Source organism: Paenibacillus sp. XP01 (assembly GCF_057364885.1).
Window position 1 is genome coordinate 5,464,468 of record NZ_CP139481.1, and the last position, 57,671, is coordinate 5,522,138.

The 57,671-nt window shown below is 51.6% G+C and carries 54 protein-coding genes (1 of these 54 running past the window's edge); 7 read left to right on the forward strand and 47 right to left on the reverse strand.

Annotated features, from left to right (window positions below; translation table 11 throughout):
* From SNR34_RS24585 to SNR34_RS24650, 14 genes are all read right to left on the reverse strand, one after another.
* On the reverse strand, nt 1-1,408 hold the 5' portion of the coding sequence (locus SNR34_RS24585) for a methyl-accepting chemotaxis protein (RefSeq protein ID WP_236415481.1). The gene continues 875 nt to the left of window position 1, outside the view; only the first 1,408 of its 2,283 coding nucleotides appear in the window; the start codon lies at nt 1,406-1,408; its stop codon lies off the left edge, out of view.
* A 231-nt stretch (nt 1,409-1,639) separates the two neighbouring features.
* On the reverse strand, nt 1,640-2,968 hold the full coding sequence (locus SNR34_RS24590; protein WP_486180421.1) for a peptidase U32 family protein: 1,329 nt from the start codon (nt 2,966-2,968) through the stop codon (nt 1,640-1,642).
* A gap of 17 nt (nt 2,969-2,985) precedes the next feature.
* Nucleotides 2,986-3,915 carry a peptidase U32 family protein gene (locus tag SNR34_RS24595; protein WP_236415479.1) on the reverse strand — a complete coding sequence of 310 codons (930 nt, stop codon included), beginning with the start codon at nt 3,913-3,915 and terminating at the stop codon, nt 2,986-2,988.
* 14 nt (nt 3,916-3,929) lie between these two features.
* Nucleotides 3,930-4,970 (reverse strand): endolytic transglycosylase MltG, encoded by a 1,041-nt coding sequence (mltG, locus tag SNR34_RS24600; RefSeq protein ID WP_486180422.1) that lies wholly within the window; start codon nt 4,968-4,970, stop codon nt 3,930-3,932.
* A gap of 75 nt (nt 4,971-5,045) precedes the next feature.
* Nucleotides 5,046-5,360, reverse strand: coding sequence for a DUF1292 domain-containing protein (locus tag SNR34_RS24605; RefSeq protein ID WP_236415477.1), 315 nt, complete (start codon nt 5,358-5,360; stop codon nt 5,046-5,048).
* A complete protein-coding gene (locus SNR34_RS24610) occupies nt 5,361-5,660 on the reverse strand; it encodes a DUF1292 domain-containing protein (RefSeq protein ID WP_236415476.1) in 300 nt (99 codons plus the stop codon).
* A 12-nt stretch (nt 5,661-5,672) separates the two neighbouring features.
* Nucleotides 5,673-6,089: a Holliday junction resolvase RuvX gene (ruvX, locus tag SNR34_RS24615; protein ID WP_236415475.1), complete on the reverse strand. Its 417-nt coding sequence runs from the start codon at nt 6,087-6,089 to the stop codon at nt 5,673-5,675.
* A 124-nt stretch (nt 6,090-6,213) separates the two neighbouring features.
* Complete coding sequence (locus SNR34_RS24620) at nt 6,214-6,474, reverse strand: IreB family regulatory phosphoprotein (RefSeq protein ID WP_036616950.1); 261 nt, start codon at nt 6,472-6,474, stop codon at nt 6,214-6,216.
* 129 nt (nt 6,475-6,603) lie between these two features.
* A complete protein-coding gene (alaS, locus tag SNR34_RS24625) occupies nt 6,604-9,225 on the reverse strand; it encodes an alanine--tRNA ligase (protein ID WP_486180423.1) in 2,622 nt (873 codons plus the stop codon).
* Nucleotides 9,222-9,473, reverse strand: coding sequence for a hypothetical protein (locus tag SNR34_RS24630; RefSeq protein ID WP_236415473.1), 252 nt, complete (start codon nt 9,471-9,473; stop codon nt 9,222-9,224). Before SNR34_RS24630 ends, alaS begins: the two co-directional genes overlap by 4 nt.
* A gap of 188 nt (nt 9,474-9,661) precedes the next feature.
* Nucleotides 9,662-10,729: an AI-2E family transporter gene (locus SNR34_RS24635; RefSeq protein WP_236415472.1), complete on the reverse strand. Its 1,068-nt coding sequence runs from the start codon at nt 10,727-10,729 to the stop codon at nt 9,662-9,664.
* A gap of 360 nt (nt 10,730-11,089) precedes the next feature.
* Nucleotides 11,090-11,299 carry a hypothetical protein gene (locus SNR34_RS24640; RefSeq protein ID WP_236415471.1) on the reverse strand — a complete coding sequence of 70 codons (210 nt, stop codon included), beginning with the start codon at nt 11,297-11,299 and terminating at the stop codon, nt 11,090-11,092.
* 10 nt (nt 11,300-11,309) lie between these two features.
* Nucleotides 11,310-11,831: a PRC-barrel domain-containing protein gene (locus SNR34_RS24645; protein ID WP_236415470.1), complete on the reverse strand. Its 522-nt coding sequence runs from the start codon at nt 11,829-11,831 to the stop codon at nt 11,310-11,312.
* Nucleotides 11,832-11,994: 163 nt separating this feature from the next.
* Nucleotides 11,995-13,146, reverse strand: a complete 1,152-nt coding sequence (locus SNR34_RS24650) for a cysteine desulfurase family protein (protein ID WP_236415468.1) — start codon at nt 13,144-13,146, stop codon at nt 11,995-11,997.
* 114 nt (nt 13,147-13,260) lie between these two features.
* Here SNR34_RS24650 and SNR34_RS24655 point away from each other — a divergent pair, with 114 nt between their 5' ends.
* Complete coding sequence (locus SNR34_RS24655) at nt 13,261-13,512, forward strand: hypothetical protein (protein ID WP_486180424.1); 252 nt, start codon at nt 13,261-13,263, stop codon at nt 13,510-13,512.
* Nucleotides 13,513-13,798: 286 nt separating this feature from the next.
* On the opposite strand, the gene cymR is transcribed toward SNR34_RS24655, so the two are convergent.
* Nucleotides 13,799-14,218 (reverse strand): cysteine metabolism transcriptional regulator CymR, encoded by a 420-nt coding sequence (gene cymR / locus SNR34_RS24660; RefSeq protein ID WP_236415465.1) that lies wholly within the window; start codon nt 14,216-14,218, stop codon nt 13,799-13,801.
* A 325-nt stretch (nt 14,219-14,543) separates the two neighbouring features.
* Between cymR and mnmA the strand changes: the two genes are divergently transcribed.
* A complete protein-coding gene (mnmA, locus tag SNR34_RS24665; RefSeq protein WP_290371445.1) occupies nt 14,544-15,674 on the forward strand; it encodes a tRNA 2-thiouridine(34) synthase MnmA in 1,131 nt (376 codons plus the stop codon).
* Between the two features lie 139 nt (nt 15,675-15,813).
* Here the strand turns inward: mnmA and crcB (SNR34_RS24670) are convergent, their stop codons facing one another.
* The 6 genes from crcB (SNR34_RS24670) to SNR34_RS24695 all read right to left on the reverse strand — a co-directional run bounded on the left by crcB (SNR34_RS24670) (nt 15,814) and on the right by SNR34_RS24695 (nt 21,294).
* Nucleotides 15,814-16,173 (reverse strand): fluoride efflux transporter CrcB, encoded by a 360-nt coding sequence (crcB, locus tag SNR34_RS24670; protein ID WP_339274245.1) that lies wholly within the window; start codon nt 16,171-16,173, stop codon nt 15,814-15,816.
* The gene (gene crcB, locus SNR34_RS24675) at nt 16,170-16,571 is read right to left on the reverse strand and encodes a fluoride efflux transporter CrcB (RefSeq protein WP_486180425.1); all 402 of its coding nucleotides are present in this window, start codon (nt 16,569-16,571) and stop codon (nt 16,170-16,172) included. The genes crcB (SNR34_RS24670) and crcB (SNR34_RS24675) overlap by 4 nt, the downstream gene beginning before the upstream one ends.
* Before the next feature lie 138 nt (nt 16,572-16,709).
* Entirely contained in the window at nt 16,710-17,693 is a 984-nt protein-coding gene (locus SNR34_RS24680; RefSeq protein WP_236415461.1) for an alpha-ketoacid dehydrogenase subunit beta, read from the reverse strand.
* A gap of 21 nt (nt 17,694-17,714) precedes the next feature.
* Nucleotides 17,715-18,725: a thiamine pyrophosphate-dependent dehydrogenase E1 component subunit alpha gene (locus SNR34_RS24685; protein ID WP_486180426.1), complete on the reverse strand. Its 1,011-nt coding sequence runs from the start codon at nt 18,723-18,725 to the stop codon at nt 17,715-17,717.
* Between the two features lie 365 nt (nt 18,726-19,090).
* Entirely contained in the window at nt 19,091-20,395 is a 1,305-nt protein-coding gene (locus tag SNR34_RS24690) for a replication-associated recombination protein A (protein WP_236415825.1), read from the reverse strand.
* A gap of 14 nt (nt 20,396-20,409) precedes the next feature.
* Nucleotides 20,410-21,294, reverse strand: coding sequence for a LysR family transcriptional regulator (locus SNR34_RS24695; RefSeq protein ID WP_486180427.1), 885 nt, complete (start codon nt 21,292-21,294; stop codon nt 20,410-20,412).
* A gap of 172 nt (nt 21,295-21,466) precedes the next feature.
* Here SNR34_RS24695 and SNR34_RS24700 point away from each other — a divergent pair, with 172 nt between their 5' ends.
* Nucleotides 21,467-22,210 carry an SDR family NAD(P)-dependent oxidoreductase gene (locus SNR34_RS24700; protein WP_486180428.1) on the forward strand — a complete coding sequence of 248 codons (744 nt, stop codon included), beginning with the start codon at nt 21,467-21,469 and terminating at the stop codon, nt 22,208-22,210.
* Nucleotides 22,207-23,160: a DMT family transporter gene (locus SNR34_RS24705; protein WP_486180429.1), complete on the forward strand. Its 954-nt coding sequence runs from the start codon at nt 22,207-22,209 to the stop codon at nt 23,158-23,160. The genes SNR34_RS24700 and SNR34_RS24705 overlap by 4 nt, the downstream gene beginning before the upstream one ends.
* Before the next feature lie 147 nt (nt 23,161-23,307).
* Here the strand turns inward: SNR34_RS24705 and SNR34_RS24710 are convergent, their stop codons facing one another.
* The 11 genes from SNR34_RS24710 to SNR34_RS24760 all read right to left on the reverse strand — a co-directional run bounded on the left by SNR34_RS24710 (nt 23,308) and on the right by SNR34_RS24760 (nt 37,932).
* Nucleotides 23,308-25,491 (reverse strand): HelD family protein, encoded by a 2,184-nt coding sequence (locus SNR34_RS24710; protein ID WP_486180430.1) that lies wholly within the window; start codon nt 25,489-25,491, stop codon nt 23,308-23,310.
* 242 nt (nt 25,492-25,733) lie between these two features.
* A complete protein-coding gene (locus SNR34_RS24715; RefSeq protein ID WP_486180431.1) occupies nt 25,734-27,527 on the reverse strand; it encodes an ABC transporter ATP-binding protein in 1,794 nt (597 codons plus the stop codon).
* Nucleotides 27,528-27,623: 96 nt separating this feature from the next.
* Entirely contained in the window at nt 27,624-28,922 is a 1,299-nt protein-coding gene (locus tag SNR34_RS24720) for an NCS2 family permease (RefSeq protein ID WP_486180432.1), read from the reverse strand.
* Between the two features lie 221 nt (nt 28,923-29,143).
* Nucleotides 29,144-29,905 carry a tRNA threonylcarbamoyladenosine dehydratase gene (locus SNR34_RS24725; protein WP_236415448.1) on the reverse strand — a complete coding sequence of 254 codons (762 nt, stop codon included), beginning with the start codon at nt 29,903-29,905 and terminating at the stop codon, nt 29,144-29,146.
* A gap of 19 nt (nt 29,906-29,924) precedes the next feature.
* Nucleotides 29,925-31,703, reverse strand: coding sequence for an aspartate--tRNA ligase (gene aspS, locus SNR34_RS24730; protein ID WP_236415446.1), 1,779 nt, complete (start codon nt 31,701-31,703; stop codon nt 29,925-29,927).
* Nucleotides 31,704-31,848: 145 nt separating this feature from the next.
* On the reverse strand, nt 31,849-33,102 hold the full coding sequence (hisS, locus tag SNR34_RS24735; RefSeq protein ID WP_486180433.1) for a histidine--tRNA ligase: 1,254 nt from the start codon (nt 33,100-33,102) through the stop codon (nt 31,849-31,851).
* 620 nt (nt 33,103-33,722) lie between these two features.
* A complete protein-coding gene (locus SNR34_RS24740) occupies nt 33,723-34,169 on the reverse strand; it encodes a hypothetical protein (protein ID WP_236415443.1) in 447 nt (148 codons plus the stop codon).
* A 108-nt stretch (nt 34,170-34,277) separates the two neighbouring features.
* The gene (locus tag SNR34_RS24745) at nt 34,278-34,784 is read right to left on the reverse strand and encodes a type 1 glutamine amidotransferase domain-containing protein (RefSeq protein WP_339274261.1); all 507 of its coding nucleotides are present in this window, start codon (nt 34,782-34,784) and stop codon (nt 34,278-34,280) included.
* A gap of 251 nt (nt 34,785-35,035) precedes the next feature.
* The gene (locus SNR34_RS24750) at nt 35,036-35,260 is read right to left on the reverse strand and encodes a hypothetical protein (protein WP_486180434.1); all 225 of its coding nucleotides are present in this window, start codon (nt 35,258-35,260) and stop codon (nt 35,036-35,038) included.
* A gap of 21 nt (nt 35,261-35,281) precedes the next feature.
* Nucleotides 35,282-35,743: a D-aminoacyl-tRNA deacylase gene (gene dtd, locus SNR34_RS24755; protein ID WP_236415440.1), complete on the reverse strand. Its 462-nt coding sequence runs from the start codon at nt 35,741-35,743 to the stop codon at nt 35,282-35,284.
* Between the two features lie 11 nt (nt 35,744-35,754).
* Nucleotides 35,755-37,932 (reverse strand): RelA/SpoT family protein, encoded by a 2,178-nt coding sequence (locus SNR34_RS24760; protein WP_236415824.1) that lies wholly within the window; start codon nt 37,930-37,932, stop codon nt 35,755-35,757.
* A gap of 485 nt (nt 37,933-38,417) precedes the next feature.
* Here SNR34_RS24760 and uraA point away from each other — a divergent pair, with 485 nt between their 5' ends.
* Nucleotides 38,418-39,734 carry a uracil permease gene (gene uraA, locus SNR34_RS24765; protein ID WP_343261248.1) on the forward strand — a complete coding sequence of 439 codons (1,317 nt, stop codon included), beginning with the start codon at nt 38,418-38,420 and terminating at the stop codon, nt 39,732-39,734.
* 122 nt (nt 39,735-39,856) lie between these two features.
* Here uraA and SNR34_RS24770 read toward each other — a convergent pair whose 3' ends face one another.
* From SNR34_RS24770 to SNR34_RS24795, 6 genes are all read right to left on the reverse strand, one after another.
* Nucleotides 39,857-40,369, reverse strand: coding sequence for an adenine phosphoribosyltransferase (locus tag SNR34_RS24770; RefSeq protein ID WP_236415438.1), 513 nt, complete (start codon nt 40,367-40,369; stop codon nt 39,857-39,859).
* 37 nt (nt 40,370-40,406) lie between these two features.
* Complete coding sequence (gene recJ, locus SNR34_RS24775) at nt 40,407-42,815, reverse strand: single-stranded-DNA-specific exonuclease RecJ (protein ID WP_343261249.1); 2,409 nt, start codon at nt 42,813-42,815, stop codon at nt 40,407-40,409.
* Between the two features lie 39 nt (nt 42,816-42,854).
* A complete protein-coding gene (locus tag SNR34_RS24780; protein ID WP_343261250.1) occupies nt 42,855-43,814 on the reverse strand; it encodes a cation diffusion facilitator family transporter in 960 nt (319 codons plus the stop codon).
* Between the two features lie 71 nt (nt 43,815-43,885).
* Nucleotides 43,886-44,794: a protein translocase subunit SecF gene (secF, locus tag SNR34_RS24785; protein ID WP_236415433.1), complete on the reverse strand. Its 909-nt coding sequence runs from the start codon at nt 44,792-44,794 to the stop codon at nt 43,886-43,888.
* Nucleotides 44,784-46,034, reverse strand: a complete 1,251-nt coding sequence (gene secD, locus SNR34_RS24790) for a protein translocase subunit SecD (protein ID WP_339274269.1) — start codon at nt 46,032-46,034, stop codon at nt 44,784-44,786. The genes secF and secD overlap by 11 nt, the downstream gene beginning before the upstream one ends.
* A gap of 92 nt (nt 46,035-46,126) precedes the next feature.
* On the reverse strand, nt 46,127-46,366 hold the full coding sequence (locus tag SNR34_RS24795) for a post-transcriptional regulator (RefSeq protein ID WP_236415823.1): 240 nt from the start codon (nt 46,364-46,366) through the stop codon (nt 46,127-46,129).
* A gap of 231 nt (nt 46,367-46,597) precedes the next feature.
* Between SNR34_RS24795 and spoVB the strand changes: the two genes are divergently transcribed.
* A complete protein-coding gene (gene spoVB, locus SNR34_RS24800; protein ID WP_343261251.1) occupies nt 46,598-48,217 on the forward strand; it encodes a stage V sporulation protein B in 1,620 nt (539 codons plus the stop codon).
* Nucleotides 48,218-48,219: 2 nt separating this feature from the next.
* Here the strand turns inward: spoVB and SNR34_RS24805 are convergent, their stop codons facing one another.
* Nucleotides 48,220-48,921 carry a DUF421 domain-containing protein gene (locus tag SNR34_RS24805; protein WP_339278470.1) on the reverse strand — a complete coding sequence of 234 codons (702 nt, stop codon included), beginning with the start codon at nt 48,919-48,921 and terminating at the stop codon, nt 48,220-48,222.
* A 225-nt stretch (nt 48,922-49,146) separates the two neighbouring features.
* On the opposite strand from SNR34_RS24805, the gene SNR34_RS24810 reads away from it, so the two are divergent.
* Nucleotides 49,147-49,539 carry a TIGR04086 family membrane protein gene (locus SNR34_RS24810; protein WP_486180435.1) on the forward strand — a complete coding sequence of 131 codons (393 nt, stop codon included), beginning with the start codon at nt 49,147-49,149 and terminating at the stop codon, nt 49,537-49,539.
* Nucleotides 49,540-49,663: 124 nt separating this feature from the next.
* Here the strand turns inward: SNR34_RS24810 and yajC are convergent, their stop codons facing one another.
* From yajC to SNR34_RS24850, 8 genes are all read right to left on the reverse strand, one after another.
* Nucleotides 49,664-49,975, reverse strand: a complete 312-nt coding sequence (gene yajC / locus SNR34_RS24815; protein ID WP_236415427.1) for a preprotein translocase subunit YajC — start codon at nt 49,973-49,975, stop codon at nt 49,664-49,666.
* A gap of 64 nt (nt 49,976-50,039) precedes the next feature.
* Nucleotides 50,040-51,176 (reverse strand): tRNA guanosine(34) transglycosylase Tgt, encoded by a 1,137-nt coding sequence (gene tgt / locus SNR34_RS24820; protein ID WP_236415426.1) that lies wholly within the window; start codon nt 51,174-51,176, stop codon nt 50,040-50,042.
* Nucleotides 51,177-51,220: 44 nt separating this feature from the next.
* Nucleotides 51,221-52,249 carry a tRNA preQ1(34) S-adenosylmethionine ribosyltransferase-isomerase QueA gene (gene queA / locus SNR34_RS24825; protein WP_236415425.1) on the reverse strand — a complete coding sequence of 343 codons (1,029 nt, stop codon included), beginning with the start codon at nt 52,247-52,249 and terminating at the stop codon, nt 51,221-51,223.
* A 7-nt stretch (nt 52,250-52,256) separates the two neighbouring features.
* Nucleotides 52,257-54,347, reverse strand: a complete 2,091-nt coding sequence (locus SNR34_RS24830) for a SpoIID/LytB domain-containing protein (RefSeq protein ID WP_486182511.1) — start codon at nt 54,345-54,347, stop codon at nt 52,257-52,259.
* 103 nt (nt 54,348-54,450) lie between these two features.
* Nucleotides 54,451-55,461 carry a Holliday junction branch migration DNA helicase RuvB gene (gene ruvB, locus SNR34_RS24835; RefSeq protein ID WP_236415422.1) on the reverse strand — a complete coding sequence of 337 codons (1,011 nt, stop codon included), beginning with the start codon at nt 55,459-55,461 and terminating at the stop codon, nt 54,451-54,453.
* A gap of 74 nt (nt 55,462-55,535) precedes the next feature.
* Nucleotides 55,536-56,150, reverse strand: a complete 615-nt coding sequence (ruvA, locus tag SNR34_RS24840; protein WP_236415420.1) for a Holliday junction branch migration protein RuvA — start codon at nt 56,148-56,150, stop codon at nt 55,536-55,538.
* Entirely contained in the window at nt 56,147-56,650 is a 504-nt protein-coding gene (ruvC, locus tag SNR34_RS24845; protein WP_236415418.1) for a crossover junction endodeoxyribonuclease RuvC, read from the reverse strand. Before ruvC ends, ruvA begins: the two co-directional genes overlap by 4 nt.
* 196 nt (nt 56,651-56,846) lie before the next feature.
* Nucleotides 56,847-57,629 (reverse strand): BofC C-terminal domain-containing protein, encoded by a 783-nt coding sequence (locus tag SNR34_RS24850; RefSeq protein ID WP_486180436.1) that lies wholly within the window; start codon nt 57,627-57,629, stop codon nt 56,847-56,849.
* Nucleotides 57,630-57,671 lie beyond the last annotated feature (42 nt).

Consider the following 57,671-nt stretch of genomic DNA (forward strand, 5'->3'; position numbering starts at 1 on the left):
CGGTAGCGGTATCCAATACCTCGCGGGCCGAACGGTTGGTTTGCTCGACGAGATTGGTAATCTGCTCCATCATGAGGTTGAAGGCGGACGACAATTGGCCGATTTCATCACGCGAAGTGAATGGTGTTCGCACTCTCAGATTTCCCTTCGCTCCTTCTTGCATCAAATCCTTTAATTTGGCGAGCGGACGGGCAATCATGCGTACCATCCACATGCCGATCAAAACCGCAATGGCTGCGTCAACCAAAGCCATCCACAGCGTCGTCGTCAGAATGCCTTTGGCGTCTTTGACCAGCATGGACGTTGGCACCATGCCGATCAGTTTCCAACCCGAGGTGTCCATCGTGCTGTACACAACGAGCATTTCCGTGGATTTTCCGTCAAGCGTATAAGAAGCATTAACGCTTCCGGTATTTTCGGTCAGGTCCTTCACAAAGGATAATTCGGTTTCCTTTCCAGTTCGGTCGGAAATGCTGGATGCCACCACTTTGTTGTCGGGAGCAATCAGCTGCAGAATGGCCCCTTCACCCAGGTTGAGCGATTTCAGCTGCTCTTCGAGCACTTCCAGCTTCAGCTCAATGATGAGCACATAAGACAAACTGGAGCCCTGCAGGTTTTTCATGGAACGGGCGATGCGGAACGTTGGCGTGCCTCCGTCTTCCGGAACTTCCGTTGGAAGCCAGCGATATCCGCCGGATTCGGTAATCTCGGCATACCAAGGTTCATTGCGGATATTGGCCACGCTGGAACTGTTGCCGCCCGTGCCCATCGTCGATTTCGTTTCATCCGTCGGCACCAGATAAATCGCTTCCATGGATTTGTTTGTAAATGCAACGTTGGACAACTGTTTATTGATGGAGCTTGAATTGATGAAACTATCGTAGGCCGACAAATTTTTATCGCCCATTTTTTGCAGCAAACTTTGCATTTCCGGATCAAAGAAAATCTGCGTGGACGTATCCACGAACCGCTCCAGAATGATATCCATTTTCTCCTTGGTCTGATCGATCGTTTCCTGATTTGCCCGTGAAGCGTTTTCTTCAATCGTGCCCTTTGCCTTGGAATAGGACAATAGGCCCAAGCTTACCACAAAGACCATAATGGCCGTGAAAAAGACCAAAAACAGCTTCACGCCCACCGATTTGATCGGGTTTGCTTTTTTGATCTGGGAAAACGTCGTCCCCCCCACCTGTTTCCATTCGATCTTGTTCAAGCGAAGCTTGCCCAAGCCTGATTTAAGAGGCTTTTCGTTCGGGCTTTGTCCATCACCCGTTGCCTTGCCTTTGAACAGCTTCACCTTCTTGAATATATTTTCTTTGGGTGTCTTTGTGTTCTTCTCCCTCTTCTCCTGTACCGATTTACCTAATTGTTCCCCGCTGTCTTTCTGCTTCTTTTGGACCAATCCCATTCACCTGCCAGTTTTTACTTGTTGTATTTTTTCTCTCCCCTATAATGTTTATTTATTCGACAACTTTCCCCTTTCCCCTCTCCTTTTGTAAAATTTCTTTACAACTTTTTTCCTATTTTTCTATAAAAAAAAGACCCCCGTTTGCCGATATACGGAGGTCTTTTCAGCGTGATTTATAACACAATGTTGTTATTTTATAACATTATTTTGTTCATTCATAGGAAATACAGCCTATTTCTTTTTTCTCATCATGTCAAAATAGGATACAGGCTGATCCACCTTCATTTTGACAGGCTGCAGCGGGTGGCGTGCCGCATCGAGAACATTGCCCTCTTCGTCGCGAAGCTCGCCGACCACCTGTTTGAAAAACGTGCCCCCTGGACCGAAAAATTCGATTTCTTGCCCAGGTTTGAAATGATTGCGCTGCTGAATGGTTGCGATGCCCGTAGCGGCGTCGTAATCCAAAACCAGTCCGGCAAAATCATAAGGCACCGCTTTTTCTTCCGGCTCATAGATATGATCCTCATGATCCGGCGTATCATAGAAAAAGCCGGTATTCAGCGGACGGTTGGCTGCCTTGTTTATTTCTTCGACCCACTCCGGCTTCAGCACGTAGTTTTCCGGATCAGCCATATAGGCGTCAATCGCTTGCCGATATACGTTAACGACCGTCGCCACATAGTGGATCGATTTCATGCGTCCTTCAATTTTGAAGCTGTCGACGCCGACATCGATCAACTCGGGAATATGCCCGATCATGCACAAATCCTTCGACCCCATCGAGAATGCATTATCATTCTCCTGGAAGAGCGGCAGTTGATTTTCACCCAGCTTAAACGGCGCAGGCGATTGCATCTGCATCTCCTCTTCGCTAACCCATACCGCGTCTTCGCGCGCATCCTCGAACAGGTCATATTTCCAGCGGCAAGACTGGCAGCATCCGCCCCGGTTGGAATCGCGATCCGTAAAGTGGTTGGACAATACGCAGCGTCCCGAATATGAAGAACACATCGCTCCATGGATGAATGCCTCAATCTCGATATCCACGTTGGCTTTGATTTCTTCGATTTCCTCAAAGCTGGTTTCCCGCCCAAGGACGACACGCGGCAATCCTTCCTCTTTCCAAAACTTCACCGCCTGCCAATTCAGCGTCGACTGCTGGGTGCTCAAATGCACCTCCAGGCCCGGAACCGCCCGCTGAGCCACTTCGATAATGGCCGGATCGGCCACGATGACGGCAGCAATGCCCGCGTTGTACAGGTTTTGCAGGTACTCCTCGATGCCCTCGATATCTTCGTTATGCGCATAGATGTTAGTCGCCACAAATACCTTCGCACCGTATTTGTTAGCGAACTCCACGCCTTCGCGCATTTCCTCGAAGCTGAAATTGTCGGCGTTGGAGCGCAGACCGTAGGCCTGACCGCCGATGTATACCGCATCCGCGCCGTAGTGGATGGCGAATTTCAATTTTTCCAAATTCCCTGCCGGAGCGAGCAGCTCCGGTTTGTCCAGGCGGTTCCGTTTGCCTGAAAATTTGCGTTTGACCGCCACTGCTTCCATAACGTTCACCTCTTTCATTAATACACCTGTTCCTTATAGAAAAAGCCAAAAGACAACTCCCGCTCGGGGTCCTGCAGCTCACGCACCCGCTCCAGCCATTCATCCCGATATTCATAACCTTCAGGATCAGCCTGATAGCTGTCGATTGCCGCACGATAGGCACGTACGGCCGCTTCATTATAAGCGAGAGGTTTGAGGATGCCTTCGATTTTGAAACTATGCACCCCCGCCTCCATCAGCAGATGCAAATCCTCCAAAATGCAGATATCTTCCGAACTCATGATATGTGTACCGTTCAGATCTTCATAAATCGGGAATTTCTCATCGCGGCGCTCTGCCTCAATCAGGAAAAGGCCTCTTTCTTTGCCCAAATCCCCTTCCACGGGACGGCCTTGGTGAGCCATGTAGCTCTGTACCAGGCTGCGCTTCGAATGATAAATATTCGTCATGCCGTGAACCTGCACTTGGGCTTCCACCTTCAAATAAGGCATCATCTCGGTGATTTCGTCCATGTTCAGCTCGCGTGCCAAGACGACACGGCTAGCCCCTTTGCTTCCCCAATAGTTGGAGGTCGCATAGTTTGTGGAAGTCATTTCGGCGTTCCAATGCAGCTTGATGTGCGGAGCAAGCTCGCGCACGGCGCGGAGCACGGACGGATCGTTAAACTCCACCGCATGAATGCCGATTTGCCCCAGAGCCTGCACATATTCGGGAATTTCCTTCAAAAGCTCGTTCGACATCAGGTTGTTCATGGATACAACCACACGGGCATTGTGTTTGGCGGCGATGTGAACCACCTCTGCCGTTTCCTCGAGGCTGAAGCTCCCCGCAAGGCGCATCCCGAACCGATCGTCTCCGATGAGCAGGGCATCCGCCCCGGCCTGAAGAAGAGCCTCCGCTTCCTTTACATTGGCTGCCGTGACAAGCAGCTCATGTCTGTTACTCATTTCCATCCCTCCGCTTATTGCGCAGCCTTACTTTTGGCTATATTTTGCTGATGTTCCTTGTACGTTCTGGCAAACAGATGCTCCGAGGAGCCGTCTTTCTTGGTCACATAGAACAAGTAGTCCGAAGCTTGCGGTTCCAGTGCCGCCTTAATGGACGCCAAGCTTGGGCTCGCAATCGGTCCCGGCGGCAGTCCTTTGTTCAGGTACGTATTATAAGGGCTCTGAACTTTCAGATCGGCAAAGAGCAGCCTTGCCTTCGGTTTGTCCAACAAATATTGCACCGTCGCATCGATCTCCAGCTTCATGTCCCGGTGGATCCGGTTATAGATCACGCCGGCCACAAGCGCGCGTTCCTTGTCCACTACAACTTCCCGTTCAACGAGCGAGGCAACGGTCAACAGTTCATGCAGAGACAAGTCCCGCTCCTTCAGCTTCGCTTCCAGATCGGGAATCGTCTGCAGCCGGGTCTCCAGCTCTTCCATCATGCGCTGCATGACGTCATGGGTGGAGCTATCCTTTTTCACCTCATACGTTTCGGGAAAAAGATATCCTTCCAACACGTAACGCAGTTCTTCGTCCACAGGAGCATCCTTGATGAGGTCCAGGTCGAATGCGGACGGCTCATTGGCCAATGTAATGAATTCTTCCCGGTTCACGATGCCCTCCTCGGACAGCTTGTCCGCCATTTGCAGTATCGTGTAACCCTCGGGAATGGTGAATTTCACCATTTCCTCGGGCACAACATCACCGCTGCTGAGCTTGCTAATAATTTCATCAAAGGTCACGCCGGGATTCATCGCGTACGTGCCTGCCATGAAATTTGAACCCTGGTTCTTCCATTTCAAATAGGCTTTAAATGCAAGCGAGCTCCGGATCAACCCCTCCCGCTGCAGTTGGTCCGCAATGGCCGAAGTTCCCGAACCGCTCTTAATCTCCAGCGTGATCGGCGTTTCCGAAGCCTGGACTGGGCGTGTCAAACTCCAGGCATATGTGCCGGCCCCTCCCGCGGCAATGATGATAATAAGCAGAATGACTATAATCGCTTTTCCTTTCAAAAAAGACACAACTCCTCTACACAACCAAAAAGAGCGGACTGCTCCGCCCTTTCGGTTTCTACAATTTGAAGCTGATCAATCTTCATCAATCGGAAGTGTGCATTCATCATACAGCTCCGAAATGTTCTCCCACTCGTCATCGTCGTCAATGGTAACCAGTTCAGGCATGACCTGGCCTTCTTTGGCAGGCAAAACCCGCAAGAGCTCTACCTCGTCGTATGGCCGCAGTGAACTGCGAAGCACCGCATATTGCTGACCCTTCACCTCAAATTCAGCCAGCAAGTCATACGGATGCGATTTACCGTTCTCTTCTTCAAGTTCAACGTGGGCACCATAAGCCAAACGCAGCGAATCTGTCCATTTTAGGTCTTTGCGGCTGTACTCTGTCATTTAGTTCGCTTCCTCTTCATCTTCTGCAAGAAATGTATTAAAGGTTTCCTCAACGATTTCCCATTCGGCATCGTCCTGGATCACGAAAAGTTTAATGTCGTCTCCCTCTTCTTCGTAACGGAATGCATAGACATCCGTTTCGCCATCTTCGGGTTCAACCGGAGCAACCATCATGTACTTGGCCTCCGAACCGTCCACCTCAAATTTCATGATGACTTCGAATTCCTCTTCATTACCCTCATCATCCGCGATGTAAATAATCTCCGATTCTTCTTCCATACCCAGTCGATCTTCAGCCATTGTTGATCCCCCTCACCTTGTACTGTTTGCATCCAAATAGTTTTGCAAAATCAAGCTGGCAGCCATCTTATCTACAACCTGCTTGCGTTTTTTGCGACTGACATCCGCTTCGAGCAGCGTTCGTTCTGCTGCCATCGTTGTCAGCCGTTCATCCCAAAGGTGAACGGGTAAATTCAATTCGCCACGCAGGCGCTCGGCAAACGCCATGCAAAGTTCGCCACGCGGCCCTACGGTGCCGTTCATGTTTTTGGGGAGCCCTACGACGATTTCACCAATCTCGTGCTCACGCACAAGCTCGGCAATTCGACCAAACTCGCCTTCATCACGGCGGCGTTCAAGCACTTCCAATCCCTGGGCAGTCCAACCGAAGGCGTCACTGACGGCAACTCCGATTCTTCGGTCCCCATAATCCAAACCTAGTATTTTCATCGATGCTCTCCCATCCTCAAGCCTGCTTAGGGGAAAACGCCTTCCCTTCTCAAGCTCCAGGCTGTCTTCTGTCGGTTATGCTCTTCCTGCCTGCTTGGATGCAATGCAGAAAGAGCGATATCCTTTACCGGTGATTGGCCAGATAAGACCGAACAAGCTCTTCAATGAGCTCATCGCGTTCTTTTTTTCGGACCAGACTGCGCGCATTATTGTGACGAGGGATGTAGGCGGGGTCACCCGAAATGAGGTACCCGACGATCTGGTTGATCGGATTGTACTCCTTATCCACCAGGGCATCATACACCGTGAGCAGAATCTCTTTGGAGGAAGCTTCCTGCTCATCACCCTTCACGTTGAATTTAACCGTCTTATCCATGGAGTCCATTGATGACACCTCACTTCTGCATGAACATGGGGACCATGTTCTGCCGAATTGATTACTGCTTCTATAATAACATATTCTGACTCCTACAAGTAAATAAAGGACCCGACAAATATGTTTTTTGCTTGTCTGTTATTTGCTAACGAGCGAAACAGCCAATTTGAGCGCTTCATCCAGCTTGGATGCGTCCTTACCTCCGGCTTGCGCCATGTCCGGACGTCCCCCGCCGCCGCCGCCGCATACCGCGGCAACTTCCTTGACGATTTTTCCTGCATGCAGGCCTTGTTTCACTTGCTCGGCCGGCACGGCAACAACGAAATTGACTTTGCCGTCTACAGCCGCACCCAGTACTAACACAGCTTCAGGCAGCTTCACTTTCAACTCGTCCGCAATCGTACGCAGTGCATCCATGCTTGGTGCATCAACGCGAGCGGCGAGCACTTGCGTATTGCCTGCTTGAATGACCTGATCCGTCAATTGGCCGGCTTCCATGGCACTCAGCTTTCCTTGCAGCGATTCGTTCTCTCTTGCCGCTTCTTTCAATTGGTGATTCAAGCCCTCGATGCGTTTAGGGACGTCAGCTACATTGGCTTTAAGCAAAGCTGCCGACTGTTTGAGCAGATCCAACTGGCTCTCCATATACATATATGCGCCACGGCCCGTAACGGCTTCGATCCGGCGCACGCCTGATCCGATTCCACTTTCGCTCACCAGTTTGAACAAACCGATCTCCGACGTATTGTTTACGTGGCAGCCGCCGCAAAGTTCCAAGCTGTAGTCTCCGATCTGAACGACGCGAACGATATCTCCGTATTTTTCGCCGAACAAGGCCATTGCACCCATCGCTTTGGCTTCATCGATCGGTTTCAGCTCGATGTCCACGTTCAGATGATTCCAGATTTGCTCATTCACCTGGCGTTCGATTTCCGTCAATTCTTCTGCCGTAATGCTGCCGAAATGAGAGAAGTCGAAGCGCAGACGCTGCGGTTCAACAAGGGATCCAGCCTGGTTGACATGGGAGCCCAGCACATCTTTGAGCGCTTTGTGCAACAAATGGGTTGCCGTATGGTTTTTGATGATATCCCCGCGTTTGGAAGCATCCACTTCCGCCTTGATGACATCGCCGACGCGAAGTTCGCCGGCTTCCACGTTCACGACATGCACATGCTGTCCCAGCGGTGCTTTGAACAACCCTTGGACTTTCGCGGTCACGTTTGCTCCGCGCAGCAGTCCCTGGTCGCTGACCTGGCCGCCGCTCTCTGCATAGAACGGGGTTTTGTCCAAGATGACTTGGCAGATCTGTCCTTCGCTTGCCGAATCGACAAGCGCATCGCCTGCAACGATGGCAAGCACTTTCGATTCCGTCAACAGCTCAGTATACCCAACAAATTCGCTTTTAACCTCCAGGTCTGCAAGTGCGCCGCCTTGTACCTTCATGCTCTCGCTTTCCTGGCGCCCTGCGCGCGCGCGGTCGCGCTGTTCCTGCATGGAGGCGTCAAAACCTTCGCGGTCCACGGTCATGCCGTGTTCCAGCGCATAATCCTCGGTGAGGTCAAACGGGAAACCGTACGTATCGTACAGCTTGAACGCTTCCGGACCACTGATGACGGTGCGTCCCTCCGCTTTGGCTGTGCTGCTGATGTCAGCCAGGATCGCCAGCCCGTCGCTGAGCGTTTCATGGAAACGTTCTTCTTCCGTTTTGATCACTTTGGCGATGAATTCCTGCTTGTCGACCACTTCCGGATAGTATACGCCCATCACTTCGCCTACCGTTGTTGTAAGTTCATACAGGAACGGGCGGTCCAGGCCGATCACTTTGCCGTAACGAACCGCGCGGCGCAGCAGACGGCGAATGACGTAACCGCGGCCTTCATTGCTTGGCAGAACTCCGTCACCCACGGCAAAAGCAACGGTGCGGATATGGTCGGCAATGACTTTCAGCGCAACGTCCGTTTCGACGCTGTCATTGTACTTCACGCCGGCGAGCGCAGCCGTTCTTTGGATCATCGGCTGGAACAGGTCGGTATCGAAGTTGGAATCCACGTTTTGCAGAATGGACGCAAAGCGCTCCAGGCCTGCACCGGTATCGATGTTTTTGTTCGGAAGCGGCGTATAGCTGCCATCCTTGTTGTGGTTGAACTGGGAGAACACGAGGTTCCACACTTCCAGGTAACGTTCGTTTTCCCCGCCCGGGTACATTTCGGGATCGTTCATGTCGCTGCCGTAAGCTTCGCCGCGATCATAGAAAATTTCGGTACATGGTCCGCACGGCCCTTCGCCGATATCCCAGAAGTTGTCCTCCAGCTTGATGATGCGCTCGGCAGGAATGCCGATTTTTTCGTTCCACAGTTTGAATGCTTCTTCGTCTTCGGGATATACCGTCACGGACAGGCGCTCCGGATCGAAACCGATCCACTCCTTGCTTGTCAGGAATTCCCATGCCCATGTGATGGTCTCTTCCTTGAAATAGTCTCCGATCGAGAAGTTGCCCAGCATTTCGAAAAACGTATGGTGACGGCGAGTTTTGCCGACGTTTTCGATATCGTTGGTACGGATGCACTTCTGGGAATTCGCGAGGCGCGGGTTCTCCGGTTTCTCGCGGCCGTCAAAATACGGCTTGAGCGGTGCCATACCCGCATTGATCCACAGCAGGGAAGGATCGTTGTGCGGCACGAGCGAGGCGCTCGGCTCGATTTTGTGACCTTTGCTTGCAAAAAACTCTATCCATTTGGATCGGATTTCACTGGCTTTCATACTGGCTGCCCCCATTTGAAAAAGATATGTTGGTCCGGTGCGGAATCGCCCGGTTTGTTCCGATACAACAACAAAAAACGCCCCTGAGTATTCAGGGACGATGTTATCGCGGTACCACCCTGGTTATTGCCTGCGTCCAATCCATCCGTAACGGAGGGAACGTGCAAGCAATCGCCTTGTTGACGCGAGTAACGGTCGCTCCCGGCAGGGTTGTCCTGCACTCCGAAATCAGCTTTCCGCCGCTTCAACTTTCAAGACCCTTCCAGCCATCAGCAGCAGAATAACCCTGCTACCGAAGGGGTCTCTTCTCTGAGAAAGGAACGCCCGGCGTACTTCATTTCATCATCGATTTCATTATACAAACATACTTTTTTCATTATATCGGCAACGTCAATGCCTGTCAAATGAAGGCAGCCGCCGTCCATCGCAGCTTGTATCAGTCCGTTCTTCGCTTAATATAGTATGCGAAAAAATGCTGGACAATGACTTTTAACACCGCAAATACAGGGACGGCCAAAATTAGGCCGAAGATGCCCGCAATTTCCCCGCCGACAAGCAGGGCAAAAATAATCGAAAGCGGATGCAGATGAAGCGTTCGCCCAACCACCTGCGGAGAGATAATGTTGCTTTCCAGCACCTGGCACAACATGTTCACGACGACAACCAGCATCATCATTTTAAACGATACCGTCGATGCCATCACCACAGCCGGGGCCGCGCCAAGGAAGGGACCAAGATAAGGCACGATGTTGAACACCGCCACAATGCTCGCGAGCAGCAGGGCATAAGGCATATCAATGATGATATATCCGATATACGCGAAAATGCCTACGATCACGCAGACGATGAACTGGCCGCGAATGTAGTTGCCAAGCGCCGCATCGATTTCTTTCATGACCGTAACGATTGCTTTTCTCCGGGAACGCGGAAGATAAGCCACGACGGTCCGTTCAAACACCTCAAAATCTTTGAGCATGTAAAAAATGAGGAACGGCACGATAAAAATGTTGAACAACACGTTAATCGTCGCCCCGATATTGTCCATCAACACCGTAATTCCTTGGCTAAGCCGATCCTCCATTTGATAAAACCAGCTGTTCATGCCTGAACGAACGCTCGGCGGCATCAGTTTGTTGTCCATGTTGTTCATGAGGCTCTGGGCGCGCATCGACAATTCGGGCATGTGTTCGTTCAGTTCCTCCAACTGCTCCATCAGCACCGGGATCACGTTAACCAGGATGACTCCGATACAAGTCAGGAAAAACGCATAGATCAACAGTACCGCGATGGACCGCGGCACTTTGCGCCCGCCCAGCATGCTGACGATCGGGTTAAGCACATACGAAATGATGAGCGCAATGACAAACGGCGCCAGCACGGTTTTCAGAAATCCATATATATGCAGCAGCAATGGCCGCAGCAGCCAGATAAAATACAAAATGATCAAGCCAAGCAGCAGCCAGATGGCATAACGGAACAGCTTGTTTTTGGTTAATTGCTCCACAGTGCCTCACTCCTCTTTGGACTGGCTCTGAAAGTCAGTATATGTAGGAGCAGGAGTATTTATTAATTGTTTCAGTTTTTGGGAAGCTGCATTTGGCCGAAAGATCTTCTGCCATCTCGAAGCAGGTCTGATAGCGCGCTGCGTTTTTGGGAGAACATGAAAAAGACGCCTCCTTTACTATAAAGGAGACGTATCCGATGCATCTTGCACTTCGCCTCTGCATACGATAAAGTAATGCGATACGCGAGTACAAGCCTTTCGATCGAATGCATATCGTAATGTAACCCTTGCAGGTTGCACCTTGGTGCCCGGCGCCTGACATTGTCACAAAACCGCATGTAAACGAAGTTTTGTTTGCAATTAAGAAGAAGCGTGCAAATGGGGAAAATCCTGCGGCAGCTCTTCGCCAAAAAACAAATCGTCCAGCGAGCTAAGCGTACCGTCCTCCTCCACTTGATATACGGACATCTTGTCGCCGTTGACGTTCAATTCAATAAAGCATCCCCAGCAATAAAACTGATGGGAGCCGATTTTACCGATATCTTTGGAACTACAGTTTGGACATTTCATATTCATTCACCTATCCGTTCACAGAATGAATGGCATTTTCCAAGCGCTGTTCACTCAGCGGGGGCACCATTACAGCACTCTCTCCAATGGACATATCACTTGTACATGGCAGCCATTTGCGGCCTTCGATCAAGTCGGACACAAAACCGTCCGTAATTTCGATCCCTTTTATTGTATTTCCCAACTCCTGGTCAAAATAAACATCAGAGACGCGTCCAAGCAGCAAACCGTCGCCGGTCAACACCGACATCTCTTTTAATTTGGACTGACCGAGGAGGTACGTATGTTTTATGTTGTCGGCTCCCGTCTTGCGGACAGCCTGTTGATTACGGATCATGACGGCATCTTCGCCGTAGGCAACGATATCTTGCCACTGCACGATTTTGACATGACTGGTAAACAGGCCTTTGCTTTCAAGTTCAATGCCTTCAATTTTCCAATCGTCGCTCACAATGAAATCCTGGATTTTCCCGACCTGTTTTCCGCCTTCCACATCAAAAACGGCAAGACCGATCATTTCCTGAAGCTTCATCGCAGTGTCCTCCTCATCATCTTATCGTGAAACAGACGCGGCATCATTGAATTTAGGTATTCCCCGAATGAACGAAAAACCATTCACCGTCGCCCCAGACCGCTCCATTCAACCGATAAATTGGAACTCCTCCCCTCCTTCTGTTCCGCAGATAAAGAGACCCTCAAAGTCTATTACGAAGTCGCAAAAGAATGGTTCCAATTTTTTCGCCCGTTTTTATCATTTCTTCCGTAGTATTACCCAACCCCCAGCTAAAACGAATCGCGGAGTGCAATAAAGCTTCCGGAAGGTTCATCGCTTTGAGTACATGGGACACTTCAAGCGACCCCGAGGTGCATGCCGACCCACTCGCCACCGCAATGCCTTCCATGTCCAGGTTCATGAGCATCGTTTCTGTCGACACTTCCGGGAAGCTGACGTTAAGGATATGCGGAAGTGTATAATCGGGGTGGCCGTTCACATGAAAATGCTCGGCGCCAACATGCTTCTCCAACTGTTCCAACAACAGGGAGCGTAAAAGAAGATCATGCTCATAGCGTTTTTCTGCCTGCGACACGGCTATTTTGAGCGCTTCGGCAAAACCGGCAATACCCGCCATATTTTCGGTTCCCGCACGCCGCTGACGTTCCTGCAGCCCTCCATGCGCCCTTGCTTCCAGCATCGTGCCCCTGCGCACGTACAGCGCACCGACGCCCTGCGGACCGTTAATTTTGTGCGCGGACAAGCTGATCATGTCAACAGGCATGTCTTTGCAGGAAATATGCTGCGTCCCCAGCGCCTGTACCGCATCCGTGTGAAACAGAATGCCGCGTTCGCGGGCAAGTTCACCGATCTCCCGAATCGGCTGGAGCGTGCCGACTTCATTATTAGCGTACATGATCGTGATCAGTACGGTATCCGGACGAATGGCCTGCCGCAATTCCTCCATGCGGATTCTTCCATGCTCGTCCACGCCCAAATAAGTCACGTCATAACCTTGGCGCTCCAGTTCCTCGCAAGTATGCAGCACCGCGTGGTGTTCGACGGCCGACGTAATGATATGCCGCCCTTTGTCTTTCCGGGCCGCGACTGCGCCGAAGATCGCCAAATTATCGCTTTCCGTGCCTCCGCTGGTAAATACCAATTCGTCAGGGAAACAGCCAAGCAAGGCAGCGATGGCATCCCTGGCTCCATTGACGGTTCGTTTCGCTTCTCGACCGAAGGCATGGATGCTTGAGGCATTGCCGAATTGCCCGGTCATGATATCCATCATCGTTTGTGCGACCTGTGGATGCACAGGCGTGGATGCAGCATGGTCCAAATAAATTCTATTCATGTTAATCTTTCACCTCGTAATCGCTATAATGGAATTGGAAATCAAATCGAATGTTTTTGTAATGCAACTTCAAGTATAATGGAATCACTACATTTGATAAGGAGGAAGAGTGTTATGAGCGATGCCGTACTTGAACAAATTTTGGTCCAGCTGCAGCAGATGAACAAACGTTTTGATCATATAGATCAGCGTTTGGACAACATGGATGGACATCTGGATGGCATGGATGGACGCCTGGAAGAAAATCAGGCAAGCTTCGAACGCAAGGTTACGGCCGAATTGAATACCCATCAACACAGCATTGATATTTTGAATCGCCGCCAGCTGCGAATGGAGGCTGACATCGAAACCCTCAAAAATCGCTAGTCCAATAGCCGGGCTTAAATTCCAGGCCGAGATTTGCGATTTTCATACATAGACCGTTAACAGCCATTGTTGCATATGTTTTTAGTATTTCGACTTAGCTTAACCAACAAGTCTTATAAAAGTTGCCATTTGCACGCGAAAGCCCCCAATTTGGGGGCTTTAATGTTCTTGCCGTGTATGCGTGTCGCAGCCTCGATCAAAATGTTAATCATTTAACTGAAAGTTTGGCCCCAGTAATGAAGCCAAACCCTTGCATCAAGGATTTATTAAATCCCATACCTGAAAATTAAATGTAAAACATGTAGCTGTCCTTCTGCTCCTGGTCCTGATACGAAATCAGGTCTTGCAGCGTCGTCGAATCCAGCACCTCGGCAATGCTGTCGCGGATACGCAGCCACAGGTCCCGCTTGGCCGGATCGTCTTCCTCGGTGAAGTCCACCGGGGAGATCGGGCCTTCCAACACACGAATGACGTCACCTGCAGTCACGCTGGCCGGATCGCCGGCCAGAATATAGCCGCCGTACGCTCCGCGAATGCTTTTAACAAGTCCTGCATTGCGCAGGGGAGCGATCAATTGCTCCAAATAATGCTCCGAGAGCTGATTGCGCTCCGCAATGCTCTTCAGGGAAGTCGGGCCTTCGCCGGTTCTGGCAGCCAGCTCCATCATGATGGTAAGGCCATAACGGCCTTTTGTCGATATTTTCAAAGGAGTCACCTCTTTCAATTTTCAGAAAACCTGTTTAGTGTTTGTTCGCTCAGCACATGTGGCCATGATTTCCCGTCACTGATTCGCCACAGCGGGATATGAAAAAACGGCCCATGTTCCTTAAACCTCCGTATTCCGATCATAACCCTCGCCTAATGTTAACATAACTGCATGCCCAAAGGAAACATGGATGGCAATTAATCTGTGCGCCTGGAGTGGACAGTATCCAAAGTTCCCCGGGTGTATCGTAAGTTGGGTCCGGTTATGCTAGAATAAGAAAAGCGTCTACCGACGCGGTTCAACACATTTATATATAGAAGTGGTGATGACGATGTCCAAAACAAAAGAAAATACACGGGTCGTCGTTGGCATGTCCGGAGGTGTCGACTCTTCCGTAACCGCACTGCTGCTGAAAGAGCAAGGTTACGATGTCATCGGCATTTTCATGAAAAACTGGGACGATACGGACGAATTCGGCCACTGTACCGCTGAAGAAGATTCAGAGGACGTGCGCCGGGTGTGCGAGCAGATCGGCATTCCCTACTACACTGTCAACTTCGAGAAAGAGTATTTCGATAAAGTATTTACCTATTTCCTCGATGAATATAAGTCCGGCCGGACTCCGAATCCGGATGTCATGTGCAACCGCGAAATCAAATTCGGCGAATTCCTGAACAAGGCTCTTGATCTTGGCGCAGATTACGTCGCTACCGGCCACTATGCGCGCCTTGTCGAAGAGAATGGCGCTTACAAGCTGCTTCGCGGTGTGGACAGCAACAAGGATCAGACCTATTTCCTGAACGCGCTGAACCAAAATCAGTTGTCCAAAGCCATGTTCCCGATCGGTCATCTGCCGAAGCCGGAGGTTCGCAAAATCGCTGAGGCCGCCGGGCTGTATACCGCTAAGAAAAAGGACAGCACTGGTGTCTGCTTCATTGGCGAACGCAACTTTAAAGAATTCCTGAGCAACTACCTGCCTGCCAAAGGCGGGGACATGATCGATATCGTGACCGGCGAAGTCAAAGGTCGCCATGACGGACTGATGTATTATACGCTGGGTCAGCGCCAAGGTCTTGGCATCGGCGGATCGGGCAATGGGGAACCATGGTTCGTTGCCGATAAAGATCTGGAACGCAACCAGCTGCTGGTTGTGCAGGGCGATTCTCATGCAAGTCTTTATTCCACGGGATTGACCGCAACCGGCGTGAATTGGATTGCCGGTTCAGAGCACATTCCGAGCGGGTCTTTCCGTTGTACGGCGAAGTTCCGTTACCGTCAACCAGACCAAGGCGTTACGCTCACCTGGAATGCGGACGGAAGCGTGGACGTGCAATTCGACCAACAACAAAAAGCCATTACGCCTGGACAGGCGGTCGTGTTCTATGATGGCGACGTCTGCCTTGGAGGCGGAACAATCGACCAGGTGCAAAAAGTGCCTGTGCCGGCTTTGGGCTGATCAGTCCACGAATTCCATACCTGTATGTATGGAGCTTTCTACACAAGCATAAAAGCCAATAAAAGCCATCCCTATCATGTATACCATGGAGGATGGCTTTTTTCCTTCTTTTCCCTGCAAAAAAATCCGAATACCCGGTTTATGCAGTGATCCACGTGCCGCAAAATGAGGCCAACATGCCCACGATGACCGAACTGACGACGTAAAGGGCTGCTCTACCATACCGTTTCCGGCTTATTAGACCCATGGTCTCATAACCAAATGTGGAGAAGGTCGTGTATGCACCGCAAAATCCTGTACCTACGATGACCCACAGCATATCGGAAATGGCTGCAGACGCGTGCCAGCCATAAAGCATTCCAAGCAGCAGCGAACCGCTGATGTTGATCAGCCATGTTCCCCATGGAAACGAAGTGCCTAACCGGGCAGACACCCATCGTCCCAGCGAATACCGCAGGATCGAACCCATCATGCCTGCTGCACCGATCCAGATGATCATGCCTGCGCACCGCCCCTTCCATCCCTTCTCAACATTTGCTCTCCCCAGCGGATACCGACCGAGCAAAGCAAGAGTCCTGCCGCGATGCTAGTGAATACATACACAGCCGCACTTATCCAATGTCCGCCTTCCGCCAATCGCACCATATCGAGCGCAAAGGTTGAAAAGGTCGTGAACGCGCCGGTAAACCCCGTGCCGATGGCCAGGCGCAGCTCAGCCGAAATTTTGTGAGGTACGGCTACCGTGAAAAACCACCCCAGAAACAGGCTGCCCACCGCGTTGATCAGCAGCACCCCCCAAGGGAAGCCCCCATTGTCCTGCGGTATCCACAGCTGGACGCCGTAACGGGTCAACGTGCCCGCAATGCCGCCAAGCCCAACATAAACAAGTTCCTTCATGACGCAAGACATCTCCAGACGTTATACTTTTTCCTTCTCCCTAATGATAGTGGATTATCGAGATTTAAACCATGGGGTCCCGCAGGTACAAGGGAAAAGGCGGTCGGAAGCTGAATTTCTCACGCTGGCAAATGCGGATCAAAATAATGCCAGGTTCTTCATGGCCTCTTTTACTTTATCTTTATTCAACAGGAAGTATTTTTCTCCCGGCGCATGGAACGTCGTGGCTGGAGTATCCGGGCCGCACAGCCGCATGATGGGTGCGTCCAAATCGAAAAGCAGTTCTTCGGCAATGATGGCCGATACCTCTGCCCCAATACCTCCTGTTTTGTTGTCTTCATGAACAATCAGCACCTTTCCCGTTTTCCGGACAGCCTCCAATATCCCTTCTTTATCTAAAGGTTGGAGTGTTCGTAAATCGAGCACATGTGCAGAAATCCCTTCTTCTTCAAGTTCTTCTGCAGCATGTTCTATAAACATAAGCGGCATGCTGTAACTTATTACAGTTATATCGGTCCCCTCGCGAAGCACATTGGATTTGCCGATGGGTACCGTATAGTCGTCTTCCGGCACTTCACCCTTCACCAGCATGAAGCATTTCTTGTGCTCGAAGTACAGTACGGGATCGGGATCTCTGACTGCGGCTTTCAGCAAACCCTTTGCATCGTAAGGTCTATAAGGGGCTACGATTTTAAGGCCCGGGGTTCCGAAAAACACCGATTCTGCGCATTGGGAATGATAGAGTCCACCGAAGACGCCGGCTCCGATGGGAGCACGAATCACAAGTGGACAACTCCAATCATTGTTGGAACGATAGCGGATTTTGGCTGCTTCGCTGATAATCTGGTTCGTTGCCGGAAACATGAAATCGGAATACTGCATTTCGGCGATCGGCTTCATTCCATACATGGCAGCACCGATCGCTACCCCGGCAATCGCCGATTCGGCAAGCGGCGTGTCCAAAACTCGTTCTTCGCCAAACATGTCGATCAGCCCTTTTGTCGTTGTATAGACTCCCCCCTTGACTCCGACATCTTCGCCCAATACAAAAACGTTCTCATCCCTCGCCAATTCTTCCTGCATCCCAAGGCGGATCGCCGATACATAATTCATGATTGCCATTGACCCTACTCCCCCTCTAATTCATTCTGCATATACATGGTCCAACGAAGACTCCGGCGTTGGCAACGGGGCCTTATCCGCATAGTTTATCGCATCATCGATTTGTTTTTTGAGCTGGGATTGCAGCTCTTCCTCATGAGCGGCACTCCATATTCCGCAATCGATCAAATATTGTTGGTACTTGGGAATTCCGTCCTTAGCCCGGTTCTCCTCTACTTCGTCCTTCGTCCTGTACAATAAATCATTATCGGCAGTGGAGTGCGGCGAAAGTCGGTATAACATGGCTTCAATGAGCGTTGGCCCTTCCCCGCGAATCGCTCTCTCCCGAGCTTCCTTTACGGCTTTGTAAACCTCAAATACGTTGTTCCCATCCACTCGTACACCTGCAATCCCATAGCCTCGCGCACGGTCAACCACCCGTCCACCAAGCTGCTTATGGATCGGCACGGAAATCGCATACTGATTATTCTCGCACATCAAAATGACCGGAAGTTTGTGAACCCCCGCAAAATTGCAGCCTTCGTGAAAATCTCCTTGATTGCTGGATCCTTCCCCAAAGGTTACAAAACTCACTAACTTCTCATTTTTCATTTTTGCCGCCAGGGCTATGCCAACGGCATGGGGCACCTGCGTAGTAACCGGACTGGAACCAGTTACGATCCGAAGCTTTTTATATCCAAAGTGGCCAGGCATTTGACGGCCTCCGCTATTGGGGTCTTCCGCTTTGGCAAATACGGACAGCATCAATTCTTTGATGCTCATGCCTAGCGCTAGGACGAGGCCATAATCGCGATAGTACGGGAGGAAGTAATCCGTCGACTTGTTGAGGGCATATGCTGCAGCGACCTGTGCCACTTCTTGTCCAATGCCTGAAACATGAAAATTAATTTTACCTGCGCGCTGAAGCAGCAAATTGCGTTCATCAAATTTCCGTGCCATTACCATCGTTTTATACATGTCAACAGCCTCTTCATCGGTCAATCCCAGTGAATGATGAAGAACACGTTCTCCCGCTATGCCAGTTTCGCTCATGAAAGTGCCCCCCTAAAGTCGGATTCAAGTTCTATTACATCAATTTACTATATTACTATCTCAATTCAATCAAATCAATAATTTGGAATTACAAGAATACTCTAACTATTTTGGGGTCAGATCAAGCCTGCTGTTAAAAATCCTCTAACCTGATCAGCGAATCATCATTATACTTCGAAACCGACGATGTTAATCCACAGCTCTTTCTAGCTTATTATGAAACTATGAAATAAAGCAGCACGAGCTTTGCAGAAAAAGAAAAAAGCCGCCTTCAGAGAATACTGAAAGCAGCTTATCGTGCACAAACCACATATTACATTCTACTCATTCCTTAAGGTAACCAGACACGTAGACATTCACATCCGTTACCCTCTCCGACGCTGCTGGTTGAGGCGAATCTTGGATTCGTTCCCCTGCTCGGTCGCCTCATAGAAAATGCGGCGCGACAGCTGTTTCGGCAAATACTCCTGCTTCACGTAATGTCCCGGATAGTTGTGCGGATATAGGTACCCCTCGTGCCCAAGCTTGGCCGCTCCGGCGTAATGGGTATCACGAAGATGCAGCGGCACCTCCGCCGACTTCACTTCCTCGATCGCTTCCATCGCTTTGGAAATGGCCGTATACACGGCATTCGATTTCGGACTTTCCACCGCAAACAGGATCGCCTGCGCAATGTTGAGTTTGGCCTCCGGCCAGCCGTTGTTGCGATACGCGTCCAGCGCGCCGATGGCCTGCGTCATGGCCTGCGGATTGGCAAGGCCGATATCCTCGCTGCTCGCCGCAATCAAACGGCGAATAAACACCATCGGGTCCATGCCCAGCTTTTCCACCGCGTACAGAAACCAGAACAGGGCGGCATCGCTGGAACCGCGAATGCTTTTGTGAAACGCCGACAACACGTCGTATTGCGTCGACTCGTCCGCGCGCACGATGGGACGGCGAATGGATTCTTCCGCAACCGCGAGCGTAATATGGATGGAACCGTCCGTTTCCGGCGGCGTGGTCAGTGCGGCCAGTTCCAGGGCATTCAGCGCGCGCCGAATGTCCCCGTTGGCCATCGTCGCGATATGCGATAGCGCCTCTTCGTCCGCCTTCAGTTCCATGAAACCGAGGCCCTTGTCCGCATCTTGCAGGGCACGACGCATGGCAATCAGCGAGTGCTCCTTGTTCAGCGGCTCCAGTTGAAACAGCGTTGAGCGGCTCATCAAGGCCCCGTTCACGTAATGAAACGGATTCTCCGTCGTCGCCCCGATAAAAATAATGGTGCCCTGTTCCACCGCAGGCAGCAGCGCATCCTGCCGCGAGCTGTTGAAGCGGTGCACCTCGTCCAGAAACAGAATCGTTTTGGTGCCGTACAGCTGCTTGTTCGTCTGGGCTTGCTCGATCACTTCACGAACGTCCTTCACGGACGCATCCACCGCGTTCAGCCGAACGAAATTACCCTGCGTGTGCTTGGATATGATATGCGCCAACGTGGTTTTGCCGCATCCTGGAGGACCATACAGCAGTATGGACGAAATCTGGTCGGCCTCGATGGCGCGGCGAAGCAGCTTGCCCGGCCCGATGATATGCTCTTGCCCGATATATTCTTCAAGCTTCTCCGGACGCATCCGATCGGCAAGCAGTCTCGCCTTCGGCTCCGCATCCTGTTGAAACGAAAACAAATCCATCATTATTCACTTCCTTAACTGATTGGCCTGCTCTCTATCATACCATATTCCTGCGCGATCAAATCGATAAACGCCCGCATGGCACTGCTGATGAACGCATCCTTGCGCGTAATGAAATACGTCGTCATATGATCCTTTCCTGCAGGGAGCGAATGCTTGCGAAGCATGCCGCCGGCAATCTGCTGCCGCACGACAATCTCGGGCAGTAGGGAAATCCCCATACCTGAAGCCACTCCGCTAATAATGGCCTCCAACGTGCCGAACTCCATAATCGCTGGGCGGTGAACACCGCTTTCCCTCAGCCAGTTTTCCAATATTTCGCGATAGGAGCACCCGCGGCTATAGACCAGAATCGGCTTGGCGTACAACTCTTCCTGATCGGCATTCATGCCGGACGATACGATAAACACTCGCTCGTTAAATACCGGAATCGCGCGCAAATCGGGATGATCGCAAGCACAGCCGATGAACGCCCCCTCCAGTTCGTAGCCAACGACCTGATCGATCAATACCTGAGAGTTGCCGGTCGTCAAAGACAACGATACTTGCGGATGGCTCTTGTAATACAGCGAAAAAAGCTCGGGTAAACGCACCGCAGCCGCAGTCTGCGTCGAACCGATGCGCAGCGGTCCGGACGGCGTCCCGGTGGCTTGAAGCGCCTTCGTTGCTTCTTCAAGCAACCCTACGACTTTGTCCGCGTAAGTCAATAGAAGCTCCCCGGCCGGAGACAGCGTCATGCCCCGGTTATGCCGAATGAAGAGAGTCGTTCCCAATTCGTTCTCCAAATGCCGGATTCTTGCGGTCACATTGGACTGAACATACCCTAACCTTGCCGCTGCTCTGGTCACGTTTCCCTCCTGTGCAACGCACTGAAATATGCGCAAATCTCCGCTTTCCATGGACAACCGCCCCTTCCGATACTACCTTGATCCCGTTTTTGATATCATTCAAAATGATTTCTGGTTCATTAACAATCATTATACAGCATGCTCGCTCGGCGCTACAATCAGTGTAACAGGCAAGCCGGTTTGCCAACATCACTGAATCCAATTCATCAAGAGGAGTGTAACCATGAAAATATCCGAACAAACCGTAGCGATCGTAACTGGCGGCGGCACAGGAATCGGCAGAGCCGCCAGCGTGCTGCTGTCCCGGCACGGGGCAACCGTAGCAGTCAATTATTCGCGTTCCCGGCTGGAAGCCGAGGCGACCGTGCAGCAGATACGGGACACCGGCGGACGCGCTTTTGCCGTGCAAGCCGACATCGCCGATGATCAGGCAGTACGTCAGATGGTTGCCGGCATTGAACGTGAACATGGCCCCATAACGGCACTGGTCAACAATGCGGGCATCACGAGACATATTCCGCTGCAAGATCTGGATATCGTCGACGATGACGCATGGGACACGCTTTATAACGTCAATGTCAAAGGCATGTTTTATTGCGCAAGGGCTGTCTCCAAAGGCATGCGGCAGGCCGGACATGGCGCGATCGTCAACCTTGGCAGCATTGCCGGCATGACCGGATCAGGCTCCTCCGTCCCTTACGCGGCATCCAAAGCCGCCGTGCATGGGTTGACCCGCTCCCTTGCCCATGCTCTGTCTCCCCACATCCGGGTTAACGCCATCGTTCCTGGAGCGGTTTCCACGCGTTGGTGGGCAGGCAACGAGGCACGTATGGAACAGTTGGGCGGACAACTGTTATTGCAGCGCATATCCTCTCCTGAGGATATTGCCCATATGATCGTTGCCGCGCTGGAGCAGCCGTCCATGACCGGACAGCTCATCACGGTCGACGCGGGTCAAACGTTATGAGCGTTGGTGAACAAGTTAAAGGAAATGTTAACGATCGAGCCAAAGGATTAAAACCATTAAAGTACGTTGTTTTGATTTTGCTCACAACGCTGATTATGGGCACGTCGTTCCCCGTCGGCAAAATCGGCATGGCGTACGCCCCTCCTTTTCTGCTGATGGGACTTCGTTATGTGCTGGCAGGCGCTTTGCTGGCGTGGATCGTCAGAAAGCGACCATTACCAAAAGGCTGGAAGCAGTGGATGCAAACAGCCATCATCGGCTTGTTTCAATCCGCAGGGGTCATGGGCTGTGCCTATTACAGCATGAACTGGCTCACTTCGGGGGAATCCGCGATCATCACGTTTACAAGCCCGCTGCTGTTCATTCTGTTTAGCACATTGCTGGATGGCGTATCATACCGGCTCAGTCAGTGGAGCGGCGTACTCCTTGACATCGCGGGCGTCGCCATCGGTTTCGGCTTTCAACTCAGCTTTAGCCCGGGAACGCTGATCGGATTGGCGGGCGCCGTCTTTTTCGCCATTTCAACCATCCTGGTCAAACGTTGGGGACGCGCACAGAATACCTATGTACTCACTTCCTATCAAATGCTTGCGGGCGGTATCGCCTTACTGATGCTGAGCGCATTTACCGAGCAACCCGCGTTTGCGCTGAACGCAACATCGATTATAGTACTGCTATGGCTGGTGCTGGCCTGCTCGATAGTGCAGTTTTCGCTCTGGTTCTATTTGCTGCACAATAGCGACCCTGCACGCACCAGCTCGTTTCTGTTCCTCGCGCCGTTATTCGGTGTTGCTTGCAGCTGGGTCCTGCTTGGAGAACGGGTGCAATGGGCTATGGGCGTTGGAGCCGCTTGCGTCTGCATCGGCATTTATTTGGTTAACCGCAAAGGAAGCGCTTCTGACAAGAAGATCCCATTGAAATTCATCCCGCATCGGCCATCCAAAGGATAGAAAAGAGAAAACACGGAATGTCGACCTCGTATTCATTTGCAAGCCAAAAACAACCTGTTCCGTGTAGTGTAGTACATCACCCTTGCCATAAACATACAGAAAAAGCATGGCGCCCCCGGCACCATGCTTTACTATTTATCTTATCGTTTATATCGAATCGTCAGGCCACCCTTGTACGCTGACCACATCACCTTCCGGATTTTGCGTTGCCGCAGCATATTCGGGCAGCGCTCCGTCATGGAACAGCCACAGTTCATGCAGCGCCCGCGTGCAGCCGACGTATAACAGCTTGGCGTCACCCGCATTTGGCAAGTAGTGCGCTCCGTCCACGTCGGCCACGATGGCCGCATCGAACTCCAACCCTTTGGAAAGATAGACCGGCAGAACCGAATGGCCGCCAGCATACTGCTTTTCGCCCCCGTCGATGAGGTTAAGCTCCCATCCTGCCTGCTCCAGCTCGCGATGCAGTTCAATCGCTTCATGCAGCGTCCGAGTCAGAATCGAAACCGTGCGGTAGTCTTTGCTTGTAAGCCATTTCAATGCACGTTCCAAACTCGCGGTCCTTCCCGTCTGTTCGTACGGTAACACACGCACCGGGTCACCGCTCCGGAAGACCGGGATGGCCGTAATACCACTTCGAACCCCCTGCTCGAGAATCGTGTTTGCATAGTCAATGATCTCCATCGTTGAGCGATAACTTCGAGTCAGGGCGAAATAGGCATTATGTTCCTCGGCAAACAGCGAGCTCATCTCATCCCAAGCATGGACGCCGCGGTATTCGTGAATCCCTTGGGAGAGGTCACCCAAAATGGTAAACGAATGTCCTTTGACGTACAAATCCAGCAAGGCCACATGGAACGGGGAGAAATCCTGCGCTTCGTCGATGACCACATGATCGAACCGCGCAGCGCCGTCAATATCGTGAACTAATGTGTGGATATACACGAGCGCGGGCAGGTCCTCTTCGCGAATCACGTTTTGTTTCAGGTCGGCCGCCGTCTGTTTAAGCACGTTCTTCGGAATGCGCGCCATGATCCCTTCTGGCACGGTTCCGCCTTTGGATGCCTTGAAAAGCTGTTTGTACAGCGTCAGCGGTTCATACTCCGCCCACTTTTTGGCATATGCCTTCTCGCGGGTGGCCGCCTTCTTTTTGCGCTCCTTGCGCAGTGATTCGGAGGAGGTTTTCTTGAGTTCCATTTCGATCCAGCGATGAATCCGCGCCATCACCCGTTCCTTGCGTTTAGCCAGCGGGTAATGCTTGTATTCGTCGCTGAACCAGCCATCGATTTCCTTTTTCGCGAGCACGGCTCCGTCCCACGGACTGAAATCCAGATCCGGTACCGCACTGGCCTCCATGCCGGTCAACCACTCGCGCAGCAGCTCCATGAAACGGATCGAACCCTTGTACCTCCCAGGCACGTCATCGTTCAGCTCCGGCTTGGCATCCGGCGTTTCGAACCACGCCTGCAAGGTTTCCTGCGAGTCTGCCAGCGGCAGCTCCAGTCCCAGCAGGTTCACCGCCCAATCCGGGAACGTGCTTTGCTGGATATCGCCCACGCCCAATTCTGGCAGGACGTCCGAGATATAATCGAGAAACATATGGTTGGGCGCAAAAATGACCATTTTTTCTGCCGATACCTGCTCCTTATACTGATACAGCAAAAAGGCCAGCCTATGCAGGGCCACGGTCGTTTTTCCCGAGCCTGCCACGCCCTGGATGATCAATGCGGTGTTTTTGGCGGCGCGAATGATCTGGTCCTGCTCCGCCTGGATGGTCGATACGATATCCCGGAGCTTGTTGTCCTTGTTTTCGCCGAGCCGATATACCAAAAATTCATCCGAAACCGCCGGCTGATCGCCTTCGCGGTTATATGTATCCGCCACCCGTTCCAAAATGCGCTGGCGAATAACTACGTTCCGTTTCAGGTAAACGAGCCCTTCGACAAGCCCTTCCGGCGCTTCATACGTCGCCATGGCTTCTCCGCCGGTAAACGAGTAAAACAGGCTGGCAACGGGTGCGCGCCAATCGATCACGAGCGGATGCTCACCCACCTCTTCGCGGTCCACCCCGATTTTGCCGATATACAGCGGCTTTCGTTCATCGCTGCCCTGTTCTTCAAAATCAAGACGCCCGAAATAGGGTTGCTGCGCGCTCTTGGCCAGATTGCTGCGGCGTTCCTCACGTCCCGCCTCCAGCACTTGCTCCGTGAAATCGTGGCCGGTATAGACCGGAATGTTTCTCAACCGTTCCAACTGGCGGTCCACTTCTTCCATCGTTCGCTTCAACCTGTTTTCTTCTTCTTGATAGGCACTTTGAAAGCTTTCTGACATGTTTCAGTTACCTCCTAAGAATATGTTATTTTGCATAGCCGTTTACGGACGACACAAAAGGATATTTACTATATCACATTGACAGCGCGAAAGCTATATATCCTTGCGATTTAAAGGAAGCCGGCAATCTAAAAGCAAGCCTCAATTTCTGTCAATAAGAGGAATTGGACGCAAAAAAATACGACACCCTCTTCAAGCCTTGACAGGCATGATTCGGGCACCGCATGAATCCCCAATATACTTTACGATGTCGCATCGCCGGCCTCTTCCGTTTGCGACACGAACTGTTTTTGCGCCAGCTCGCGGTACACCTCGTGACTGCCAAGCAGCTCCGCATGCGTGCCCGTTCCGGTCACATGGCCGTGCTCCAGCACAACGATTTGGTCCGAGTCCACCACGGTGGACAACCGATGCGCGATGACCACCGTCGTTCGACCCTGCATCAGGTTGGACAAAGCTTGCTGCACTTCATGCTCCGATGTGCTGTCCAGGCTTGAGGTTGCTTCGTCCAGCAGCAGCACGTCAGGGCTGCGCAGCAAAGCGCGCGCAATGGCGATTCGCTGGCGTTGTCCCCCCGACAGCTTGATGCCGCGTTCCCCTACCTCGGTGTCGTATCCTTGCGGCAGCTTCTCGATAAACTCCTTGGCATAGGCCATCTCGGCCGCCCGCCGGATCTTCTCCACACTGGTTTCACGTCCCAAGCCGTAGGTGATGTTGTCCTTCACCGTGCCAGCCATGAGCGGACTTTCCTGTGAGACATAACCGATTTTGCTGCGCCACGAAGATAACGAATACGCCGTTATTGGTTTCCCGCCGTAGGTGATGCTGCCTGCCTCGGGGCGATAAAACTGCTCCAGCAAAGAAAAAATGGTCGATTTGCCGCTGCCGCTCGGCCCCACGATCGCGGTCACTTTGCGTGCAGGCAGCATCAAATCAATGCCGTGCAGCACTTCTTCTCCGGTCACGTACGAGAAGCGCACGTTGTTGAACGCAATGTTTTCATTGCCTTTGGGAGCCTCTTCGGTCTGATCGCGCGGCTCCTCCTCGTGGGCCAATATGGCCTGGATGCGCTCGGTGGCTCCTACCACTTTTTGCAAACGAGAATATAGCGTCGTGAATTGCCCCATCGGCATGATGACTTGGAACAACAGCAGAATGAATGCAACCAGCTCCCCGGCCGACAGCAGGCCCGATGCCACGCGCATGCCTCCTACGCCGAGAATGACGACCAGCACCGCGGTCATGACAAACGTGAACAGCGGTCCGATCAGCGCCAGTATCCTCGCCTCCTGCAGACCAAAAGCAAACATTTTACCGATTCGGGCGCTGCCCGCGTCGCTTTCTTGCTTTTCGGTACCGTATGCTTTTACGAGACGGATTTCACCGATGACCTGACTCAGCACCGACGTAAAACCCGCCATCTCGTCCTGCTGTTTCTTCGAGATCTGGTACATTTTCCGGCCAACGGGCAGCAGGATCAGCAATGTTAGCGGAACGAGGCTTAGAATGATCAACGACATGACCCAATCCAGGTAAAACAGGAGAGCCACGCCGCCGACCACCGCCACGATGTTTGATATGAACGAAACGAGGTAATCGGCGATCAGCGTCATAATTTGACTCGTATCGTTGGTAATGCGGCTCATCGTATCCCCTGTGCGGTTGCGGTCGAAATACGGCATCGGCAGCGATAACACCTTGTTCCACAACTTGGTGCGGAGCGTTGCGACGACCCGTTGTCCCGCATAGTTCAGCAAATAAATGCTGATTCCCGCTGCGATCGCCTGAATGACAAAAGCGCCAATGAGCATGATGATGACGGATTTATTCAATGCGGACATCGTCAGTCCGTCAATCAGCCCTTTGGTCATGAGCGGCACGATCAATCCGGCCGTCGTCTGAATCAGCGTGAGGATCAGGGCCACGATGAGAATCAGCTTCGGCGGCTGAGTCGAGGCGATCAGTTTTGCGAAATCCTTGAATCCCTTTTTCCCCAATCTAGGTTCTGTTTGCTTCTTTTGCTCCGTATCTTGCATGGTCCTCCTCCTTACCCTTCATTCACACCTCAATCATACGACTGAACGCCCCATTTCGTTTCTCGGATTCGGATTTGCTTGATGATGTCTTTTAGACTACAAAATGCCGTGCAAAATGAAATTGGCCAAGAACAGAATGGAGATGCCGTACATGACCCCCGGAACGTTTTTTCCTTGTCCTGCAGCCAGCTTTGCGAGCGGATAAGCGATGAATCCAAACGCCATGCCGTCCACGATGCTGTACGTAAAAGGAATCATGACCATGATCAGAAATGCCGGGAAAGCTTCGGTAAAATCGCGAAAATCCATCTGCCTTACGTCCTGAACCATCAAGCCCCCGATGATGATCAAAATAGGTGCAATCGCGCTGTCCGGAATATAACCGAGCAGCGGAATGAAGAAAAAGGTCGCGCCGAACAGCACGGCCGTCACGAGCGGCGTAAGGCCCGAACGCCCGCCTGCGGCGATGCCTGCCGTCGTTTCCGCGGCTGCCACAGCCGGGCTGCTGCCGAAGATGCCTGCAAACACATTGGTTACGGACAGGGCACGCAAACTGCCTTTGAACCGTTCCGGACGGCCGACCAACTGCGTCTGCGCAGTGATCAGGCCGATATTTTCGAATACAACGATCAACAACAACAGGAATACCGCGATCCAAAAGGCGAGCTGCGCCAAATGATCGAACGACAGCTGGGCGAACAGGCCGCCGTATTGGCGGATTGCTGCTCCGGCTGACACCGGCTCTCCCGGCTGCACGGCTCCAAGCACATAGGCCAACGCCGTTCCCGCCAATATGCTGATCAGCAGGCCGCCGGGCACGTTGCGAATGAATAATATCAGCGCGATGACCAGCGTGACGCATGCGGTGATGACCCCCGGTTCGCCAAAATGCCCGATCGTCACAAACGTCGTCTGGTGCGCGATCACGATCCCGCTTTTTTGCAGGCCAATAAAGGTCAAAAACAGCCCGATGCCTACGGTAATGCCATGCTGCAAGTTTTTGGGTATGGCTTCGCTGACCATTTTATATAACGATGTAAAAGCAACGACCGCAAACAGAATGCCCGTAACGGTGACGACGGCCAGTGCCTCCTGCCAGCTCAGCTTCATGGAATGCACCAAGGTATATGTAAAAAATGCGTTGATCCCCATGCCCGGCACAACCACGATCGGGGATTTGCCCCAGAACGCCATGAGCAGGCAGCCTGCGATGGACGTCAGCAGCGTGCCAACCATCGCCGCCTGCAGCGGCATGCCGGCATCCGCCAAAATTGTAGCATTGACCATGACGATGTATACCACGGCAAAATAGGAAATCGCTCCCGCGATCAGTTCCTTTTTCCACTGGTTCCCCGGCTCCAATCCGAGGCGTCTGGTCATCCATCCTTGTTTCATCTGATTTCTATTCCCCTCTCTGACGCTGCAGTTCCCTATGTATTCAGCATGACGCGCAGCACCCCATATCATACACGCTTTTGTTGTTGAAGTACATGACGTACGCTTGACGCTTGGAAGGTTTTTCGGGATTGCAAACATCGGTGATACATCGCGGATTGCAGTCGAATTTCACAAAAAAGGCAGGCACCGTAACGGCACCTGCGCTTTTTATGAAAAGCTTAATTTTTCTTCTTTTTCTCGGCGATTTCAAGCAGCTCTTTGACCACGACGCTGACCATGATCAGTCCGACCACCGGAGGAACGTAGGCGTTGCTTGCCGGCGGCTGCTTGGCTTTGCGGATTTCCGGAGCGTTCTCGGGAACGATCTTCTCCGTAACGTCCGCGCGAGGTTTCATCGGCTCCTCGGTGGAGAATACCACCTTCACGCCTTTTTTGATGCCGTCTTTGCGCAGCTTCGTGCGCACGACGCGGGCGATCGGGTCCATGGACGTTTTGGAAATGTCCGCCACCTGGAATTTCGTCGGGTCCATTTTGTTGGCCGCACCCATGCTGGAAATGATCGGAATGCCGCGCTTCAGGCACTCCTTGATGAGATGGATTTTGTAAATGATCGTATCCGAAGCATCCACCACGTAATCCAGCTCGTATTTGAACAATTCTTCATACGTCTCTTCGGTATAGAACATGTTCAGCGCGATCGCTTCGCACTCGGGATTGATCAGCTTGACCCGTTCCACCATCAGGTCTGCCTTTTTTTGGCCCACGGTCGTGGTCAAGGCATGGATCTGACGGTTGATGTTGGTGATGTCCACGACATCCTTGTCGATCAGGATGATGCGTCCAACGCCGGTACGGGCGAGGGCCTCCACCGCGATGGAGCCGACGCCGCCAATGCCGAGCACTGCAACGGTGCTGTTTTTCATCGTTTCAAGACCTTCAGGTCCGATCGCGAGCTCTGTTCTTGAAAATTGATGGAGCATTGAGAATCAGATGCCTCCTTTATTTCTTTTCCGCCACCGGTTTGCGGGCTACGCGGATATGCAGCTGTTCCAGTTGATCCAGATCTACTTCGGATGGAGCGTTCATGAGCAGATCCGTTGCACTTGCCGTTTTCGGGAACGCAATCGTTTCGCGCAGGTTGGTGCGTCCAGCCAGCAGCATGACGAGACGGTCGAAACCAAAGGCGATCCCGCCGTGTGGTGGTGTTCCGTATTCGAATGCTTCAAGCAAGTAACCGAATTTTTCTTTCGCCACTTCCGGGGAAAGGCCCAGTGCGTCGAACATTTTTTCCTGTACGTCGCGTTTGTAAATACGCATCGAACCACCGCCGACTTCGTAACCGTTCAATACGAGGTCGTACGCTTGGGCGCGGATCTCGCCCGGATTGCTGTCGAACAGGTGCAGATCCTCGTCTTTCGGACGTGTGAACGGATGGTGTTCAGCTACATAACGTTTTGCTTCTTCATCATAACCGAGCAGTGGGAAGTCCACAACCCAAGCGAATTTGAATTTGCTGTCATCGATCAGGCCAAGCTGGCGGCCGATTTTGAGACGCAGGTTGCCGAGCACGTCGGCAACGACTTTTTTGTTGTCGGCAGAGAAGAGCAGCAAGTCCCCTTCTTCGGCTCCAGTACGTTCTTTGAGCGCTTCGATCTCTTCCGGCGTGAAGAACTTCACGATTGGCCCTTTGAATTCGCCGTCTTTCACTTGAATCCAAGCCAAACCTTTGGCTCCATAACGCGCAGCGAACGGACCGAGGTCGTCGATTTCCTTCCGGCTCCATGTGCCGCAGCCTTTCGCGTTCAGCACTTTCACTTCGCCGCCTTTTTCGATGACGGAAGCAAAGACTTTGACGCCGCTGGTCGCAACGATGTCGTTCACTTCGATCAATTCCATGCCGAAGCGCAGATCTGGCTTGTCGGAGCCGTATTTGCCCATGGCATCCGCATAAGTAATGCGTTGGAATGGCAGTTCGAGCTCAATGCCTTTCGTCTCGCGCAGCAATTTCGCCATCAATTGTTCCATCATCGGCAGCAGGTCATCCTGTTGCATGAAGGACGTTTCGATGTCGACTTGCGTGAACTCCGGCTGGCGGTCAGCACGCAGATCCTCGTCACGGAAGCAGCGGGCGATCTGATAGTAACGCTCCAGTCCACCGACCATCAGCAACTGCTTGTAAATTTGCGGGGACTGAGGCAGGGCGAAAAATTCGCCTTCATGCACGCGGCTCGGCACGAGATAGTCACGCGCGCCTTCCGGCGAGCTCTTGGTCAGGATCGGTGTTTCCACTTCGATGAACTCTTCGCCATCAAGGAAGTCGCGGAACACTTTGGCTGCTTTGGAACGCAGCTTCAGCGTATCGAACATTTCCGGGCGGCGCAGGTCCAAATAACGATATTTCAAACGAAGAGACTCATCGACTTCAACGCCGTCTTCGATGAAGAACGGAGGTGTTTTGGCCGCATTCAGCACTTCGATTTCGGTCACTTGCACCTCGATTTCACCTGTAGGCAGGTTCGGGTTTACCGTTTCGGCATCGCGCTTCACGACTTTACCGGATACGGCAATGACGTACTCGCTGCGCACTCTGTCCGCAATGGCAAGGGCTTCGCCGGAATATGCCGGGTTGAATACCACCTGCACGATGCCGCTGCGGTCGCGCAGATCGATGAACAGTACGCCTCCAAGGTCACGACGGGTTTGAACCCAGCCGTTCAGTGTTACGGTTTCACCGATGTGTGCGTTCGTCAAAGCGCCGCAATGATGACTTCTTTTCATAATCAGACTCCTTATTATTTGAAATTCCCTCCCTGTACGAAGGCAGCCGCTCAAGGCCGCCCTTTCCAGTTCGGTTGTGTGAATAACGTTAATTTAGCCGCGAACCTTTCCAGCTCGTTTCCGATTCGGGAAGAATGTCAGCGGTTCAGTGGTTTCCTCTTACCGCAGCGGCCAGGTCATCCAGCTTCACGGTCCGTTGTTCTCCCGTTTCCATCGCTTTCAGCGCAATCTCGCCGCGCTCCAGCTCGTCATCCCCAAGGATGGCCGTATAACGGGCTTTGAAACGGTCTGCCGATTTCATCTGGGCTTTCATTTTGCGGCCTAGATAATCGCGCTCGCCGGACAGCCCGGATTGACGCAGCTTGAACAACAAGCGATTGACTTCGCGATCCGCAGCCTCGCCGAGGGCAACAAAGTACACGTCCAGCGGAGCAAGATTGCTAACTTCGATATTCTGGTGCTCCAGAATAAGCTGGATGCGCTCCAGGCCGATACCGAAACCGATGCCCGGCTGATCCGGTCCGCCGATGTCGCCGACGAGTCCATTGTATCTGCCGCCGCCGCCGACCGTATCGATTGCGCCAATGCCTTGAGCTTTCAATTCGAACGCAGTCAATGTGTAATAATCCAGTCCGCGAACCAAACGATGATTCACGGCATAGTCCACGCCGAAGTCTTCCAGGTAGGATTTCAATGTTTCAAAATGATTCAGGGACTCTTCATCCAGGCTGTCCAAAATGGACGGTGCGCCTGTGAATTTGTCTTGATCCACCTTGCAGTCGAGCACGCGAAGCGGATTGCGCTCCATGCGGGACTGGCAATCTTTACACAGGCTGTCTTTCATCGGTCTGAGGAACGACAGCAGCTGCTCGCGATAAGCCGCCCGGCTTGCCGGGTTGCCGACGGAGTTGATCTCCACTTTAACGTCCTGCAGTCCAAGCTCCACGCACAGCTGATAACCAAGCGCAATCACTTCTGCGTCGATCGACGGATCGACCGCCCCGATCGCTTCCACGCCAAACTGGTGGAATTGGCGCTGACGTCCTGCCTGCGGGCGCTCATAACGAAACATCGGTCCGATGTAATACAATTTGCTGACATCAGGTTCGCCATACAGTTTGTTTTCCACGTAAGAGCGAACCACGCCCGCAGTGCCCTCGGGACGAAGCGTCATGCTGCGGTTCCCTTTATCATCAAACGTGTACATTTCCTTTTCCACGATATCCGTCGTTTCGCCTACGCCGCGAACAAACAAAGCTGTCTGTTCAAATATAGGGGTACGAATTTCGCGGTAATTATACCGGCGGCACAAGTCGCGTGCTTTTTCCTCAACGGCCTGCCATTTCTCGACAACACCAGGCAGCAAATCCTGCGTTCCTGTTGGTTTTTGAAATGCCATGATTCATCCCTCCATCATTTAGTTCTCTATATAGCAAAAAAATCCCTCGCCCTGCTTGCCGAATCATCGGCAAACAAAGGGACGAGAGATTGTGTTTAACATTCACCCGTGGTACCACCCACATTCCGGAACACCCGACGCCACACAGACCAGTCAAGTTTGTCCTGAACCGATGCGTGAGGTCACCTCATCAGTCATTCATTCCGCTCCACGTATAACGCACGTCCTGCGCAGTTCGGCTACTGGCCACCGGAGAAGCTCCGCTGTGTTCGCCGCCTGTTCTCGGGGAAGTCATTCATCCGCTCATCAAGAGAATCCTTACAGCCTGGGGATTCTTCTCTGTTCTTGTGGGTTCGGATTACTTGGTCCCGTCATCGAATCGTCGATTCATCAGTTTTAACGTTATAATATGACGTTAAAAGTTAATTTATTTCCTGATTGTAATGAACCGCAGTACTAAAGTCAAGAGCTAACGCTCAAAGGAAGCAAAAAAAAGCCTGCACACCGTGTGCAGGCTCAAAAGATATATAAAAAAGGGGGTCATGTCTGTTATTATAAACAGGCTATGTTAAAGACCCATGAATCCAATGTTACAGGATCATTACAAAAATGATAGCGCTTTAATTTAATTCCTCCACGTACGCTCCATTGCTTCTCAGCTTGTGAATGATTTCGTTATAATCCTCGTCATTCACCTTGGCCGAAAGAACATAGCGCAGATCTCCAAAATCAGTTGTGGATATATTGGATGCATTCAACATGTCATGATCCTCATTTACGCGCTCCCTCGTTCCCCCATCGGCATCGCGGTCCACCGGGGCCACGACGGGAATCACGTTCTCGCTCGCCGGAACTCCGGGAGAAGAACCCACCCCCATTGCGCCGTTCGTGCCCGCTGCGCCAGCCGTGTTGTAAGGAACCAGGGGTACCATCAGCTTTTGGTCCCTTCCGATCGCATCGTCCAGCTGCCCTACCTCCAATTGCTCCGTGCGAAACGTCTGCAATGACGTTCTTGCTCCCTCTGCGTCATCTTCGGTACGAAAATAAGCCTGAATATGCTTTGCCATGCCAATCCCTCCTTTTCATTTCGGCGAAATGCTCCATTCCATCCGGGCTGATTATGATGCGGGAACAGGAGCATTAGCCTGCCCTGCTACTGCCCCGTAATGAAACGGTTAGATAACCTTCAACAGTTCGCGAACGAAAGCCGGTTCGTCCTTCGGCGTTCGCGACGTAATGAAATTTCCATCCACAACCGCTTCATGATCCTGGAATTCGGCTCCTGCATTGACCATGTCGTCCTTCAGCGGCGGGTATGCGGTAATCGTGCGTCCCTTCAACAGATTGGCGCTTGCCAAAATTTGCGGTCCATGGCAGATGGCGGCAATCGGTTTTTTGGCGCTGTTGATCTCCGTCACGAATTTCAAAATGTGAGCATCGGTTCTCAAATTTTCCGGGGACGATCCCCCGGGAATGACCACGGCATCATAGTCGGCTGCAACAGCGTCTGCAATGGCTTTATCCGTCGTGTATGTTGCCTTGCCGTTCTTGCCTTTCAACACTTCTCCGGCTTTGAGGCCGATAATTTCGACATCGTGTCCGGCTTGCTTGACCTCATCGTAAGGTACCTGCATTTCCGAATCCTCGAACTCGTTTGCCAACAAAAATGCGATTTTGCTCATTGGTCATGCTCTCCTTTCACACTGGTCAACCCCGTTGATTTCCTGCGGTTCGTTTCATGTCTGGAAACCATGGTCGCTTTTTTCAGGCGTCTTACTGCAAAAGTAAAGCGCTTGTGCCTAGTTTGTTATTACCCTAACAAGCTTCTTTTATAACAGGTTCTGAGTGAACGGTCGGCTTCTTCCACCATATCGTTATTTGCGGAAACAACAAAAAGCCATGATTCGAGTCATGGCTTTTTGCTGTGGCATCCTCAAACGCGTGGGAGACGCGGCGGTTTGCCCTTATCCTTCTCTTGAACGAACCAGATCGCTGCAACACAATCCGCTGCCGCCCGGGCCAACTGAAGCGATTCATGCATGCTGCCCGGAGGAAGCAGCGGTTCCATGCGCGAACGGCTTTCCTTCGTGGATTGGCGCATAATGATGGCGTGCTCCTTTGCCCTGCTACGGGCTGCAGATTTCAACATACCCTTCATTATGGCCTTTCCCCGCCGGGATTATGCCTGGCCTTCCTGACGAATCGGGCTTTCCACCATGAGCGTCACCGGTCCCCAATTGGTAAAGGTCACATCCATCATAGCCCCGAAACGTCCGGTTTCGACCTGAATGCCCTTATCCCGCAGCAATTGGTTGAATGTTTCATACAATGCAGCCGCCGCTTCAGGTCTTGCCGCAGCCGCAAAGCTGGGGCGCTTGCCCTTACGGCAGTCGCCGTACAAGGTGAACTGGGAGACCGACAGAACGGCTCCGCCCACGTCAATCAGGCTGAGATTCATTTTCTCCTGCTCATCCTCGAAGATCCGCAAACCGGCGATTTTGTCGGCCAGATAAACGGCATCCTTTTCCGTATCCTCATGCGTGATGCCGACCAACAGCATCAGGCCGGATTCGATCTGTCCGGTCACTTCGTCCCCCACGGTAACCCGGGCTTCTTTGCAACGTTGTACAAGCACTCTCATGCTCAAGCTCCTTACTGCATGATGCGATGTACGGAGTAAACGTCCTTCACTCGTTTGATCCGTTCCACAACCGAATGCAGGTGTTCCGTATTTCGAATCAAAATGGTAACATGCACCAATGCCAATTTGTTTTTGTCTGTCCGTCCGGTAACGGCGGAAATATTCGTTTTGCTTTCCGAAACGGCTTGCAGCACTTCATTGAGCAAACCATTGCGATCGTGGCCCGTAATCTCAATGTCGACGCTGTAGTTGGCTTCGATATTTTCTTCCCACTCCACTTCGATCACGCGAGCTGCCTCATCCCCGTCCGAGCCTGAAGGAATGTTCGGGCAGTCCCTGCGGTGCACGGACACGCCGCGACCACGCGTGACGTAACCAATCACGTCATCTCCGGGCACAGGGTTGCAGCAACGCGCAAAACGAACGAGAAGGTTGTCAATGCCTTTGACGCGAATGCCGTTGGTTGGGCGGTTTTTGCGTTCCGGCGCAGGCTTCAGCTCACGCATCTCCGAGTTCAGCTCCAGCAGGCTGTTTTCTTCCTGCTCCCGGCGCAGCTTCTCGGTGGCTTTTGTAACGATCTGCGCGGCTGTGATTCCACCGAATCCGATCGCTGCAAGCATGTCTTCAATGTCGTTAAAGGCAAATTTCTTTGCAGCTTCCAGGAGTTTCTCGTCGCTCATCCATACGGAAGGCTCCAGCCCCATTCGCTTCAGCTCGCGTTCAATGCCCTCGCGGCCTTTTTCAACGTTTTCTTCACGGCGTTCCTTCTTGAACCATTGCTTGATCTTCGAACGGGCATGGGACGACTTGGCGATTTTGAGCCAGTCTTGACTTGGGCCGTAGGAATGCTTGGACGTCAGGATTTCAATGATATCCCCGGTTTTCAGGCTGTAATCCAGCGGAACGATCCGTCCATTGACCTTTGCACCAATCGTACGATTGCCCACTTCGGTATGAATGCGGTAAGCGAAATCGAGCGGCACGGATCCTGCCGGAAGCTCGATGACTTCACCTTTTGGCGTAAATACGAATACAAGATCCGAAAAGAAATCCATTTTGAGCGATTCGACAAACTCGGACGCGTCTTTGGTTTCGTTTTGCAGCTCAAGAATCTCACGGAAAAACGTGATTTTGTCTTCGAAATTGTTGACGGACGCAACGCCTTCTTTATAAGCCCAATGTGCCGCAATACCGAACTCGGCCGTGCGATGCATGTCCCATGTTCGAATCTGAACCTCGGTTGGCTCCCCGTTCGGTCCCACCACCGTCGTATGGAGCGATTGATACATGTTTGCCTTCGGCATTGCGATATAATCCTTGAAACGCCCCGGCATCGGCTTCCACAACGTATGAATGATGCCGAGCGTGGCATAACAGTCCTTGATATTATCCACAATAATACGAATCGCCAGCAGATCGTATATTTCATTGAACTGCCGGTTTTTGGTCGTCATTTTTTTGAACACGCTATAGATATGCTTGGGACGGCCGGACAAGTCCGCCTGAATGCCCATTTCATCAAGCTTGGCTTTGATTCCGTCCATGACCGTATCGATGTACTGTTCCCGCTCAGCCCGCTTTTTGTGCATCAGGTTGGCGATTCGGTAATACTGCTGCGGGTTCAGATAGCGCAGAGCAATATCCTCCATCTCCCATTTGATCGCGGATATCCCGAGACGATTGGCGATGGGGCAGAAAATTTCCAGCGTTTCGTAGGAAATCCGGCGCTGGCTCTCCTCCGACTGGAATTTGAGGGTTCTCATGTTATGCAGGCGGTCTGCCAGCTTGATCACGATGACACGGATGTCCTGTGCCATGGCAATGAACATTTTGCGATAGTTCTCGTTCTGCTGCTCTTCTTTGGAACGGAACTGAATTCTCTCCAGCTTCGTCAAACCATCGACAAGCATGGCGCACGTATTGCCGAATTGGTTGCGAATCTCCTCCAGCGACACTGTCGTGTCTTCCACGACATCATGAAGAAGCGCTGCAATAATGGAAATCGTATCCATCTGCATGTTCACAACGATATCAGCAACCGCAAGCGGATGCAGAATATATGGCTCTCCCGATTTTCGCGTCTGTCCGTGGTGGGCCTGATCAGCAAATTCGTAAGCTTCACGTATGCGCACCAGATCGGCTTCTTTGATGTAGGCCCCGGCCTTCTCAAGTAATTGCTCTATGCCCATTCTGATCTGTTCCGTGTCCTTTCTATACAAAATGGAACCCGTGACATTTGCATCTACACAGGTTCCCCGTAAAAGTGATTTCCTATAATTATGACGCTTCACCCGTTTTCCGTCAACTGCTGACGAATGGGCGAGAAGATGATGGTGACTTGCGCGAAAGGCTTGTCGAATAAAGGCTGCTCGATGAAAATGCCAACTTTCTTTATTGTAATACAGTATAGCCGTTTGCCGAAGAATTAGAATAGGTAAGCCATTCATTTTGCATTATTCGTCTTTTTTCACACCTTGCCACAATATACGGATTACAAATCACCAGCCAACCCTATATATAGTACCATTTCTATCAGGATCGTGATTTCACTCACTTGATATTAACGTAAAAACGAACAATTCGGCGATTTTCGCAAAAAATGTTATTGCTTATTCTTCGGAAAGTCTGTACTATATTGAAGATTTGTGTTTCGGAAAAAGGAGATGAGCATTTCGTGCAGCGTGAAATTCAGGTAAATGAAAAAATGCCTTTTGGACCTGGCTTCTTATTAAGTTTGCAGCACCTTTTCGCCATGTTCGGGAGCACGGTTCTCGTGCCTAACCTGTTCGGCGTCGATCCAAGCATGATTCTGTTGATGAACGGGATCGGGACATTGCTGTACATTCTGATATGCAAAGGTAAAATTCCGGCTTACCTCGGCTCCAGCTTTGCCTTTATCGCCCCGGTATCCTCCGTCCTGCTTAAACATCCGGAGAACGGGTATTCGATGGCGCTTGGCGCGTTCATCGTAACTGGCATCGTATTTTGCATCGTTGCCTTGGTCATCAAATATGCGGGTACAGGCTGGATCAACGTGGTCTTCCCTCCTGCAGTCATGGGCGCGATCGTCGCGCTGATCGGTTTGGAATTGGTTCCGGTTGCTGCCGGAATGGCAGGAATCATCAACTCGGACCCCGTGAATAATCCGGATTGGGTGCCTACCGCACAGCCCATTATTTTATCCATGGTCACATTGGGGGTTACAGTCATCGGAGCGGTTACGTTCCGTGGATTTCCCAAGATCATTCACATTCTGATCGGGATTGTAGTCGGTTACCTGCTCGGGTACGCTATGGGCCAAGTGGAAACCGATAAAATTGCCAATGCCGATTTCGTGTCCATGCCTACCATTACGACGCCTACCTTCGACTGGTCCGTTATTCTAACGATTCTACCTGTAGCCTTGGTCGTTATTGTCGAACATATCGGACATTTGCTTGTCACAAGCAGCATTGTGGGCAAAGACCTTTCCAAAGATCCTGGTTTGCATCGTTCCCTTCTCGGCAATGGGATTTCCACCATCTTTTCCGGTTTCGTCGGTTCAACGCCTAACACGACATATGGCGAAAACATCGGTGTCATGGCTTTGACCCGAGTATACTCAACCTATGTTATTGGCGGCGCTGCGATCATTGCTGTTATTCTTTCGTTCTCCGGGACATTCTCGGCATTGATTGCGAACATTCCCGTTCCGGTCATGGGAGGCGTGTCCTTGCTTCTGTTCGGTGTCATTGCAGCTTCCGGTCTTCGCATCCTGGTCGAACAAAAGGTGGATTTCGCCAAACCGACCAATCTGCTGTTAACGACTTTGGTATTGGTTGTGGGACTTAGCGGCACTCAAGTAACCTTCTACGGCGTTCAATTGAAAGGTATGGCACTGGCAACCATCTTGGGCATCTTGCTCAGCCTGTTGTTCAAATTGTTCGAAGTGCTTGGCTGGTCGAATGACAAAGAAGATAAGGCGATTCTGACCGAGAAAACGCCTGACTGATTTCATCCGCAACATGAAAAAAGCCAGTTCACTCCCTCCTTTAACGGAGGCAGCGAACTGGCTTTTTTGCAGTCATTCATGCCATGTATTATTTCCCGGGAAACGGGAGTAATCGGTTTGGTTTAGTAATTCATCAACGTGAACACGTCGATATTCGGCAGTTTAGCCCGCCCGTTCAGTTCATCCAACTCGATCAGGAACGCAGCACCAACCACGTTGCCGCCCAATTGCTCAATCAATTTGACGGAGGTAGCGATGGTGCCGCCGGTTGCCAACAGGTCATCGGCAATCAGCACGTTCTGTCCTTTCTCGATCGCATCGATATGCATAGCGAGCGTATCTTTGCCATATTCGAGGTCATAACCGGCTTCGATCGTTTCACCAGGCAGCTTCCCGCTTTTGCGGATCGGCGCAAAACCAACGCCAAGAGCATAGGACAATGGAGCACCCACAACGAAACCACGCGCTTCCGGTCCGGCAATGACATCGATTTTCAGATCGGAAACCATCGTTTTCAGTTCATTGATCGCCTTGCGATACATTTCTCCATCCTTCAACAGCGTGGTAATGTCCTTGAAGCTGATTCCCGGCTGCGGAAAATCCGGAATGACACGAATATAATCTTTGAAATCCAAAATTAATCTCCTCCTAAAATAAATAACACAACTCTGCCTAAGATACGCCCTTCATCCGGGTTATCATCCATTGTGTAAGCTGAGACGTGGGTGCATCCAACATCACCTGCTCGGTTTCTGCCATGCTTTCGATGGCCCGATAATTTCGCGATGTTGCCAGATCCCGTTTGGGCGGATTGGCAACAAACTCGATGTTGCCGTCGCGCCGGTGAATGAAGCCCAGTTCTTCAAACACATCAAGCATCATCGTAATCATGCGTACAGAGCAGCTGCACTGCCGACTGAGTACAGGCGTAATTTCCTGTTCACCCACCGGTTCAGCTCCCCATTTGGACACCAGCACATACATGCGCTTAAAGAGCTCTCTGGAAGGCATCTGAAGTCGATCTCGGCGATTGTGGCCCGATCCATGCAGAAGGATGATATTCTCGGCTCCGCTGAACAACTTCAGCATCGCATCAAGCTGTTCCGGAGTTTCCGGCGTATCAAACACAAATAACGTCCGGACCTGCTCCTGTCCGTAGTGCTGCGCGGCAGCATTACGGGGTAACAACCCGACCTTCCTATCATATACCCAAAGGCATGGTTCATACAATGAATTTCCCATAGAAACATTCGTTTCTTGACGGACGATAACGCCGATCGAGCCGCTTGTATACCTCAGATGAACGTCGAAGGTACGCATAAACTGTTTCATTCCATTTAATGGATCGGCACTGCCGCGTAGATCGAAAACCTGTGCCTCGCTCACTGCCAGATCATGCAGCATAAATTGCGGCTTTCGCGTGCCATTCCACTCGTTAATGGAAAGTTCGCCCATCGCGTCGATGACGGTTCCGGGAAGCAGGAAGTCCGCCAAAGCCCCTTTGCCAAACGCAACAGCTTCAAGCTGCCAGCCCTCCTGCTCCAGCACCAGCTTCAGATGGCGTTTCTCGCGGCCCATCGTTCGGGTTTCTTTAATAGTGACCTTATTCAGCACAAAACGTGGCGATGGATTGCTCATGCCGAACGGCTGCAGTCTGTCTATTTCCTGAATGACTTTCAGCGGCACGTCACTGATCAAACAGTTATCGTCAGCGAGGCGTCGTGGAATGAAATCTTCCTCTTTCAAAACGCCAGCGGCATAATCGTTCAAGCCTCGCTCCAGCTCCACGAGCTGGTCCCGATGGAGCGTCATGCCCGCAGCTGCGGGATGGCCTCCATAATGGTCTAGCGTATGCTTGCACGCGGTTAGAGCCTCGTAGATGTCGAGCCCGTCGATGGATCGGGCCGATCCCTTGCACATCCCTGTTTCAGGGTCAATGCCCAGAATAAGCGTAGGGCGATAATATCGTTCCAGCAATTTGGAAGCCACAATACCAACCACACCCACGTTCCAGCCCTCTCCTGCCAACAGAATGACATGAGGAACCGAGCCTTGGCTCTGAATTTTGTGCTCCAGCATCGCCACCGCTTCCTGCACGATGCTTTCGACCACTTGTTGGCGTTCCCTGTTCAACAGATCGAGTTGACCGGCGAGCATATGCGCCTCATCCAGATTGTCTGTCGTAAGAAGGGACACCGCACGCCCCGCGTGATCCAGACGCCCGCTGGCATTGATTCGAGGAGCCATTGCAAACGCAATGTTCACAGAGGTCACCTGTTCCTGTTTAACCCCGCTGATCTCCAATAAGGCACTTACTCCGGGAAGGCGCGTATCGCGCATGGATTCGACGCCGTAACTTACGATGACCCGATTCTCCCCCTCCAAGGGCATGAGGTCCGCTACCGTGCCAATGGAAGCAATCTCCATCCATTCGCGCGGAACTTCCCCAATCAGCGCTTGGGCCAACTTCAGGGCGACTCCTGCACCTGCCAACCCCTTGAACGGGTAGCTGCATTGAGGGAGCTTCGGATTGATTAAAGCATAGGCTTCCGGCAATACTTCAGGCGGTTCATGGTGATCCGTCACGATGACTTCCATGCCCAGCGATGAGGCATACGCGATCTGCTCCACTGCGCTGATCCCGGTATCGACGGTAATGATCAGCGTGACTCCCTGCTGGTGTGCCCAATCCAATGCATGATTATGCAGCCCGTACCCTTCATTGGATCGATGAGGAATATAAATATCGTACGAGGCGCCCAAATGCCTCATCAAATGAATCATGAGTGAAGTGCTTGATACACCGTCGGCATCGTAATCTCCATAAATTAAAATATGCTCGCCGCGCTCCAGCGCCTGTTGGATGCGTGGTACGGCCTTATCCATGCCATGCAGCAAATAAGGATCATGCATCTGGCTCAGGTCCGGATGCAAAAACCGTTCCGCCTCTGCCTCTGTGAGCACTCCACGGCCCACGAGCAAACGTGCGACGAGCGGGGAAACGGAAAGCGCCTGCGAGAGTCCCGCAGCCGCCTCCGGTTCGATATCCGGCGTACTCCACCGGTATTGCGAATAAAGCAATGATAACGCTCCTTTCCTGCGCTGCACGATCAAGCGTCACTATTGGATCAATGTCGCTTCGTGATCAGGCAGCTCATGATTGGATTTATAGGGATAACCAGGGTCATAAGGAATCGCCTGAACCTGCACTTCCCTAACATGGTCGAAACGGGTCATTAGCAATGTTTTGGCACGGTTAGCTATTTCTTGCGCCTCCAGAATGGTGATTCTCGGATTAACGGTAATGATAAGGTCGATGGCAACGTAATGCCCTTGGTTTCTTGCAGACAAATGATCAATCGTAATCACGCCAAGCACGCGTTGAACCGTTTCCTGAAAGTCAATGGACTCTTCCTGTTCCAGTTCCTGCACGAGCGAACCGTACACCGTATCCACGATCATGCGGTATCCCTGATGCAGCACAAAGAAAGAAGCAATCAAAGATGCGGCCGGATCCATGTACAGCAGCGCGTCCCAACCCATCATTTCCCCGGTCAAGGAACCGGCAATGCCGATCATAACGACAAGCGAGCAATATAATGCGCGGCGATGCTGCTGCGCATACGCCAAGGCTTGCGGCTGGTTTCGTTTGCGGTAATATCTGTACTGAAAGTGAAATATCGCTTCCCGGATGGCCAAGGCAACTAGAACGGTAACAAGCGCCCACTGTCCCTTCATTTCGGGTACGCTGCCCGATAATGCCGACAGTGCCGAAAAAGCAATTTGCAACCCGCCCAAAAGAACAAGCACAGACAACACGACCGAAGTCCCTGGCCCGGCTACGCGCACATGATCCCGGGAAGCCGTTCCTCGGATTCGTTCCCCAGCCTTTTCAACCTTGGCCGGAAACAAGTCCGTCAGTGAAGATGCCGCCTGCGAGGCCGAATATAAACCATCGACAAGCAAAGACTTGCTTCCTGAAATATATCCAATCCCAGCCTTGATCACTGCGAGAACCATATTCCCGGCGATGCCGCTCCATGCCGCAGTGCGAACAGTTGGAATACGAGTTCTGGTCATGCTTAATCCCCCTTGTACGTGTACCTAAAGTTACAAAACCGCGCATGAAAGCGCGGCTTGAACATACATGTTTAGTTGGATGCTTTGGCAGCCGCTTTTGGCTTGCTGATTTGTTTGCCTTTCAGAACCAGCCAGAGCGGTGCAGCAATAAAGATGGAAGAATACGCGCCGAACAGTGTTCCGATGACCATGGCGAGCGAGAACATACGAATGGACTCCCCGCCGAAAATGAACAAACAGATGGAAGCGGCAAAAACGGTGAACGTTGTATTCAGGGAACGAGTCATCGTTTGAGCCAAACTGTTGTTTACCACCTGACGCAAATCGGCCTTCGACGTTTTTTTGGCGAACCGCATGTTTTCACGGATCCGGTCAAAAATAACGATCGTATCATTGATGGAGAAGCCGACAACGGTCAGTACGGCTGTAATGAACGTCAGGTCCACTTCCAACCGGAAAATGGAAAACACGCTGATGACGACAAATGCGTCATGGAAAAGCGAAATGACGGCGGCAAGGCCGAATCGCCATTCAAACCGGATCGCAACGTAGATCATGATCCCGATACTTGCGATCAGCACAGCGTAGATGGCATTCCGTTCCAATTCTTTGGCCATCTCCGGATCAACGGTATTCACCTCGTAAGAAGCGGTGGAATCCAATTTGCTGAATTCATCCTTGAACGTTTTTTCCTGAGTTTCATCAAGCTCTTTGGAAAAACGTACGTTTACTCGGTCAGTTCCCGTTGTTATTTGGACATCCCCGTTATCTGCACCAATGTCTTTGATGATCGGATTGATTTGTTCCGCTGTAATCGCTTTGGATACGGTGATGTCGACGTTTGAACCTGCACGGAAATCCACCGCATAGTTCAATCCAAGAGCAAGCAAGCTGACGATCCCCGCTATCGTTAACAGAATGGAGAAAGTATAAGCAAATTTGCTGCCTTTGATGTAGTCATAGTTCCAATTAAAGCGCACGAATTTCACTCTCCTTTACTCCGAAATACTTCGGTTTCTTCAGCAAGTTCGCTTTAACGAGCAGGCTGAGCAAGAAACGGGAGAAGTAAATATTCGTGATGATGCTGGTCACGATGTCGAAGATCAGCACGAGTGCAAAACCTTTGACCGCCCCGGTACCAAAGAAAAACATGACGCCAGCAGCAATGATTGTAGTGATGTTGGAGTCGATGATTGTGCGGAACGAGTGTTTCCCGCCGGCCTTCACTGCCGACATCACGGACTTGCCGCTCCGCATCTCCTCTTTGATCCGTTCGTACGTAATAATGTTGGCGTCGACCGCCATCCCGATCCCGAGAATAAAGGCCGCGATCCCTGGCAGCGTGAGCACGAATTCTCCCAAATAGAAGATGGCCAGCACAAGCCATGTGTGCACTATCAGCGAGAAACTTGCGACAAGGCCTGGTATACGGTACATTGCGATCATGAACGCCAGAATAATGACTGATGCGATAAGCCCCGCTTTAATCGTTTGATTCAAGGAAAGTTTACCCAGCGTTGCGCCAACGCTTTGCGAATACTTCTCGGTCAGCTTCAACGGCAAAGCGCCCAAGTTGATCGTATCGCGCAGCTGGTTCGCTTCCTCGCGCGTGTAACTGCCTGTAATCTGAGCGGATCCATCCGATAATTGCTGTTGCACCGTCGGTGCGGACAACAATTGATCATCCAAATAGATCGCCAGAGGCTGTCCAATCAAACGTTTCGTAATTTCCGCAAATTTGGCTTTGTCCTTCACCTGAATGTCGATCATCGGTTGGTTCAGTTGGTTAAACACCACTTTTGCGCCGTTCTCGACGAATTCGTTACCGCGAAGTTCGATTTTGCTGTACTCGCCTTCTTTGTCGTTCTCGCCTTTACTGCGGAACGTCAAAACGGCCGGCTCCTTCATTTTGGCCCTAACTTCGGCCTCGTCGGTAACTCCGGCAAGTTTCAAACGGATGCGGTTCGTTCCTTCCGTTGTGACCTCTGGCTCGCTGGTTCCGAGCGCGTTGGCACGACTTTCCAAACTTCTTGCGGTTTGCACCAGAGAAGCCTTGGAAACTTGCTGTCCTTGTTCCAGCGGCTCTGCTTCATATAAGATCTCGTAGCCTCCCTTTAAGTCAAGGCCCAAGCGCATATTTTTCAGCAGCTCCGGACTTGTCCCCACCATCACGCCAGCGGTGACAAGCACGACCAGAATGAAACTGACAATTCTTTTCATGCCGTTCCTAGATCCCCTTTCATTCTCAATATTCCTATTATAGCGATGCCGTAAAATGCAGTCAATTTTCAACAAAAAAAGATCCCTTTCGATTAGAAAGAGGACCCCCGGTAAGCAGCTACGGTCAAAAAGTTCATAAAGCTCGTTGCTTTCAGTGACAATATGTCGTTCACCAGCTGGTGCAGGGGCGGAATGCCCTGCTTCTCATATTTATGACTGACGCAGTTCCATACATCTTTGCTTGTCACATACTCGTATCCCACAAGCCGTAACTCCTCTGCTTTGCTTTGGCAGAGCAGCTCGATGGACTGTTCCAGTTCCGTATCGTTCATTTCTTCCACGGGGAGCGCCTCCCTTCCTTGCTCAAAAACCTTTCTGCGGCATCCTTGATACAACATTCGACTTCCACATGCCATATTCCTTCTTTGATTGGTTTGGTTCTTTTTGTAAATCGCCCGATCGTGTCATGAGAAGGTCATGGACTAGCATAGAATGAGACAACCAGGCTTTGTCCTGTCCGCGTAACCAACCTGTTACTTTTCAACCGGGAAAGAGGGGTCGCTTTGAAAAAGCAGACATTTATCCAAGGAGCCATGATCCTGCTCGCTGCTGGCATTATTAACCGGGTATTGGGCTTTATCCCGCGCATCGCGCTGCCGCGAGTCATCGGTGCAGAAGGGGTGGGCCTGTACCAACTGAGCTATCCTTTCTTTATTGTGCTGGTCACCCTGATCACCGGAGGCATTCCGCTCGCCATAGCCAAGCTTGTAGCCGAAGCGGATACGGGAGCAAATCGTTATTCTCCGCAGCGCATCCTGCAGGTCAGCTTAAGCTTCACGCTAACGCTGGGCGTTTTGTTCATGTTTCTCTGCATCGTTTTTGCCCCTTGGGTAACGCGTTACGTTCTCACGGACGAGCGTGTATACCACACCTTCGTCAGCATGAGTCCCATGATTGCGATCATAGCGGTGTCTGCCGTGTACCGGGGATACTTTCAGGGCAAACAGAACATGATCCCCAGCGCAGCTTCTTCCATCACCGAGACGATTGTACGCATTGTCTGCGTCATTTGGTTTTCCTGGCTGCTGGTTCCCCAAGGCATTGAACGGGCTGCAGCCGGCGCCATGCTGGGTGCGCTTGTCGGCGAGTTTGCAGGAATGCTCATTTTGCTGTGGAATTACGGCAGGGCCAAGAAAGAACAGAAGAGAACAGAAGTGCAACCGAAATCCCCCCTCCAAAACCAAGACGAAACGACAGGCAAAACGCCCATCGACTCGGCAGCCTCTCAAAAAGGGCTGATTCGCAGACTGCTCGCCATTTCGGTTCCCGTAACCGCAGGACGGTTGGTCGGATCCCTTTCTTATTTGGCCGAAACGATCGTTACCGCGCAAAGCCTCGCCCTTGCGGGGTTATCCAGAGGACTGGCCACGGCCCAGTACGGTGCGCTGCAAGGCATGATCATTCCTTTGCTGCTCCTGCCCGGCGCGCTGACGTCTTCGCTGGCGACCTCTCTTGTGCCTTCTTTGTCCGAAGCATCCGCCCAAGGCGATCGCGCACTCATACATAAGCGCATGCACCAGGCTTTGCGTCTGGCTCTGGTCACAGGGGCTCCGTTCTCGGTATTCATGTACGTGCTTGCGGAACCGCTGTGCCTTTTGATATACAATGACGCTTCGATTGGCAACATGCTGAAATTAATGGCTCCTTTTGCCCTGTTCATTTATATTCAGCCACCGCTGCAAGCGGCTCTTCAGGCCCTTGATCGGCCGGGCAAGGCGCTGCTCAATACATTCATCGGGGCGGTGATCAAAATCTCTCTGATTTTGCTGCTCGCTTCCCGTCCGGAATTTGGCATAATTGGCGCGGTTATCGCCATCTGCGTCAACTCCACCATCGTCACGTTCCTTCATGCCGGCAGTGTGCGCAAACTGCTCGCTTTTCGTTTCAAGCTTATGGACTGGACCAAAACCATTGCAGGCATGTTTATTATGGGTGCGGCGACGCTGCTCGTTTACGAGCAAACCGTTGTGCTGCTTCCTTTGTGGCTCAGGCTGATTATGGCTTCGATCGCAGGTTTGATCGTTTACTTTATCGTCATGGGCTTGACCCGCATGATCGACTTTCACGATCTGTCCCGCGCGCCCATCATTGGTTCGTGGTTCAATCGCCGTTTGCGGAAATGACTTTACTTCGGATCCTCTTTGGGACTTACGTAAATTTTTCCGTTATGGTCAATGGAACAAATGAAGACGTCCTTGAAATCAAGTATACCCTTCTGTTGAATCTCGTTTTTGAGCCAGAATCTGGTTTTCTGAATCAACTCCAGATTCTGGTCCTGAACTTTCCCATCCATGATCAGAGGCAGTGGCAAACCTTCGTATTTAATGTTTTGAAAACCGTCCACCTTATCTTTTCTCGGTTTCTGTATACTGTTGGAATTTAAATTGCCCCCTGTTGCAGACACGCTCCCGTTCTGATTTTTCGGGAAAACGGTAAGCTTGCCTGTCGTTTCCAAAATGGCGTATTCCACTTCGCTGATACTATCTATATTTTGCTCTCGAAGCTGCAGCAGCAAATCATCAAGGTTATAACGCTGTTTGCGCATTTCATCGCGATTCAACGTGCCCTTAGAAATCAACACCACGGGTTTGCCGTCGATCATCAAACGCAAACCACGGCTTTTGAGACTCATGTAGGCCATGGCGATCTGCATCACAAGCACCGTCAGCATGGGCACAATGCCGTGGAACAACGGCTTATCCGTGTCTTCGATAACAAATGCGGCAATTTCAGCAAGCATGATCGAGACGACCAGATCAAACATGGACAGCTTCCCGATTTCACGTTTGCCCATGACGCGAATGGCGCCATAAACAATAAAATACATCAGGATCGTTCTAAAAATATGTACTCCGATATCTGAAAGGTTCACAACAGGATTCCTCCCTTAATTATAAGTTGTAGTGAAGCCTGGAGCGTAATCCCTATTTTGGCCTGAACCTCACATGCTGATGCAGTTTTTCGATTGTTCATATAATGGAAAATCAGTTCATAAGTGGGGAGGCTTGACCATAAACTGTATTAATTTAAACTTGTACAAGGGGGTTGCTTTATGCAGCTGATTCGACGAATGAATCCGTTCCGATTGACCAATCCGATTTTGTCCGGTCTTTGTCATGCATTCGTGTGGATGTTTCTGGGGGCGTTGACTCTCTCTTGTTTCCTCTGGATGACGGACATGCAGGAACAAGACCTCTCCAGGTATACTTACATCGTTCACGCCGTCTCCTTATTGATCGGTGGTTTTCTGGCCGGCAAACGCTCTGGTGAAAAGGGGTGGTACCATGGCGGAATTACCGGTATTATTTATGGTGTTATCGTGTTGTTGATCGGTTTTTTGGCACTGGATGCCGTGATTAACTGGAAAGACGGACTACAGCTCGCAAGCGCGTTCGTCATTTCCGCTCTGGGTGGCATCTTTGGAGTAAATATACGCAAATCATGAAATAAACGACGAAACCGGCGGGGAAAGTCGTCAGATCATTTTCTATCAAACGTTCATCACAAACAAAAAGAGAAAGGGAGCTCCCGAGGAGCTCCCTTTCTCTCATGAAAAATGCCTGTCTGCTTTATTCCGCAGTTTCCCGGCTTACGGCGCTGCTGATGGCATTGCGGTCAAACGTCAGCTTCGTGACATCGTTTACACGCAATACAACCGTATCATCCGTGATTTCGGCAATGGTGCCGTGCAGGCCGCCAATCGTTACGATCTTGTCGCCTTTTTTCAGACGGCCCAACATGGCGTTGCGTTCTTTTTGTTTTTTGTTCTGAGGACGAATCATCAGAAAGTAGAAAATGGCCACCATGAGCACCAGTGGCACGATCAGGCCGAGAATTCCGCCTCCGCCTGCCGCTGCGCTCGCAGTCATTCCTTGAAACATATGGACTCCCCCTTATCAGCTTTTCACCAATTCGTTCGTGGCTCCCAGGTTCCGCAAAACCCGATCAGAACCCTTTCTCATTGTTGTGCAGACCGTATTGATCGAAAAATTCATCCCGGAAATCAAGCAGACGATCTTCCATGATCGCTTTCCGCACATTGCGCATCAAATTCTGCAAGAAGTGAAGATTATGGATGGTGGTCAACCGCAAGCCAAACGTTTCATCCGCTTTGATCAGGTGACGCAAGTATGCTCTGGAGTAGTTCCGGCAAGTATAGCAATCACACTCGGGGTCAAGCGGGCCGAAATCGGTTGCGAACTGCGCATTCCGAACGACCAGGCGTCCCTGACTTGTCATCGTAGTTCCGTTACGGGCAATCCGTGTAGGCAGTACACAGTCGAACATGTCCACTCCCCGAATCGATCCCTCAATCAATGCATCGGGCGAACCTACCCCCATCAAATACCGTGGTTTATTGGACGGCAGCAAAGGTACCGTATAATCCAATACACCATACATTAAATGTTTGGGTTCTCCGACACTCAGTCCACCAATAGCATACCCCGGGAAATCCATGGAAGTCAAATCCGCAGCGCTCTGTCTCCGCAGGTCCTCGTGCATGCCCCCTTGAACGATGGCAAACAATCCTTGGTCATGCGGTCTGGCATGGCTTTCCAGACAACGTTCCGCCCAGCGGCTCGTCCGCTCCAGCGACTTTTTCACGTATTCGTATTCGGCCGGGTAAGGAGGACACTCGTCAAACGCCATCATGATATCGGAGCCGAGTGCATTTTGAACCTCCATAGCTACTTCGGGGGACAAAAACTTTTTGTCTCCGTTCAGATGGGAACGGAAGTGAACGCCTTCCTCGGTAATTTTGCGCATCTCGCTGAGCGAGAATACTTGGAATCCGCCGCTATCCGTCAAAATGGGGCGATCCCAGTTCATAAATTTATGCAGTCCGCCAGCCTGGCGTATGATCTCATGTCCTGGTCTAAGGAAGAGATGATACGTGTTGCTCAGGATGATCTGGGCATCCATCTCCTTCAATTCTTCCGGGCTCATCGTTTTTACGGTTGCCTGTGTACCGACAGGCATAAAGGTAGGTGTTTCAATGATCCCGTGAGGCGTGTGGACACGTCCAAGACGCGCGCCTGACTGTTTGCAAGTTTTAATATGTTCATACGTAATGGCTGCCATCGTTTATAATCATCCTCTGAAAAATATTCGTAAATTCCGCCGAATCAATAGATCAGCATGGCGTCGCCAAAACTGAAAAACCGATACCGCTCGCGGATCGCTTCCGCGTATGCATCCATAATGTGTTCCCTGCCGGCAAGCGCACTGACCAGCATGACCAGCGTCGACTTCGGCAAATGGAAATTTGTCAGCATGCCATCAATGACTTTGAAGGAATAGCCCGGATAAATGAAAATGCTCGTCCAGCCGCTGCTTTCCTTAAGCAAGCCGTCCTCGGACTGGCTGCCTACCGTTTCCAACGTACGACAACTCGTCGTGCCAACGGCGAATACGCGGTTACCCCTCTTTTTCGTGTCATTGATCAAATCGGCCGTTTCCTGAGACAAAGAATAGTACTCCTCATGCATCACATGCTCTTCAACGACATCCACGGACATCGGCCGGAATGTTCCCAAACCGACGTGCAGCGTGATGAAAGCAATGTTGACGCCTTTCGCGCGGATGCGGTCGAGCAGTTCATCGGTAAAATGCAGGCCCGCCGTCGGTGCCGCAGCCGATCCTTCATGCTTCGCATATACCGTCTGGTACCGCTCCCGATCATCAAGGGTCTCCTTGATGTACGGGGGAAGCGGCATCTCTCCCAAGCGGTCCAAAATCTCCTGAAAAATGCCGGTATACATAAAGGTGAGCATTCGGGCACCCATTTCGCCTTCTTCGTCGATCACGGCCTTCAGCTCATCGCTGAATACGATGACCGATCCCGCTTTCAGCTTTTTCCCTGGTTTGACCAGCGCTTCCCAGCGGTCTCCCTCCACATTTTTGAGCAAAAGCACTTCGGCTTTGGCTCCGGTGTCCTGCTTTGTTCCGAACAACCGTGCAGGGAGGACACGGGTATCATTCAATACAAGCGTGTCTCCCGGCTCAAAAAAGTCGATAATATCCGGAAACTTGCGGTGGTGAACCTCGCCCGTTTCCTTGTTCAACGTAAGCAGCCGGGACGCCGTGCGCTCAAGCAATGGCGTCTGCGCGATCAGCTCTTCCGGCAGTTCAAAATTATATAGATCCACATTCATCTTAAATTCATTCCTTAACAATAGTCGCATTTTGGTAATAGTGTTTCAAAATGGCCTGGTAATCATACCCTTCATCCGCCATGCCTTTGGCACCCCACTGGGACAACCCCAGACCATGGCCATTGCCCTGACCGATAAACATGAAGGTTTGGCCTTGGGTTACGGCTCTGGCCGTTCCGTCCCCGCTCATGACGACGAGTGCGTTTCCGGACGATGTGCCCGTCCCGGAAGCCGATAACACGGCTGCGCCGTTCGCCCCGGTTTTGCTGGCTTGCACGCCGTCAGCGCCTAATACAGTATAACTTCCGGTCCCGGCAATATCAAATAATGTGCTCGGCAACCCGCCCAATGCAGAACGATAGGTGTCCGCATATTTCACGGTCATCGCCTGTCCGTTGGCACTGACTTCGAGCGCCCTTCCCGACGGCCCCCGTTTCGTTACCTCCAACGTGGAGATGGCTGACGGTACCGAGGATGTCGTTTTGCCTTGAAGGGTTTTGACTAGTTGAGCTGAAGTAAACGGGCCTCTTACCCAGGAATACGTATTTGATTCAGGCACTTTCGCCAAAACTACGGCTTCGTTGCCTGGATTCATTTTTGCCACCGGGTTCACATTGGACTGGATCATCGGAATCGGTCGCACGTTGGTATTTTGGGCCGTAACCGTTACTTTGGATAGCCCTGCATTCGTTTGGGAAGAGAGTTCCTTCACGTTGTCTTCGCGTATATATCCGCTGACCCCCGAGCTAAGAAGCACGTGATACCACGTATGCAGTCCTGCCTGGGCCGCAACATCTCCCGAGCTGTCAACCGTATTGAATACACCTTCTGCGCCGTTCCAAACTTCGGAAGGATGTGCCGTCTGCCCGCCCGCATTGGACGAGAACACAGCCTCGACGATTTTACCGCCACTCTTGACCACTTCGCCCGCGGTCGCATCGACGGCGCTGTTTACTTTGTCATTCTCGGATCCCATTCCGTTGTACGCCTGGCTGAGCGTTGTATCCACGACATTGGCAATCTTGAAGCGGTCACCCTGCTGAAGCGCATAGGAGCGCGCTGCTACAGCCTGAGCTTTTAACGCCTCTGCCGGCCACGAGGAATACACTTCTGCGCCCACGACTGAATACAGGTATTGCTCCAGCGGTACAACGTTGACCAGAGCCAGGTCCCCGTTTACGATGCTGACTTCCATATCGCCGCGGTAGGTCCGCTGTGAACGCTCCGCGACTTTGATTCCGCTGCCGTCTCCCTGTACCAAAGCTTTGGCATTGGTGCCTGCCATCGTATAATGTGCTGCCGTTTTGAGAGCATCCAGGCTGAGTCCTGCATCCGTACGGATGATCAGCCCGGGTTGACCGTCATTCACTGTAGATAAACTCAAACCAGGTGCTTGAGCATCAACCGTTGTTTTCAGTGCCGCAAGCTCTGCATCCGTGGAGGCTTCGCCCACCCAAACCGCGTATCCCGAAGCATTTGCCCCCAATTGGAGCACAGGATAAGCCGTAATGCCTGCCGACAGCAAAGTCGCCTGTGCTGCCTGCGCCTCCTCAAGCGAACTGTACGTGCCCGTCGTCAGCCGTTTGCTTCCGGTAACCACCGGTTTCTGGCCGCCAAGTTGGGCTGCAGCCGTGTTTTGGACACGGGCTACGGCTTGTCCGGCCTGCGCTGCTGTCGCATAATTGCCTGTATACAGCTGATAGGTCTCTTTGCCGTTGACCGTTGTTGTAAACAGCAGCGGCGTGTCCGCAGTGGCCTGTAACCGTTTAGCCGCAGCCGACGCCGTTTGGAAATCAGTCGTTTCCAGCACTTTAACCCTATAACCGTCCGCGCTGAATCGGATTTGCCCTGCAGGGATGCTTAAGTTGGCTCCGCCGCCAGAACCAATGCTCCATTTTCCCGTGGATTCCAGCGTAATAAGCGGTGTTGTCGATTTGTACGTGCTTCCCAGGTTCGCAAACATCGCAACCCGGATCGTTTGGCCGTCGCTTTCTGCCGCATAGGCAGGCAACTGCAGGCATCCCGCAGTCAGCAATGCCGCCGCAAAAACCTTAATGCGTCTGCTCCACTTGTTCCGATTCCTCGCTCTTCCCACAATCAAACTCCTCTCCATGCTATATCCATTGGATTATCGGAAATATGCGTCCTGCTTATGAGCTGCTTTTTATCGTTGATGTTGCGTCAGATGCTCCATCCAACCATTACTTCCCGTCCCTTGGCGGAAGGGGAATGCCCAGGTGGTGATACGCCAAATCCGTCACCACCCTGCCCCTCGGAGTTCGTTGAAGCATGCCGATCTGCAGCAAATAAGGCTCGTATACGTCCTCAATCGTTTGGCTCTCTTCCCCGATGGTGGCAGCTATCGTATCCAGCCCGACCGGGCCTCCTTTGAAACTTTGAATCATGGATTTGAGCATCTTATGGTCGATTTCGTCCAACCCTCTCGGGTCGATCTGCAAACGTTTCAACGCCTCTTCTGCCAAAGCCTGCGTAATCATGCCGTCCCCCCGCACTTGGGCGAAATCCCGTACCCTTTTCAAAAGACGGTTAGCAATCCGCGGCGTACCGCGAGAACGAAGAGCAATCTCCTCTGCCGCATCGCCCACGATGTCGACGCCAAGAATTTCCGAAGCCCTCGACACGATAAACGCAAGTTCATCCACCGTGTAAAATTCCAAACGACTGATCACGCCGAAACGATCGCGGAGCGGAGCCGACAACAATCCTGCACGCGTCGTTGCACCGATCAGCGTAAATGGAGGCAAATCGAGACGCACGGAACGTGCACTCGGACCTTTACCGATCATAATATCCAGCGCAAAATCCTCCATGGCCGGGTACATGACTTCTTCCACGGTACGATGCAAGCGGTGAATCTCGTCAATGAACAAGACGTCACCTTCCTGCAAGTTGGTCAAAAGCGCAGCTAAGTCTCCTGGACGTTCAATCGCAGGGCCCGATGTTGTTCTTAGATTCACGCCGAGCTCGTTCGCGATAATATTGGCCAGCGTTGTTTTCCCCAGTCCGGGAGGACCGTACAACAGCACGTGGTCCAACGCTTCATTACGCATTTTTGCGGCTTCGATGTATATTTTCAAATTTTCCTTGACCTGATTCTGTCCGATATACTCGTTCAAATACCGGGGACGCAGGCTCAGCTCCACAGCTTGGTCCTCCATCATCAGGTTGGCGGAAATAATCCGGTCTTCCATGTTATATCCCTACCTTCTTTGCTGGCTGCTTGGTTGACTTGGTTGTCTGAAATGGTCTGTCACCGATCAGCTCGCTATCCTTTAAACAGCATCTGCAGCGCCCGCTTCATCAGCACATCCACCGAATCTGCCGCAGTGGCGTCTTTTTTGAGCTTCAGCCATACTTTATCCAGCTCGCTGTCCGTGTAACCCAATGCCTTCAAGCCTTCTCGAGCTTCATCCCACGCAGACCCGCTGCCCTGTTCCTCCGACGGAGGGGCAAACAACCCTGTCGCCAATGCAGCCGTACCGAAGCCGTCCAATTTGTCCTTCAGGTCCAAAATCATGCGCTGTGCCGTCTTTTTGCCGATTCCCGGCAATTTGGTCAGGAACGTAATGTTCTCTTGATAAATCGCCGTAACGACATGCTCAGGCGTTCCCCCTGCCAGAATCCCCAATGCAACCCGCGGCCCGATGCCGGATACCTCAATCAATTTGCGGAAAAGACGCTGCTCATCCCGGGATGCAAAACCAAACAAAAGGATTGCGTCTTCACGTACATGGTGATGAATATACACCGTGATTTCCCCTTCTTGTTTGGCAAAAACAAAGGGATTAGGGCAGAACACGCGATACCCCACTCCATGCACATCCAACACAATATATTCATTCTCCACAAGCACAAACTGTCCTCTAAGAAAATCTATCATTTTCGCAATACCTCATTCAACTTGTTATTTAGTGTGTATGAGTGGGCGTGACAAACGGCTACGGCCAGCGCATCCGCCACGTCGTCCGGTTTCGGAATGGCCTGCAAACGCAAAAACATACGAACCATCTCCTGCACCTGGCGTTTCTCCGCCTTGCCGTAACCCACGATGGCCTGTTTAATTTGCATTGGCGTATATTCCGCGATCGGCAGCCCTTTCTGAGCTGCTGCAAGCACCATGACCCCTCTCGCTTGGCTGACCGACATGGCTGTCGTCACGTTTCGGTTAAAAAACAACTTCTCCAGCGCAATCGCATCCGGTTTATATTTATCAATCAACTGCACCATGCCCTCATACACATGAAGCAGCCGTTCTTCTTCGGGCGTATGAGCCTCGGTTTGAATGCATCCGTACTGCACAGGCTTTACCTGGCTTCCGATTTTGTCCACAAAACCAAAGCCGACAATCGCTATCCCCGGGTCGATCCCCAAAAAACGCAAAACCATCTCTCCCTTACAATAAAGCGAACATATGTATCGTTCATTTCATTATAACAAAGTTTATGATCCTGCGGCAGGAAAAACTTTGTCGAGACGATGATGCCGCATCATTTGATGCGTTTCGATCATTTTCACCAATGCAAAAAAGGCATCCGACGATGCCTTGGCACACTCCACCTATTATGTTGGTTTGTTTTTACCCGCCGCTTTGCACAGGCTGTGCTGCTTCATACTCCCGATCAAGGGCATAATCGCTAAATGTGGAGATCACACTGTTATATTCATCTTTGTCCTGTACGCGTATCCCTTGCTGCAATTGTTCCAATACCCCTTCCGGCAAAGAAGATTCGAGGGAACCCACATCCATTTGAAAAAATGTCCGGATGACTTTCTCCTTGGTTGGACGTCCTTCATATAAATTTAAATTCCCTACGGCATCGACGCTGATATACGCCTTCTCTTTGCACAACGGTGAAAGATCGTCAATCTGTTGACTGACTTGAACAAGATCAGTACTTTTCAATTCGGGCTCCCATTCAGGATGCTGAAGCAACAATGCTTCTAGCTGCGAATTCGTTAAACGCCCCAACTGCTCCGTTTCAATCCCGCAAATATAACGTGTCTCGAGGACAACCCGAGTTAACCGATCTGGGTCCGTTCCCAATTGCTTCAACACCATTTGCGCTTTTTCCGTCACCTGTGCTTCCGGTTCGGCAAGCCCCATAACAGCCTTAGCCTCACCGAAATGGGTTGTCAGCAGCCGCTGAACATGCGAAGAGATGGACAATCCACTACCCGCCAACACCGTGATCGTTATCAAAGCTACAGCCATCCATGCTGTGCGTTTCCATCGACGCCAACGTCGCTTTAATTGTTTTCTGAGCTTAAATGTGTTCACATGAACCCCTTCTATCCCTGTTTTAAGGATATTGTGACCGAAAGGGCTCAGCTTTATGCAAAATAAAACAGTTTCTCTCATGGAAAACAATAAAGACGGACTATCTATTATGATAGTCCGTCT

Coding starts and splice junctions, on each gene's coding strand:
- SNR34_RS24590 (WP_486180421.1), bottom strand. CDS start 2,968: ATGGAAGCAGTGGCGGTCAAACGCAAATTTTCAGGCAAACGGAACCGC.
- SNR34_RS24595 (WP_236415479.1), bottom strand. CDS start 3,915: ATGAGTAACAGACATGAGCTGCTTGTCACGGCAGCCAATGTAAAGGAA.
- SNR34_RS24605 (WP_236415477.1), bottom strand. CDS start 5,360: ATGACAGAGTACAGCCGCAAAGACCTAAAATGGACAGATTCGCTGCGT.
- SNR34_RS24610 (WP_236415476.1), bottom strand. CDS start 5,660: ATGGCTGAAGATCGACTGGGTATGGAAGAAGAATCGGAGATTATTTAC.
- ruvX (WP_236415475.1), bottom strand. CDS start 6,089: ATGAAAATACTAGGTTTGGATTATGGGGACCGAAGAATCGGAGTTGCC.
- SNR34_RS24620 (WP_036616950.1), bottom strand. CDS start 6,474: ATGGACTCCATGGATAAGACGGTTAAATTCAACGTGAAGGGTGATGAG.
- alaS (WP_486180423.1), bottom strand. CDS start 9,225: ATGAAAGCCAGTGAAATCCGATCCAAATGGATAGAGTTTTTTGCAAGC.
- SNR34_RS24640 (WP_236415471.1), bottom strand. CDS start 11,299: ATGAAATGTCCAAACTGTAGTTCCAAAGATATCGGTAAAATCGGCTCC.
- SNR34_RS24645 (WP_236415470.1), bottom strand. CDS start 11,831: ATGAAGCTTCAGGAAATGATCGGTCTTGCCGTTTTTGATGTGGAAGGC.
- SNR34_RS24650 (WP_236415468.1), bottom strand. CDS start 13,146: ATGAATAGAATTTATTTGGACCATGCTGCATCCACGCCTGTGCATCCA.
- SNR34_RS24655 (WP_486180424.1), top strand. CDS start 13,261: ATGAGCGATGCCGTACTTGAACAAATTTTGGTCCAGCTGCAGCAGATG.
- mnmA (WP_290371445.1), top strand. CDS start 14,544: ATGACGATGTCCAAAACAAAAGAAAATACACGGGTCGTCGTTGGCATG.
- crcB (WP_339274245.1), bottom strand. CDS start 16,173: ATGATCATCTGGATCGGTGCAGCAGGCATGATGGGTTCGATCCTGCGG.
- crcB (WP_486180425.1), bottom strand. CDS start 16,571: ATGAAGGAACTTGTTTATGTTGGGCTTGGCGGCATTGCGGGCACGTTG.
- SNR34_RS24680 (WP_236415461.1), bottom strand. CDS start 17,693: ATGGCAATCATGAATTATGTATCGGCGATCCGCCTTGGGATGCAGGAA.
- SNR34_RS24685 (WP_486180426.1), bottom strand. CDS start 18,725: ATGAGCGAAACTGGCATAGCGGGAGAACGTGTTCTTCATCATTCACTG.
- SNR34_RS24690 (WP_236415825.1), bottom strand. CDS start 20,395: ATGGATTTGTTTTCGTTTCAACAGGATGCGGAGCCGAAGGCGAGACTG.
- SNR34_RS24695 (WP_486180427.1), bottom strand. CDS start 21,294: ATGGAAAGCGGAGATTTGCGCATATTTCAGTGCGTTGCACAGGAGGGA.
- SNR34_RS24700 (WP_486180428.1), top strand. CDS start 21,467: ATGAAAATATCCGAACAAACCGTAGCGATCGTAACTGGCGGCGGCACA.
- SNR34_RS24705 (WP_486180429.1), top strand. CDS start 22,207: ATGAGCGTTGGTGAACAAGTTAAAGGAAATGTTAACGATCGAGCCAAA.
- SNR34_RS24710 (WP_486180430.1), bottom strand. CDS start 25,491: ATGTCAGAAAGCTTTCAAAGTGCCTATCAAGAAGAAGAAAACAGGTTG.
- SNR34_RS24715 (WP_486180431.1), bottom strand. CDS start 27,527: ATGCAAGATACGGAGCAAAAGAAGCAAACAGAACCTAGATTGGGGAAA.
- SNR34_RS24720 (WP_486180432.1), bottom strand. CDS start 28,922: ATGAAACAAGGATGGATGACCAGACGCCTCGGATTGGAGCCGGGGAAC.
- SNR34_RS24725 (WP_236415448.1), bottom strand. CDS start 29,905: ATGCTCCATCAATTTTCAAGAACAGAGCTCGCGATCGGACCTGAAGGT.
- aspS (WP_236415446.1), bottom strand. CDS start 31,703: ATGAAAAGAAGTCATCATTGCGGCGCTTTGACGAACGCACACATCGGT.
- hisS (WP_486180433.1), bottom strand. CDS start 33,102: ATGGCATTTCAAAAACCAACAGGAACGCAGGATTTGCTGCCTGGTGTT.
- SNR34_RS24740 (WP_236415443.1), bottom strand. CDS start 34,169: ATGGCAAAGCATATTCAGGCTTATTTTCGTACCGAAGATGACGCAGAG.
- SNR34_RS24745 (WP_339274261.1), bottom strand. CDS start 34,784: ATGAGCAAAATCGCATTTTTGTTGGCAAACGAGTTCGAGGATTCGGAA.
- SNR34_RS24750 (WP_486180434.1), bottom strand. CDS start 35,260: ATGAAGGGTATGTTGAAATCTGCAGCCCGTAGCAGGGCAAAGGAGCAC.
- dtd (WP_236415440.1), bottom strand. CDS start 35,743: ATGAGAGTGCTTGTACAACGTTGCAAAGAAGCCCGGGTTACCGTGGGG.
- SNR34_RS24760 (WP_236415824.1), bottom strand. CDS start 37,932: ATGGGCATAGAGCAATTACTTGAGAAGGCCGGGGCCTACATCAAAGAA.
- SNR34_RS24780 (WP_343261250.1), bottom strand. CDS start 43,814: ATGACCAGAACTCGTATTCCAACTGTTCGCACTGCGGCATGGAGCGGC.
- secD (WP_339274269.1), bottom strand. CDS start 46,034: ATGAAAAGAATTGTCAGTTTCATTCTGGTCGTGCTTGTCACCGCTGGC.
- SNR34_RS24795 (WP_236415823.1), bottom strand. CDS start 46,366: ATGAACGATACGGAACTGGAACAGTCCATCGAGCTGCTCTGCCAAAGC.
- SNR34_RS24805 (WP_339278470.1), bottom strand. CDS start 48,921: ATGTATTTTATTGTTTATGGCGCCATTCGCGTCATGGGCAAACGTGAA.
- SNR34_RS24810 (WP_486180435.1), top strand. CDS start 49,147: ATGCAGCTGATTCGACGAATGAATCCGTTCCGATTGACCAATCCGATT.
- yajC (WP_236415427.1), bottom strand. CDS start 49,975: ATGTTTCAAGGAATGACTGCGAGCGCAGCGGCAGGCGGAGGCGGAATT.
- tgt (WP_236415426.1), bottom strand. CDS start 51,176: ATGGCAGCCATTACGTATGAACATATTAAAACTTGCAAACAGTCAGGC.
- queA (WP_236415425.1), bottom strand. CDS start 52,249: ATGAATGTGGATCTATATAATTTTGAACTGCCGGAAGAGCTGATCGCG.
- ruvB (WP_236415422.1), bottom strand. CDS start 55,461: ATGGAAGACCGGATTATTTCCGCCAACCTGATGATGGAGGACCAAGCT.
- ruvA (WP_236415420.1), bottom strand. CDS start 56,150: ATGATAGATTTTCTTAGAGGACAGTTTGTGCTTGTGGAGAATGAATAT.
- SNR34_RS24850 (WP_486180436.1), bottom strand. CDS start 57,629: ATGAGAGAAACTGTTTTATTTTGCATAAAGCTGAGCCCTTTCGGTCAC.